The organism is Pseudomonas sp. GW456-12-1-14-TSB6, assembly GCF_059424205.1.
Map to the genome: position 1 here is coordinate 1 of NZ_JBWKZE010000034.1, position 57,671 is coordinate 57,671.

Sequence of the window (57,671 nt, forward strand, 5' to 3'; positions counted from 1 at the left end):
CCCCAATAAAATGCCCCAACAACCGCCATCTGGCGGCGATATGCCCATGGTCATCAGCAAACCCGATCAAAGCGATCAGCAACCCCGAGCCAAGTAATGCTACAAATTGCTCCATACTCATCACACTGCCCATCAAAACCACTGGAAGTGCGCAAATAAAGCTGAAAACGATAGCTACACCGCCTCCACGAGGCGTGGGGACGGAATGTGAACTACGCGCATTGGGGATATCCATAAGGCTTTTCGATAATGCGTAGCGACGTAACAGCAACGTCAATAGCCAAGACGCACCAAACACCACCAACAACACCCATCCAAGAATCATTTTGTATTTTTTTCCATGTAGTGACGAGCAGTTTGACGCATTGACCTTTCGGCGGGGATCCGAGGAACCCAGTCCAATAGCTTGCGGTTCTTATTAATATCAACCTGCAGAGACTCCCCCAAGCGCCTTGATATCGCTTGTTTACGCAGAATGAATGCCGCCAGACTCAACACGGTAAACGGCACTGGTATCAGTACTACTTTTTTACCAAACGCGCTCGCCAAACTCCGCAGCAATTCACTGGTAGAAACGTCCTCTCCATCGCTGACAAGAAATGTATTACCAGCGGCTGCCGGATGATCGATACATGTAACCAGCAGGTCTACTAGGTTGCCGATTGAGACCAAACTCCGTCGATTATCTATACTGCCGAGTGGTAGAGGCAGTCCTCGATGGATCCAACGCAGCATATTCAGAAAATTGGCTTTCACACCAGGTCCATAGACCAGTGGCGGACGGATAATAACAACCTCCATTCCCGTCTCTTGGCTCAGGAACCGCAACTGTTCTTCCGCCTCGAACTTGGATAAAGCATACGGGTCCGCTGGTACAGGTACGTCATCGGCGGTGAACGGTTTATCGCGATCGGTCTTTTCACCGTTGACTTTGATAGAGCTGACAAAAACAAATCGCTTTACTCCCGAAGCCGCCGCGTGCTTTGCCAGCCTTAGTGTTCCCTGAACATTGATTTTTCGAAATTCCTGGAGAGCATCCTCAGATGTTTCCTTCATGACATGAACACGAGCCGCTGCGTGAACAACGACGGATACTTCGTTCATAGGGGGTAATGCATCGATCTTGGTCAAATCAAAATAAGCTATCGGACAGAGGCCCTGCAATCGGGAGGAGCTACGCAGCGCCGCGATCGGAATCCACTTCCTGTCCAAGAGCAACCTGAAAACAAGCGCTTCCCCCACAAAACCGCTGGCTCCAGTAACTAGAACCTTGCCTATCAAGTTCTTTTCCCCATCAGTGCGGTGGCCCAGCAGACAATGAAAAAGAAAACCTTATCACGGACTCGACGTCGACAATGCTTGGCATTCAAGGAGAGCTTCATCAGTTGACAAGGACGCAATGTCATCCAACTCACCACAAATGGATCGGTATCCTTCCCCACCAGTTTGGCAATTCTCTGGACCTGTCCGAACCACCATCCATCATGGATAGTTCGATAACGTGAAATCAAAGGATTTAGACCGGCGTTGGCACCCACTTGATTGTTTGCATGCTGTCGGTAACTCATTGAAGGAATCGGATCGATATACCACTGATAGCAACGGCTTCGGGCAAATGCATAACAGAACCAGTCATGGAGGCTGACATCCTGAAGCGCTTCCCAATTGGAAAGTACCGACTTCTTTAACGCTTGCATCAACGCTCGACTCATTACATAAGTACAACCGGGCCCCGCAGCCTCAAACAGATAATCCCATTTGACCTGAGGTTGAGACTTATCTAATAAAAGTGTCCGATCATCCGGCCAAAAAGCAGTGACATTGCTGGAGTAACCATCGACGCTTTGCCGCCCAATTTCAGTTACCGCGCGCTCAAGCTTGTCAGAATTCCAGATATCATCCTGATCGGCGAATGCAAAAAAATCGAAATCAGCTGTATCAACATCTCTGACAAGTCGAAAGAAGTTTCGCGAAGCACCGCCGAACGTTCCTGCGAAAGGCAGTACGACTACCCTTGGATGATTGGCTGCAAAGGACTCACACCAGGCTTCGGTCCCATCGCTTGATGGATCGATGCTGACATAAATCGTAAGATCAACACCTGATTGCGCCAGAATCGAATCTATCTGTTCTTCGATCCAACGCATACCGTTGTAGGCAGCGAGTAACACTGCAATTTTGGGTGATTTTAATAGCATGCCATCCTGCTTGCATCATTGAGCGCTGAAACATAAAAGTCTAAAAATAGCACTTTTCAGAGACGGCTGGAGTCCAGGAGCTTTTGCAGGTATTGCCCATACCCTGTCTTTTTCAAACCCTGCGCTTGAACTTCCAACTGTTTTGCAGTTATCCAGCCATTATTAAAAGCAATTTCTTCCAGGCAAGCTACTTTCAAGCCCTGTCGCTTTTCAATTGTATGTACAAAATGGCTAGCTTCAAGAAGTGAATCATGTGTCCCTGTATCCAACCAGGCAAAACCACGACCCAATGTCTCAACGCTCAGCGCATTTCTCTCAAGGTAAATGCAATTCACATCGGTAATCTCCAGCTCTCCACGCGAGGAGGGTTTTATACTCTTAGCGATATCCACGACATCATTGTCATAGAAATACAATCCCGTCACAGCGTAGTTTGATTTCGGCTTCAGTGGCTTTTCTTCAATACTCAATGCTTGCCCGCTTGCATCAAACTCTACCACCCCAAATCGCTCGGGATCGGACACGTGGTATCCAAAGACTGTGGCGCCGCTCTTTTTAATATTGGCAGAACGCAAATTATCCGAAAAATGCTGGCCGTAAAAAATATTATCGCCCAGAATCAGACAACATGGATCATCGCCAATAAACTCTTCACCAATAATGAAGGCCTGAGCCAAACCGTCGGGACTTGGTTGTTCGGCATAGCTCAGACTGACGCCGTATGCACTCCCATCTCCCAGTATCTTACGAAATAACGGCAAATCTTCAGGCGTGGAGATTATTAAAATCTCACGCATTCCTGCGAGCATTAATACTGAAAGCGGATAAAAGATCATCGGCTTGTCGTAGATCGGCAGCATCTGCTTGGACACACCCAGCGTCAACGGGTGTAGACGTGTTCCCGAGCCGCCAGCGAGGATGATGCCTTTACGATTTGTCGTGCTCATTTATTCAGAACTTCCCTAAGCATTCGAGTTACGCCAATTTGCCAATCCGGCAAATGGATAGAAAAATTGTCGCGGAGCTTTTTGGTATTCAGCCGCGAATTCAGAGGACGACGTGCTGGCGTTGGATAGGCGGTCGTTTCAATTGGATTGATCACCCTCACTGCGAACTGTTCACCATTGGCCTGGGCGAAGTCGATCACATGGCTGGCATAACCGAACCACGACACCTCCCCCCCAGCGGCCAAGTGATACAGGCCCGACAACTCAGGTCGCTGAAGTAACTGCCGGATAACCAATGCGGTGATGTCAGCAATGAGATCTGCACCCGTTGGGGCCCCGAACTGATCGGAGATGACATTGAGAGTTTCACGCTCCCGCGCCAGACGTAGCATGGTCTTGGCGAAATTGTTGCCACGAGCGCCATAGACCCAACTGGTGCGGAAGATCAAATATTTGCAGCCAGATGCGGCAATTGCCTGCTCGCCCGCCAACTTGCTGGCACCGTAGTGATTCACGGGCGCCACCGCGTCTGACTCTTGCCAGGGTAACGACCCCACCCCACTGAATACGTAGTCAGTCGAGTAATGAATCAGCCAGGCGCCGACATTCTCAGCCTCTTCAGCAATGACCTGGCTTGCCTGTCCATTTATGCGATCAGCCACTTCGGTCTCGGACTCCGCTTTATCAACAGAGGTGTAGGCCGCCGCATTGACGATGACATCAGGCCCGACCAAGCGAATCGTCGCACGCAGAGCGTCGAGATCAGACAAATCCCCGCAAAGCCCATCGACCACATGGCGATCCAGGGCGATCAATTCACCGAGCGGCGCAAGTGAGCGTTGCAGCTCCCAACCTACCTGACCGTTCTTTCCCAGCAGCAGGATCTTCATGCCTTGCTCAACCGACCGGCGTAATTCTGATCGATCCAGTGCTGATAGCTACCGCTCTTCACGTGAGCAACCCAATCGGCATTGTTGAGATACCACTCGACCGTCTTGCGAATGCCCGTTTCAAACGTTTCTTCCGGCACCCAACCCAACTCACGCTGGATTTTGCTGGCGTCAATGGCATAGCGCTGATCGTGACCCGGGCGATCTTCAACATAGGTGATCAGACTCGCATGGGGGCGATAAGCGGAATCCGGACACAGCTCATCAAGAAGCGCGCAAAGCGTTTCCACCACTTCGATGTTTTGCTTTTCGTTATGCCCACCGATGTTGTAAGTCTCGCCAACCACACCCTCGGTCACAACCTTGTAAAGCGCCCGCGCATGATCTTCAACGTAGAGCCAGTCACGGATCTGATGGCCTTTGCCGTAGACGGGAAGCGGCTTGCCCTCTAGCGCATTGAGTATCACCAGCGGGATCAATTTTTCAGGAAAATGGCACGGGCCGTAATTGTTGGAACAGTTGGTCACTAGCGTCGGGAGACCATATGTACGCGCCCAGGCCCGGACCAGATGATCAGAGCTGGCCTTGCTGGCCGAATATGGGGAACTGGGCTGATAAGGCGTAGTTTCAGTGAAAAGATCTTCCGGCCCTTCCAGATCACCATAAACCTCATCAGTTGAAATATGGTGGAAGCGAAAAAGGGTCTTACGGGCATCATCTAAAACAGCCCAATATTGCCGCGCCGCTTCAAGCAGATTGTACGTGCCGATTATGTTGGTCTGAATGAACTCGGAGGGCCCACTGATCGACCGATCCACATGGGACTCGGCAGCCAGATGCATGATGACATCCGGCTGATGCTCGCGCAGGACACGATCCACTTGCTCACGATCGCAGATATCCACACGCTCAAATGCATAACGGGAACTTCCGCTCACTTCAGCGAGAGATTCCAGATTGCTGGCATAGGTCAGCTTATCGACGTTAATGACACTATCGTCAGTATGGGAAATGACGTGCCGAATGACCGCCGAACCGATGAATCCGGCGCCGCCGGTTATTAAAATTTTCACGCGGAACAAAGCCCTTGGCTGCTGACAGGCCACCAATGAGCGCTGTCTAATCCATGAATGCACAAGCCTGAAAAAACAAGGCTTATGTCAGAGTCAGTCTGCATCGATGAGGGACAGGCCACCATCGAACAAGGGTTGCATTTTACAGCTTAATCGACGTTTTACTAATGGATACGGACAGGCAGTGACGCAAACGCGATGGACATCCGACACCTGTCGTTATCAGACAAGACGCTTTCGCTCCACTCGAGAAAAACACCCCAAAAACCATCCAAGCACAGGCCCGATCAACATACCCATGAGCAACGCAACAACTACGACCAAAGAGACTGGAAGCTGAGGCCCCGACCAGCCAAGAAACAACAACGATACCGATTGCTGGTTTTCAAGAATGAAAGCCAGGACAACCAGCACCAACAAAAGAATCGAAACGCCAAGGATCAAGCGCTTGAAATTACGCATCAGGATTACTCCCCTGAGAACCGATAGAGAGGATCAACCTTCTTCCTCTTCCTCGTTTACACGATCACGCAGCTCTTTGCCTGGCTTGAAATGCGGAACGAATTTACCGTCAAGGCTGACAGACTGACCGGTCTTTGGATTACGACCGACCCGCGGCGCACGATAGTGCAAAGAAAAGCTGCCAAAACCACGGATCTCGATACGATCCCCTGTGGCCAGACACTGGGACATTTGCTCAAGCATGGTCTTGATGGCCAGCTCTACATCTTTGGATGAGAGCAGCCCCTGATGGGTGACAATTCGTTCGATCAACTCCGACTTCGTCATATTTTTCCCTTCTTTTTCAAGCAGCTAGATCAGCGCTTGAAAGGTTTTAGCACGCCCGGAAGATTTTGAACAGCCCAGGGCTTGACATATCTTTCCGCTCGCCAAAACGCCCATTTTCAGGGCATCGGATTGCAAGCCCATGAACGCCCACTCACCGACAAATCACCAGCATGGTTCGAGTGACGTAGCCAGCAGGATTGAAGCCGAAGGGAAACTCATCTTCTTCCCGGGCATCATCAGAACGCGTAATCACCTTATAGCCTGCGCCCTTGCACTCCTTGGCGGCGCGCTTCTGACACCTCTCCCAGCCTGAGCCCAAGCCCGAGCAGTCGACTTCGATGCCGCTGACTCCACGCACCGCATGGGTCTTGGCGCTGGTAGTGCAACCCGCCAACATCAACACACTCACCAAGACTATAAACTTTTTCATTCACTTCCTTATACCAGGCGCCTGCCAGACTACTGCGATCTTCAGACTAAGCCTAGACGCGAATAGACGATTGATCCGATTAAAGAAACAGACCGCCACGCAAAGGGAATGGTTTCACCCGAATAGCCAGAGAGCGATACCTCACCAAATCGCAGGCACAAAAAAGGGCGACCGAAGTCGCCCTTTTTCATGATCAGACAGAACTCAGTTCTGTTTGGCCATTGCTTGACGCAGCAGTGCAGCCATAGTGGTGTCAGCTGCTTCACCTTCCGGAGCGGTTTTCAGGCTCTGGATGGCTTCTTTCTCTTCAGCATCATCTTTCGATTTGATCGACAGCTGAATTACACGGCTCTTACGATCAACGCTGATGATCTTGGCTTCTACTTGCTGGCCTTCTTTCAGAACGTTGCGCGCGTCTTCAACGCGGTCACGACTGATTTCGGAGGCTTTCAGAGTCGCTTCGATATCGTCGGCCAGAACGATGATGGCGCCTTTGGCGTCAACTTCTTTCACGGTGCCAGTAACGATTGCGCCTTTGTCGTTAACCGAGACGTACTCGGAGAACGGATCGCTTTCCAGTTGCTTGATACCCAGGGAGATACGCTCACGCTCCGGGTCAACCGACAGGATAACGGTGTCCAGCTCATCACCCTTCTTGAAACGACGTACGGCTTCTTCGCCCACTTCGTTCCAGGAGATGTCGGACAGGTGAACCAGACCGTCGATGCCGCCGTCCAGACCAATGAAGATACCGAAATCGGTGATCGACTTGATGGTGCCGGAGATCTTGTCGCCCTTGTTGAACTGGCCAGAGAAGTCTTCCCATGGGTTCGACTTGCACTGCTTGATGCCCAGGGAGATACGACGACGCTCTTCGTCGATGTCCAGAACCATGACTTCCACTTCGTCGCCGACTTGTACGACTTTCGAAGGGTGGATGTTCTTGTTGGTCCAGTCCATTTCCGAAACGTGTACCAGACCTTCAACGCCTTCTTCCAGCTCAGCGAAGCAGCCGTAGTCGGTCAGGTTGGTTACACGAGCGGTAACGCGAGTGCCTTCTGGGTAACGAGCTTTGATAGCAACCCATGGATCTTCGCCCAGTTGCTTCAGGCCCAGGGAAACACGGTTGCGTTCGCGATCGTATTTCAGAACCTTGACGTCGATTTCGTCACCAACGTTGACGATCTCGGAAGGATGCTTGATGCGCTTCCAGGCCATGTCGGTGATGTGCAGCAGGCCGTCCACGCCACCCAGATCGACGAATGCGCCGTAATCGGTGAGGTTTTTGACGATACCTTTGACTTGCTGGCCTTCCTGCAAGGATTCCAGCAGAGCTTCACGCTCGGCGGAGTTCTCGGCTTCCAGGACGCTGCGACGGGAAACGACAACGTTGTTGCGCTTCTGGTCCAGCTTGATGACCTTGAATTCCAGCTCTTTGCCTTCCAGGTGCGTGGTGTCGCGCACTGGACGGACGTCAACCAGGGAACCTGGCAGGAACGCACGGATGCCGTTAACGTCGACAGTGAAGCCGCCTTTAACCTTACCGTTGATAACGCCCTTGACCACTTCCTCAGCTGCGAAGGCTGCTTCCAGAACGATCCAGCATTCAGCGCGCTTGGCTTTTTCACGGGACAGCTTGGTTTCACCGAAACCGTCTTCAACCGAGTCCAGAGCAACGTGAACTTCGTCACCGACGTTGATGTTCAGTTCGCCAGCGTCGTTGTAGAACTGCTCCAGCGGGATCAGTGCTTCGGACTTCAGGCCAGCGTGAACGGTTACCCAGCGAGCCTGGTAATCGATATCAACGATAACACCGGTGATGATGGAGCCTGCCTGAAGGTTCAGGGTCTTTAGGCTTTCTTCAAAGAGTTCCGCAAAGCTTTCGCTCATTTTAATTCCTGTTGATTAGGGCGAAAAATACGCCCATCTCCACATCCCAGACAATGTGGGTTAGTTTCATTTAAAAGAAGCGCCACAGGACTATGACTGGTCCCCTGCAGCCTTCTTGGTCACCCGGCGATATCGCGAATGGCGATCTCACTCATGATGCGTTCAAGCACCTGATCGATGGACAACTCCGTGGAATCCAGCTGTATGGCGTCAGCCGCCGGCTTGAGCGGGGCCACCGCTCGCTGGGTATCACGCTCGTCGCGCGCACGGATCTCATCTAGCAGACTCGACAGACTAACACCCTCGACTTTGCCCTTCAACTGCAAATATCGGCGGCGCGCCCGCTCCTCGGCACTGGCGGTCAGGAAAATCTTCAGCGGCGCATCGGGAAACACCACTGTGCCCATGTCGCGACCATCGGCCACCAGACCCGGAAATTCCTGGAAAGCACGCTGGCGCTGCAGCAGCGCCTCGCGCACAGCCGGCAATGCGGCCACCTGGGAAGCGCCTGATCCGACGCTTTCAGTACGGATGACATCGCTGACTTCGTCACCTTCCAGAATGATGCGTTGCAGTTGACCGTCGGTCGCCGCGATGAACTGCACATCCAGATGAGCAGCCAGTTTCTTCAGCAGCTCTTCATTGGTCAGGTCGACACCGTGGTTGTGCGCAGCAAATGCCAGCAGGCGATACAGCGCACCGGAGTCCAGCAGGTTCCAGCCCAGACGCTTGGCCAGAATCCCGGCTACGGTGCCTTTGCCCGAGCCGCTTGGCCCGTCGATGGTGATGACCGGTGCAATGTTGTTCACGACTGAGCCTCTTGCGCCACACGAATGCCGACCTGCGCGCAGAGCGCCAGGAAGTTCGGGAACGATGTCGCGACGTTGGCGCAGTCATGGATGCGGATCGGTGCCGTGGCGCGCAGCGAGGTCACGCTGAATGCCATCGCGATGCGGTGATCGCCATGACCATGCACTTCGCCGCCGCCGATCTGGCCGCCGTCGATGATGATGCCGTCCGGGGTCGGTTCGCACTTGACGCCCAGCGCCAGCAAACCGTCCGCCATGACCTGGATACGGTCCGATTCCTTGACCCGCAGCTCTTCGGCGCCGGTCAGCACGGTGCGCCCTTCGGCGCAGGCCGCGGCCACGAACAGCACCGGGAACTCGTCGATGGCCAGTGGAACCAGCGCTTCCGGAATCTCGATACCCTTGAGTTTAGCTGCTCGCACACGCAGGTCGGCAACCGGCTCGCCACCCACTTCACGCTGGTTTTCCAGAGTGATGTCGGCGCCCATCAGACGCAGGATGTCGATCACGCCGGTGCGTGTCGGGTTGATGCCGACGTGCTCGAGCACCAGCTCCGAACCTTCGGCGATCGACGCGGCCACCAGGAAGAACGCCGACGACGAGATGTCGCCAGGCACTTCGATGTGGGTCGCGGTCAACTTGCCACCAGACTCAACCGATGCCGTGGCACCGCTGACGCTCACCGGATAGCCAAAGCCGCGCAGCATACGCTCGGTGTGATCACGGGTTGGTGCCGGCTCGGTGACAGTGGTCTTGCCTTCGGCGTACAGACCCGCCAGCAGCAGGCAGGATTTAACCTGGGCACTGGCCATCGGCATGGTGTAGGTCAGGCCCTTGAGCTTGTGACCGCCACGAATGGTCATCGGCGGACGACCGTCGGCAGCGGTTTCGATCACGGCGCCCATTTCCCGCAGCGGGTTGGCGACGCGGTTCATCGGGCGCTTGGACAGCGAAGCGTCACCAGTCAGGGTGCTGTCGAAATCCTGCGCGGCCAGCAGGCCGGACAGCAGGCGCATCGAAGTGCCGGAGTTGCCCAGATAGATCGGGCCCGGCGCAGGCTTCAGGCCGTGCAGGCCGACACCGTGGATGGTCACGCGACCGTGATGCGGGCCTTCAATGACCACGCCCATGTCGCGGAACGCCTGCAGGGTCGCCAGAGCGTCTTCGCCCTCGAGGAAGCCTTCGACTTCAGTGACGCCTTCAGCCAGGGAACCGAGCATGATGGAACGGTGGGAAATCGATTTGTCACCTGGTACGCGAATCCGACCGGACAGGCGGCCACCAGGTTGAGCCAGGAAAATCAGATCGTTGGAATTCATAGCGTCCACATAGGCCCTGCGGGCCAGGATTTTACTGAAATGCTCGCGGGCAACCCGGGCGCGCGTGAAGACGCCCAACAATTGGTGCCCATCCCCTGCATCGACCGCGTCGCGCAAGGCGTCGAGGTCGCTGCGAAATGTATCGAGAGTGCGCAGGACAGCCTCGCGGTTGGCGAGAAAGATGTCATGCCACATGACCGGGTCGCTTCCGGCGATTCTTGTGAAATCACGGAAACCGCCCGCAGCGTAACGGAAGATCTCAAGGTTTTCATTGCGCTTGGCCAGCGAATCGACCAGACCGAAGGCCAGCAGGTGCGGCAGATGACTGGTTGCGGCCAGCACTTCATCGTGACGCTCGACCTGCATGTGCTCGACGTCGGCGCCCAGCTCGCGCCACAAGCGATCCACCACCGCCAGCGCATCCGGATCGGTCTGCTCCAGCGGGGTCAGAATCACTTTGTGACGGCGGAACAGCTCTGAGTTGGAGGCTTCAACCCCGCTCTGCTCGGAGCCGGCAATCGGATGCCCCGGCACGAAACGCGCCGGCATGCCGCCGAACGCTTCGGTCGCCGCGCGCACCACATTGCCCTTGGCGCTGCCGACATCCGTGAGAATCGCCTGCCCCAGGTCCATGCCGGCCAGACGGGCCAGCACTTTTTCCATGGCCAGGATCGGCACCGCCAACTGGATCACGTCCGCGCCCTGGCAAGCCGCCATCAGGTCGTCTTCGCAACGATCCACCACGCCCAACTCGACCGCCAGCTTGCGCGATTGCGGGTCGAGATCGACCCCGACCACTTCGCGGCACACGCCGCTTTCACGCAAGCCTTTGGCAAACGAACCACCGATCAACCCCAGACCGACCACCACCAGGCGCCCGATCATAGGTGCAGCAGATTGCAGCGCAGTGACATCACCCACGAGCCAGAACCTTGCGCAGCGCTTCGAGGAAGCGGCTGTTTTCCGCCGGCAGACCGATGGTCACCCGCAGATGGTTCGGCATGCCGTAGTTGGCCACCGGACGCACGATCACGCCTTCGCGCAGCAGGCCCTGAAATACAGGAGCCGCCACCTGACCGAGGTCGACGCAGATAAAGTTGCCCTTGGACGGAATCCAGCTCAGACCCAGCTCGCGAAAACCCGCTTCCAGCTGTTGCATGCCGGATTCGTTGAGCTGACGGCTCTGCGCCAGATATTCCTCGTCTTTCAACGCCGCACACGCCGCAGCCAAGGCCAGACTGTTGACGTTGAACGGCTGGCGTACGCGGTTCAGCACGTCCGCTACCACCGGGGTGGACAAGCCGTAACCGACGCGCAGCGCCGCCAGACCATAGGCCTTTGAGAACGTGCGCGAGACCAGCAGATTCGGGTAAGCGGCGAGGAAATCCAGACCATCCGGCAGATCGCTGCCTTCGGCGTATTCGATGTAGGCCTCGTCCAGCACCACCAGCACATGCTCCGGCACATCCTGCAGGAACTCGTCCAGCGCTTCGGCGCCGAACCAGGTACCGGTCGGGTTGTTCGGGTTGGCGATGAACACGACGCGGGTGTTGGCGTCGATGGCGGCCAGCATCGCCGGCAGGTCATGCCCCCAATCCTTGGCCGGAACGACCTTGGCCTGAGCGCCGACCGCCTGGGTCGCGATCGGGTAGACCGCGAACGCGTGCTCGCTGAACACCGCATTCAGGCCCGGCGCCAGATAGGCGCGCGCCACCAGCTCGAGAATGTCGTTGGAGCCGTTACCCAGGGTCACCTGGTTCAGCTCGACACGGCACTGCTCGGCCAGCAGGGATTTCAAGGCAAAACCGTTGCCGTCCGGATAACGGGTCAGCTCGTCCAGCGCTTCGCGGATTGCGGCCAGCGCTTTCGGACTCGCGCCCAACGGATTTTCGTTGCTCGCCAGTTTGACAATGCTCGCCGGATCCAGGTCCAGTTCGCGAGCCAGCTCGTCCACGGGTTTGCCCGGTACGTATGGCGAAAGTTGTTGCACGCCCGGCTGTGCCAGAGCGAGGAAGTTGCCACTCATTGCTACCACCCCTTAAAGAACTGCTTTCGGGTAGGAACCCAGCACCTTGAGTGCTACTGCTTCCTGACTGATCTTTTCCAGTACACCCTTGATCAGCGGATCACGGTGATGGCCGACGAAGTCGATGAAGAACACGTAGGTCCATTTACCACTGCGCGACGGACGGGTTTCGATCCGGGTCAGGTCGATCCCGTTGTCATGGAACGGCACCAGCAGCTCGTGGAGCGCGCCGGGCTTGTTGCTCATGGACACGATGATCGAAGTTTTGTCGTCGCCGGTCGGCGGCACTTCCTGGTTACCGATCATCAGGAAGCGCGTGGAGTTGTCCGGGCGATCCTCGATCTTCTCGGCCAGACGGGTCAGGCCGTACAACCCGGCCGCCATATCACCGGCGATCGCCGCCGAATTCCACTCACCCTTGACCCGCTTGGCCGCCTCGGCGTTGCTGGACACCGCCACGCGCTCGACATTCGGGTAATGGGCGTCCAGCCACTTGCGGCACTGCGCCAACGACTGGGCATGGGAATAGATGCGGCTGATGCTGTCGGTCTTGGTGTTTTCACCGACCAACAGGTGGTGGTGAATCCGCAGCTCGACTTCGCCGCAGATCACCATGTCGTGCTCGAGGAAGCTGTCGAGGGTGTGGTTGACCGCGCCTTCAGTGGAGTTTTCCACCGGCACCACGCCAAAATTCACCGCACCGGCCGCCACTTCACGGAACACTTCGTCGATCGCCGCCATCGGCTTGCTGATCACCGCGTGTCCAAAGTGCTTCATGGCCGCCGCTTGGGTGAAGGTGCCTTCCGGACCGAGATAAGCGACTTTCAGCGGATTCTCGAGGGCCAGGCACGAAGACATGATTTCGCGGAACAAACGCGCCATCTCTTCATTGCCCAGCGGCCCCTTGTTGCGCTCCATGACGCGCTTGAGGACCTGCGCCTCACGCTCGGGACGGTAGAACACCGGCTGCTCACCTTCGGCCAGACTGGCCATCTTGACTCGAGCAACTTCTTCGGCGCAGCGCGCGCGATCACTGATCAGCTGGAGAATCTTCTCATCCAGGTTATCGATGCGAACGCGCAGCGCCTTGAGCTCCTGCTCGGACATCAGGAATGCTCCTTCTCGAATTCAGCCATGTAGCCAACCAGCGCCTCGACGGCGTCCAGACCCAGGGCGTTGTAGATCGAGGCACGCATGCCGCCGACCGAACGATGACCCTTGAGGTTGAGCAGGCCACGAGCGTCGGCGCCGGCCAGGAAAGCCTTGTCCAGACGCTCGTCAGCCAGACGGAACGGCACGTTCATCCACGAGCGGGCGTTGGTGCTGATCGGGTTGGTATAGAAATCGCTGTTGTCGATGAAGCCGTACAGGCGATCTTTCTTCGCCTTGTTGCGCTGTTCCATCGCGGCGACGCCGCCCTGCTCCTTCAGCCACTCGAAAACCAGGCCCGAGAGGTACCAGGAATAGGTGGCCGGGGTGTTGTACATCGAACCGTTATCGGCCGAGACCTTGTAGTCGAGCATGGTCGGGCACGAACTGCGGGCGCGGCCCAGCAGGTCTTCACGGACGATCACGACAACCAGACCGCTCGGACCAATGTTCTTCTGCGCGCCGGCGTAGATCAGGCCGTACTGCGACACATCGATCGGACGCGAGAGGATATCGGAGGACATGTCGACCACCAGCGGAACGTCACCGGCCTCGGGAACCCAGTCGAACTGCAGACCGCCGATGGTTTCGTTGGACGCATAGTGCAGATAGGCCGCACCCGGAGTCAGGTTCCACTCGTTCTGACCAGGGATGGCCAGGTAGTCATAAGGCTTGGCGCTGGCGGCAACGTTGATATTGCCGAAGCGACGCGCTTCCTCGATGGCTTTCTTCGACCAGATGCCGGTTTCGACATAGTCGGCAGTACCGTTCTCGGGCAGCAGGTTCAGCGGAATCTCGGCGAACTGTTGGCTCGCACCGCCCTGCAGGAACAGCACTTTGTAATTGGAGGGGATGGACAGCAGGTCGCGCAGGTCTTGCTCAGCCTTCTCGGCAATGGCCACGTAGTCATCGCTGCGATGGCTCATTTCCATGACCGACAGACCCTTGCCGTGCCAGTCGAGCATCTCGGACTGGGCACGCAACAGGACAGCTTCAGGCAGCGCAGCGGGACCTGCGCAGAAGTTATAGGCTCGTTTGCTCACATCCACTCTCGCTATGCAATCACGGTAGCGGACAGAGCAAACACTCTGCCCTGCTACGATTTGGTTAGTCTTGCGACTCTTCTTCGTCTGCGGCGTCCGCCTGCAGGTTGTCGACCGCATCGTCCGGTTCGGCGCCGATCACGCCTTCTTCCAGCTCGACACCTTCTTCGCCTTCCAGCTCGTCACCTTCAACTTCCGAAGGCTCCTGAACCCGCTCCAGACCGACCAGGGTTTCATCCTTGGCCAGCTTGATCAGGGTCACGCCCTGGGTGTTACGACCCAGGCTGGAGACTTCATCGACACGGGTACGCACCAGCGTGCCCTGGTCGGAAATCAGCATGATCTCCTCGCCGTCGAGCACCTGAACCGCACCGACCAGACGGCCGTTACGCTCGTTGCTGACCATGGCGATCACGCCCTGGCCACCACGCTTGTACTCGGGGAACTCGGTGATCGCGGTGCGCTTGCCATAACCACGCTCGGAAGCGGTGAGGATCTGGCTGCCTTCTTCCGGGATCAGCATCGAAATCAGCTTCTGCCCTTCCGGCAGACGCATGCCGCGCACACCGCGGGCGGTACGGCCCATGGCACGAACGTCGGATTCCTTGAAGCGGGTCACCTTGCCGCCGTCGGAGAACAGCATCACTTCACGCTCGCCATCGGTGATGGCCGCGGAAATCAGCACGTCGCCTTCGTCCAGCTCCAGCGCGATCAGACCGACGCTGCGCTGACGGCTGAAGGATTCCAGCGGGGTCTTCTTCACGGTGCCGTTGGCGGTGGCCATGAAGATGTAGTGACCTTCGGTGTATTCCTCGACGGGCAGCATGGTGGTGATGTATTCACCGTCATCCAGCGGCAGCAGGTTGACCAGCGGACGACCACGGGCGGCGCGGGACGCTTCCGGAATTTCGTAGGTCTTCAGCCAGTACACCTTGCCCTTGCTGGAGAACAGCAGCAGCGTGGTGTGGCTGTTGGCGACCAGCAGGTGAGCGATGTAGTCCTCATCCTTCACGCCGGTAGCCGATTTGCCTTTACCGCCACGACGCTGGGCCTGGTACGCAGCCAGCGGCTGGGTCTTGGCATAGCCACCGTGGGAGATGGTCACGACGCGCTCTTCTTCCGGGATCATGTCGCCCAGAGTCAGGTCGAGACGGGCATCGAGGATTTCGGTACGGCGCACGTCGCCGTATTCGGCGCGGATCACTTCCAGCTCTTCGCGGATCACTTCCATCAGGCGCACGGCGCTGTTGAGGATGCGGATCAGCTCGCCGATCTGGTTGAGGATCTCTTGATACTCGGCCAGCAGCTTTTCGTGTTCCAGACCGGTCAGGCGGTGCAGACGCAGTTCCAGAATGGCTTGCGCCTGCTCTGGCGACAGGAAGTACTTGCCGTCGCGCAGACCGTATTGCGGATCGAGGTTTTCCGGACGGCACGAATCGGCACCGGCACGCTCAACCATCGCCACCACGGCAGTGGATTCCCACGGCGTGCTGACCAGCGCTTCCTTGGCTTCCGACGGAGTCGGCGAAGCCTTGATCAGGGCGATCACCGGGTCGATGTTCGACAGGGCAACGGCCTGCCCTTCGAGGATGTGACCACGCTCGCGCGCCTTGCGCAGTTCGAACACGGTACGGCGGGTAACCACTTCGCGGCGGTGACGGACGAAGGCTTCCAGCAGGTCCTTGAGGTTGAGGATCCGTGGACGACCGTCGATCAGCGCAACGATGTTGATGCCGAATACCGATTGCAGCTGGGTCTGGGCGTAGAGGTTGTTGAGGATCACCTCAGGCACTTCGCCGCGACGCAGCTCGATCACGACGCGCATACCGTCCTTGTCGGACTCGTCGCGCAGTTCGGTGATGCCTTCGAGTTTCTTCTCTTTTACCAGCTCGGCGATCTTCTCGATCAGGCGTGCCTTGTTCAGCTGGTAAGGGAGTTCGGTGATGACGATCTGCTGACGGCCACCGACCTTGTCGATGTCTTCGATGATCGAACGGGCGCGCATGTAAATGCGGCCACGGCCGGTGCGGTAGGCTTCGATGATGCCGGCGCGACCGTTGATGATCGCGGCAGTCGGGAAGTCCGGACCGGGAATGTATTGCATCAGCTCATCGACGGTCAGCTCGGGGTTGTCGATGAGGGCCAGGCAACCGTCGATAACTTCACCGAGGTTGTGCGGCGGAATGTTGGTCGCCATGCCCACGGCGATGCCGCTGGAACCGTTGACCAGCAGGTTCGGCACGCGGGTCGGCATGACCGCCGGGATCAGTTCGGTGCCGTCATAGTTCGGCACCCAGTCCACGGTTTCCTTGTGCAGGTCGGCCAGCAGCTCGTGCGCCAGCTTGGTCATGCGCACTTCGGTGTATCGCATGGCCGCGGCGTTGTCGCCGTCCACCGAACCGAAGTTGCCCTGGCCGTCGACCAGCAGGTAACGCAGGGAGAATGGCTGCGCCATGCGGACGATGGTGTCGTACACCGCGGTATCACCGTGCGGGTGATACTTACCGATCACGTCACCGACGACACGGGCAGATTTCTTGTACGGCTTGTTGAAGTCGTTGCCCAGCTCGCTCATCGCGAACAGCACGCGACGGTGCACGGGCTTCAAGCCATCGCGCGCATCCGGCAGTGCACGACCGACGATCACGCTCATCGCGTAGTCGAGATAGGACTGTTTCAGCTCGTCTTCGATATTGACCGGGAGGATTTCTTTGGCCAGTTCGCCCATGAGAAGCCTGATTCCTTTTTCTGGTGAAACTTCGCCATATCCATAGGGGACGCACGAAGCTCGTCGATGCAGGCCGAGTGCCATGCGTCGACTTACGACAAATCGACAAGTTGACCCTGGATTTGCGCAGTGAAGACAACCCCGTGGGACTGCCTCGGAAAACGCCGGATGTTATCACAAGAGCCGCCACGCACCTATCCCCCAGATGCGCATGGAGCATAGTTAGATGACCGATGACAGGCTTAACGGGGACGAGAGAGGCTCAGAGCCTCCCTGAATGCAAATTTCGGTACGAAATTACGGATGTTTATTGACTTTCAAGACCCCTTCGCGAGCAAGCTCGCTCCAACAGGGTTCTGCGGCGATCACAAAACCTGTGGGAGCGAGCCTGCTCGCGAAGAAGATAACGCAGACATCAAGCCAATCAATGCAGGCGCTTGCGGCACATCAACTGCGCCATTTTCGCGGTATCCGGGCGCTCGACGATGCCTTTTTCGGTGACGATCGCATCGATCAGGTCCGCCGGGGTCACGTCAAACACCGGGTTGAACGCCTCAACGTCAGCCCCGACACGTTTGCCGCCAACCTCCAGCAACTCGGCGCCATCGCGTTCTTCGATCGGAATGTCATCACCGCTGGCCAGATTCATGTCGATGGTCGAGCTCGGCGCCACCACCATGAAACGCACGCCGTGGTGCATGGCGTTGACCGCCAGTTGATAGGTGCCGATCTTGTTCGCCACGTCACCGTTGGCGGTAATCCGGTCGGCGCCGACGATCACCCAGGTCACGCCTTTGGTTTTCATGATGTGCGCGGCAGCGGAGTCAGCATTCAGGGTCACCGGAATGCCTTCGTTGGCCAGTTCCCACGCGGTCAGGCGCGAGCCTTGCAGCCACGGCCGGGTCTCGTCGGCGTAGACGCGCTCGACCATGCCTTCGATGAATGCGGCACGAATCACCCCGAGCGCCGTGCCGAAACCGCCGGTAGCCAAGGCGCCGGTGTTGCAGTGCGTCAGAATCGCCTGGGCATTGCCCTGATGCTTGCGGATCAGGTCGACACCGAGCTGGGCCATGGTCAGGTTGGCTTCGCGATCGCTTTCATGGATGGCGATGGCTTCGGCTTCCAGCGCCACCAGCGGATCGGCGTTTTCCTTCAAACGATCCAGCCGGTCGTGCATGCGGTTCAACGCCCAGAACAGGTTGACCGCCGTTGGACGGGAATCGGCCAGCAGCATGAAATCCTCTTCCAGCGCCGCGTACCAGTCGCCGCCCTCGGCAATCCGGGCACGGGCCGCCAGCACGATGCCGTAGGCGGCACTGATGCCGATAGCCGGCGCACCGCGCACCACCATCGAACGAATCGCTTCGGCCACGCCGGCGGCGCTGGTGTAGGCGACCCAGTTTTCCTCGAACGGCAAAACGCGCTGATCCAGCAGGTGGAGCGCGCCATCACGCCAATCGATGGCCTTTACTTTCTCCGCAGCCAACAGTCGATCGCGCATCCCTCACCCCGCACTCATGAACAAAAGCCGCCGATTATAGCGATCCCCCCGCGAAGACGCTCGGGTATACTTCGCCATCCTTTACAAAAGCACTGGAACCGACCCTCGATGCCGAAACCTGCCATTGCGCTCGACTTATTATTGCTGCCGACCTGGCTGGTACCCGTCGAACCCGCAGGCGTTGTGCTCAAGGAGCACGGCCTGGGCATTCGCGACGGCCGCATCGTGTTCATCGGCCCGCGTGCCGAAGCGCTGAAGTGTAACGCCGCCGAAGTCCGCGATCTGCCGGACGTGCTGCTCAGCCCCGGCCTGATCAACGCCCACGGCCACGCCGCGATGACGCTGTTCCGTGGTCTGGCCGACGATCTGCCGCTGATGACCTGGCTGGAAAACCACATCTGGCCGGCCGAGGGCAAATGGGTCGATGAAGATTTTGTGCGTGACGGCACCGATCTGGCCATCGCCGAGCAGATAAAAGGTGGCATCACCTGTTTCTCGGACATGTACTTCTTCCCCAAGGTTGCCAGCGAGCGCGTGCACAACAGCGGAATCCGTGCGCAGATCGCGATTCCGATCCTCGACTTCCCGATTCCGGGTGCCGCCAGCGCCGATGAAGCCATTCGTCAGGGCGTCGAACTGTTCGGCGACCTGAAGCATCACGAGCGCATCAAGATCACTTTCGGCCCTCATGCACCCTACACCGTGGGCGACGAGAACCTGGAAAAAATCCGCGTGATTGCCGAAGAGCTGGACGCCTCGATCCACATGCATGTCCACGAAACCGCGTTCGAAGTGCAGCAAGCGGTCGAACAGCGCGGCGAACGCCCGCTGGCCCGCCTCGGTCGTCTCGGCCTGCTCGGCCCGCGTTTCCAGGCCGTGCACATGACCCAGATCAGCGATGACGACCTGGCGTTGCTGGTAGAAAGCAACACCAGCGTGATCCATTGCCCGGAGTCGAACCTGAAACTGGCCAGCGGCTTCTGCCCGGTGGAGCGCCTGTGGCAGGCCGGGGTCAACGTCGCGGTCGGCACCGATGGCGCCGCGAGCAACAATGACCTGGATCTGCTGGGCGAAACCCGCACCGCCGCCCTGCTGGCCAAGGCTGTCGCCGGCTCGGCCACCGCACTGGACGCCCACCGGGCGCTGCGCATGGCCACGCTGAACGGCGCGCGAGCCCTGGGAATCGAAGCCGAGACCGGCTCGCTGGAGCTCGGCAAGGCCGCAGACATCGTCGCCTTCGACCTGTCCGGCCTGGCGCAACAACCGATCTATGACCCGGTCTCGCAGCTTATATACGCCACCGGCCGCGACTGCGTGAAACACCTGTGGGTCGCCGGCAAGCAGTTGCTCGACGACCGCCGCCTGACCCGACTGGACGAACAACAGCTCGGCGAAACCGCCCGGGCCTGGGGCCGACGCATCAGCGGCCACACCGAATCGTAAACACCCCGGGGCACACTCCGGGGCTACAGCCTTTTTCAAGTTTTAGAGGATTGAATCATGAGCAACGTCGACCACGCCGAAATCGCCAAATTCGAAGCCCTGGCCCACCGCTGGTGGGACCGCGAAAGCGAGTTCAAACCGCTGCACGACATCAACCCGCTGCGGGTCAACTGGATTGACGAGCGTGTCAATCTGGCCGGCAAGAAGGTCCTCGACGTCGGTTGCGGCGGCGGCATTCTCAGCGAAGCCATGGCCCAGCGCGGCGCGACCGTGACCGGTATCGACATGGGCGAAGCGCCACTGGCGGTCGCGCAACTGCATCAGCTGGAATCCGGCGTGAACGTCGAATACCGTCAGATCACCGCCGAAGCCCTGGCCGAAGAAATGCCCGAGCAGTTCGACGTCGTCACCTGCCTGGAAATGCTCGAGCACGTACCGGACCCGTCCTCGGTGATCCGCGCCTGCTTCCGCATGGTCAAGCCCGGCGGCCAGGTGTTCTTCTCCACCATCAACCGCAACCCGAAGGCCTACCTGTTCGCCATCATCGGTGCCGAATACATCATGAAGCTGCTGCCGCGCGGCACTCACGATTTCAAGAAATTCATTCGCCCGTCCGAGCTGGGCGCCTGGAGCGGCATGGCCGGCCTGACCGTCAAGGACATCATCGGTCTGACCTACAACCCGCTGACCAAGCACTACAAGCTGGCGGCGGACGTTGACGTCAACTACATGATCCAGACCCTGCGCGAGGAGTAAGCCGATGGCCATCAGAGCAGTCCTTTTCGACATGGACGGCACTCTGCTCGACACCGCGCCGGACTTCATCGCCATCTGCCAGGCGATGCGCGCGGATCGCGGCTTGCCGCCGATGAACGACAAACACATCCGCGATGAAATCTCCGGCGGCGCCAAGGCCATGGTCGCGGTGACGTTCTCGATGGATCCGGAGTCGCCGGGCTTCGAGGAGTTGCGCCTGGAGTTCCTCGAGCGCTATCTGGTGGGCTGCGCCGTGCACAGCAAGCTGTTCGACGGCATGGGCGAATTGCTGACCGACATCGAGAAGGCCAATCTGGTCTGGGGCGTGGTCACCAACAAGCCGCTGCGCTTCGCCGAGCCGATCATGCAGCAACTGGGGCTGGCCGAGCGCTCCGCGCTGCTGATCTGCCCGGATCACGTGAAGAACAGCAAGCCGGATCCCGAGATGCTGACCCTGGCCTGCAAGATGCTTGATCTGGATCCGTCGACCGTCCTGTTCATCGGCGATGATTTGCGCGATATCGAATCCGGCCGTGACGCCGGCACCAAAACCGCTGCCGTGACCTATGGCTACATCCACCCGGACGACAACCCTCGGCACTGGGGCGCGGACGTGGTGGTGGATCATCCGCTGGAATTGCGCAAGGTGCTGGATAACGCACTCTGCAGCTGCTGAGACCTGACGCGGAGCGTCGTTGGCTGCATTCCTTTGCTGCGCAGGGGAACGATCTGACTCTTGATGAGGTTTTTTATGTTTGATTACACCGCTCGCCCCGAATTGCTCAAGGATCGGGTCATTCTGGTCACCGGTGCCGGTCGTGGCATCGGTGCGGCGGCCGCCAGGACATACGCCGCCCACGGCGCGACCGTGCTGCTGCTGGGCAAGACCGAAGCCAATCTGACCCAGGTCTATGACGAGATCGAAGCAGCCGGGCATCCACAGCCCGCCGTGATCCCGTTCAACCTCGAAACCGCCCTGCCCCATCAATACGATGAGCTGGCGGCGATGATCGAGACCGAGTTCGGCCACCTCGACGGCCTGTTGCACAACGCCTCGATCATTGGGCCGCGCACGCCGATCGAGCAGTTGTCCGGTGAAAACTTCATGCGTGTCATGCAGGTCAACGTCAACGCGATGTTCATGCTGACCAGCACCCTGCTGCCGCTGCTGAAGCTTTCACAGGATGCTTCGGTGGTGTTCACCTCCAGCAGCGTCGGGCGCAAGGGCCGGGCTTACTGGGGCGCTTATGGCGTGTCGAAGTTTGCCACTGAAGGGTTGATGCAGACTCTGGCCGATGAAATCGACGGCGTGGCGCCGGTACGCTCAAACAGCATCAATCCGGGCGGCACCCGCACGAGCATGCGCGCACAGGCGTACCCCGGTGAGAACCCACTGAACAACCCGACACCGGAAGAAATCATGCCGGTCTATCTGTACCTGATGGGCCCGGACAGCACGGGTATCAATGGCCAGGCCTTCAACGCCCAGTAATGCCATACGTCGCAATTGTTGCCGTGACGGAATCCCGTCGCGGCAGGCAATTGCCGCCTTCAGTACCTCCAACTCTGTCAAACAACCACCACCTACTCCGCTCTAAAAAATCCAAACTATTGATTCTCAACGGTTTTCAAAAAATATGAACCGTATGGCATGACTTTCGCTCTACATCTCCTCAAAGCACGCCGTGTGAAGGCAGCCGGGCAGGGCCTGATGCGATAGCTGACTAATCGTCATCGGGCAGACTAAACTTACCCCAAATGTCCTACGGGACTGATGGATCAGTATGACGCGCAGCCCATAGCCGCTCTCACCCAGCCTGTAAGACAGACTTACTGCTTAGGGGCTCACGCCATATGAAATCACCCTCCCAGACCACTGCAATTGACTTCGACAGTGCCAAATTGCAACGCCTGGGCTTTGGTCAGCAGCCTCCCCTGCTGGCGCGACCTGTCAGCCTGGCGCAATTGCGCCAGCACATGAGCCTGCAACTGCAAACCAGCCTTGAGCCTCAACGCATCCTCGGTCTGTTTTTCCGCGAAGTTCAGCGCCTGGTGCCCCTGGACGCCCTGACCTACGTGCACGACGGCAGCGACCTGCGCCTGGAGTTCGGTGCTCGCGGGCACCATTCGGCCAGCTATAGCCTCAGCCACGAAGGCGAGCATATGGGTGAGTTGGTGTTCCGCCGCAACCAGCGCTTCAACGAACAGGAACTGGGTTATCTCGAATCACTGCTGTCGGCCCTGCTGTACCCGATGCGCAATGCATTGCTTTACCGCGCCGCCACTCAGAGCGCCCTGCGTGATCCGTTGACCGGAGCCGGTAACCGCATTGCGATGGAGCAGACGCTGCTGCGAGAAATCGAAATGTCGCGCCGGCACCTGCAACCACTGTCGGTGCTGATGCTGGATATCGACCACTTCAAACAGGTCAACGACCTTCATGGTCACAGCGCCGGCGATGACGTCCTCAAAGCCGTGGCCGCGTCAATCAAGGGCCAGTTGCGCAATGTCGACATGGTGTTCCGTTATGGCGGGGAAGAATTTCTGATCCTGCTGTCCAACACCGGTCGCGATGCGGCCGCCATGGTCGGCGAGCGCCTTCGTCAGGCGGCGCAGACCCAGGATTACTACGCCAATAATCAATTGATCGAACTGACCGTGAGCCTCGGCTGCTCGACCCTGTTGCCGGGCGAATCCGCCGACAGCCTGTTGCGTCGCGCCGACAGCGCGCTCTATGTCGCCAAGCGCGAAGGCCGCAATCGCCTGACCATGGCAGGCTAGATTTTCTGCGCCAACAAAAAACGGGAGCCAAGGCTCCCGTTTTTTTATGGGTGTCGCCCAAATCAGCTCTCGACCAGCGCCCGACGCTCACGCCCGACCAACACCCGCTCCGACAGCTCAAGCTGCATGCAGCGCTCAAGGAACAGGTACATGTAGTCGTAACTCTTGCAGATGGCCTGTCGCAGTTCCGCCTGCAAGGCTTTGCTCGGGTTTAGCCCGGCGAGGGTGCAGATAATCTCCAGCGCTTCCCACGGGTGCGCGTCATCGTACTGGGCGTGCATCTTCAGCCACTTCATGGCCCGTTTGCGATCTTCTTCAGGGAAAGCGGCGGCATAGACACCCGTCGAACACACCAGCGCCGACCACTCCCCGGTTGCGCCTTCGATGGCGTAGTTGGTGGCCGCGATGGCCACGATCAGTGAATCCGCCGAACTGGTGTGCCAGCACCAGTGGCTCAGAGCATGCAACTCCGGTGGCACTTGTTGCGCTTGCAGATCTTCCAGGCTCACCCCATGGGCCCGGCTCCAGTGCACCCAATAATCGGCGTGGTTGAGTTCGACGCGGATGTTGCGCATCAGCCAGCGCCGCGCCATGTCCTCGCCCGGGTGGCGGGCGAATTTGGTTTTGGTCAGGTTCTGCGCCATGTACAACGCGAATTGCTCAACGACGGGCCAGCCCCCGATCAGGTACTGGCGCATGGTTCTGGCGCTGAGCTTGTTATCACGCATGCGCAGATAAAGTTCATGTTCGACAACCCGGCGTTTGCTCTCGCTGCAATCCTGGATCAACTGTTGCGCCCAGGCGGGATAACTTGCAGCTTCCATGAGTGGTCCGGTTCGGTTGAATGTGTCGATCACTGTTCGGCTCCTTTTGATTTGTGATTGTAAGGATCGGCAAGAGACTTCAACGGAATGTGCCAGGCGCCTTGAACAACAACGGCTGCGGTCTGGCGGGCCGACTTTGCAAACTGTCACAGGTAAACAACTGCGGGCGTTCAATAACATAACCCTGAGCGTAATCCACGCCGATTTCAAGCAATGCCTGCTCGATCTGCGCTGTCTCGACAAACTCGGCAATTGTCTGCTTACCCATGACATGCCCGATGTGATTGATCACTTCGACCATAGCGCGGTTAATCGGGTCGTCCAGCATATCCTTTACGAAACTCCCGTCGATCTTCAGGAAGTCTACAGGCAAATGTTTCAGATAAGCGAATGAAGACATTCCGGCGCAAAAATCATCCAGGGAAAAGTAACAACCCAAGCCTTTGAGTTCATTGATAAATCTGATTGCACTACCCAGATTTGCAATGGCACTGGTTTCTGTAATTTCAAAACAAATCATTTCAGGCGGTATGCCGTAGTTATCAAACTGTTCCCGCAGAAAGTGCAAGAACGCGTCATCTCCGATAGTAATGCCTGAAAGATTAATCGCACACATTGCCAGAGGACCCTGACACTTATCGTTAATACATTGGGCAATAACCTTAAATACATTCTGCACAACCCAGCGATCCAGCGATGTCATCAATCCGTAACGCTCGGCCGCCGGTATGAAACTGTCCGGGAGAATCATCCGGCCCGCTTCATCATGCAGACGCAGCAGAATCTCGATGTGCCCGCGGGTACCACCGGCAACCGAGCCCAATGGCGCGATTTCCTGGGCGTAGAGACAAAAGCGGTTTTCTTCCAGTGCCATGTGCAGACGTTGAACCCAGGCCATCTCGCCGAAGCGCAGGGACAGTTCCGAGTCGTCGGCATGGTAGACCTGCACCCGATTGCGGCCCTTTTCCTTGGCCATGTAGCAGGCCATGTCGGCAGCCCGCAACGAGGCTTCGAGGGTGGTCGGCGTCTGCGCCACATGCACCAGGCCAATGCTCACCGTGGTCAGGAACGGCCGCCCCTTCCAGACGAAATGCAGGTTCTGTACGGTCTGGCGCAAACTCTCCGCGATCTTCTCGGCGGCCTCCGGGGCACAGTTCTCCAGCAGGATGCCGAACTCGTCCCCCCCCAGCCGCGCCAGGGTGTCACCCTCGCGCAAGCCGGATTGCAGCAACGCGCAGATATGCCGCAGCAATTCATCGCCGGCCGCATGCCCGCAGGTGTCGTTGACCAGTTTGAACTGATCGAGATCAAGGAACATCAGCGCATGCCGCCCGGCCTGTCGCGTCAGGTTATGCAGGGCCTGTTCGAGGCGGTATTCGAACTCGCGACGGTTGGCCAGCCCGGTCAGTGCATCGTGGGTGGCCTGCCACGACAGATTGGCGATGTATTGCCGCTCCTGGGTCATGTCATGCAGCACCAGCACGGTGCCGCTGACCTTGTCGGAATTGCGGATCGGAGCCCCGACCAGAGTCACCGACACGGTACTGCCATCGAGCCGCTGAATCAGCTTGGAGTGTTCACTGCCACCGCTGAGCTGACCGCTGAGAATATGCTCGATCAGGGTCAGCCCCTCGGTCTGGGCGTTGTCGTCCAGCAGATTGAACAGTGCCGCGAGGGGCAGCCCGGCCGCCTGTTCGGCTTTCCAGTGGGTCAGGGCTTCGGCGGCGGGGTTCATGTATTCGATGGCCCCGCTCACGTCGGTGGTGATCACCCCGTCGCCAATCGAGTGCAACGTGACGTGCGCACGGTCCTTTTCCAGTTGCAGCGCTTCGGCAAAGGCATGCCGTTGCTTGAGCAACTTGCGGGTGCGCAGCAGCGCCAGCACGATCAGGCCCAGCGCGGTGGCGAGGTTGGTGAACAGCAGCAGGCGCAGGATCATTCGCGAGCCTTCACCCAGGGCATCGCTGAACGCCTTGGCGGCCGGAGTCACCCCGTCATTAATGGCAAAAATCCGGTCCTTCCAGCGGCGGATATCGGCCTCGGTGGCGGCATTGGCGGTGATGCGCTGATGCATCTCCTGCGCCACGCCATCGAGCTCCACCAGATAGGCATCGCCCAGCGTCCAGCGGTCGATGGCGGTTTCGAGATAACTGAAGTGACGGAAATTCAGGTACAGCCAGATCAGGCTGGAAACGTCGTCGGGATGGTTGCCGCCCTTGAGAATGCCTTCGCGTGCCGCCTGCAGGTCGGGCGGTTGCTTGTCCAGTGCCAGACGCAATTGATGACCGCCCTGAGGCACGGCAATGGCGTTCTGGTACTTGAGGTAGATCGCCTCGTCACGACTGTCGGCGTACAGGTTAAGGTAATAGATCGCGTCTTTCTGGCCCTTGGACCAGAGACTTTCGCCCGCGACATAGCCGCGAACGGCTGACAGGACGTAAAGGCTCACGCCCCCCAGCAAGGCTTGAAACAACACGACGGCAATGAATGGCCAGACGATGCCCAACAACCGTGGCGTTCCGAGAGTCCGCTTTTGCTTCATGGGATTCCTTGCATGAGCACTGCCTGGTCGTCCTTCTCTTTGCGAGCATCCCCCCAAGACTAGGAGGCGTTCGGGGTTCCGGCAAGCGACGGATCCGCCTCAGTTCAGGACAAACGCAGAATAGACTTATGCATGGCCATGGTCACTGGTGAGAACGATTCACCAGGTACTTCAGACCTTCGTTACAGGCGCTCATACCGAGCTTCAATTACACGCAAAACTACCCGGGCAGAGCTGCGCCCCCAGGCGCAGCATCAGCACTTCGTTATTGCTCGACAGGCAGGCACACGCCAATGCCTGCACACCAAAAAAAGCGTAATGCGAACGATATGTCAAAGACTCAAGGTGTTGCAGGGCTGACCTACAACCGCTGCAAATGCCCATACAGCTTGGCGTACAACCCACCATCGGCAATCAGTTGCTGATGGTCGCCATCCTCGGCCACTTGCCCGCCGTCGAACACCAGCACCCGGTCCGCCTGCTTTACCGCTGACAGGCGGTGGGCAATGATCAGCGTGGTGCGGCCATGGAGGAAGCGCGCCATGGCCTGGTGCAGGTTGTATTCGGTGGCGGCGTCGAGGGCTGACGTCGCCTCGTCGAGGATCACCACTTTGGGCTCGGCGAGGATCATCCGGGCGATGGCCAGACGTTGCCGTTGGCCGCCGGACAGACGCACGCCGGAGCGGCCGACGATGCTGTCCAGGCCGTCCGGCAAGGCGCGGATGGTGGGTTCGAGCTGGGCGATTTCCAGTGCCTGCCAGCAGGCTTCGTCACTGCGGGTACGGCCCATGGTCAGGTTGGCGCGTACGGTGTCGTTGAACAGCGCCGGATGCTGCAGCACCACCGCGACATTTTCCCGAACCGTTTCCAGGCCGATTTCCTGCTGGGTCGACCCACCGAAACGGATCGTCCCGGCCAGCGGTGTGTACAGGCCCAGCAGCAATTGCACGAGGGTGCTTTTGCCGCCGCCGCTGGCGCCGACAATCGCTACTTTCTCACCGGGGGCGATGGACAGGTTCAATTGATCCAGCACCAGTTCGTCGCCATAACCGAAGCTCAGCCCCTGCACCTGAATCCCGACGGTATCGCGGCCCTTGAACGGATCGACGCCGCCGGGGTATTGCGGCTCGTCGGCGCGGGCCAGCAGTTCGTTGATCCGCGACAGCGCTCCGCCGGCGGCGTAGTAGGCGTATTGCAGGTTCAGCAGCTGTTCGACCGGGCCGATCATGAACCAAAGGTAGCTGAACACCGCGAGCATCTGCCCGATCGACAGGTCGGAAAACAGCACCGTCAACATGGCCGCCGCGCGGAAGATGTCGATACCGAACTGGAACAGCAGGCCACTCGCGCGGTTGGAGGCGTCAGTCTTCCACTGCGAATTTACCGCGTAGTTGCGCACTTCCTGCGCACGCAGCCCCAGCCGTCCGAGGAAGAAGCCCTGGCGGTTGCCGGCGCGCACTTCCTGGATTGCATCGAGGGTTTCGCTCAGTGCCTGAGTGAAGCGCGAGGTGCTGTCGTTCTCCAGTTTCTTCAGATGCTTGACCCGCTTGCCCAACTGCACCGTGGCGTAAATCACCAAGGGGTTGAACAGCAGGATCAGCAGCGCCAGTTTCCAGTGCATCCACATCAGGATGCTGGCGGTGCCGACCAGCGTCAGCATCGCCACCAGAAAACGGCTGAGGGTTTCGCCGACAAACTTGTCGAGGGTGTCCAGGTCGGTGACCAGGTGCGTGGTGACCGTGCCGCTGCCCAGGCTTTCGTATTCGCCGAGGGAGATCCGTTTGAGTCGTTCAATCAAACGCACGCGAATGCGATAAACGATGTCCTTGGCCAGCCGCGCAAACAACCGCGCCTGCAACACGCCAAAACACAGGGCGCTGCAGCGCAGGGTCAGCGTCACCACCAGCATCAGGCCGATGTAGCCCGCCGCTTGCTGCCACATTGAGGGCAGCACGTGGTTCATGACTTTCAGCGCAGCATCGCCATGGCCGAGCAGGACTTCGTCCACCAGCAACGGCAACAGCAGCGGAATCGGCACGCTGCACAGCGTCGCCAGTACGGCCACGCCGTTGGCAATCCACAGGGATTTTTTGTGATGAAGTGCCAATCGCCGGACTTCAGCCCAGCTCAGCCGGTCGACACGCTTGACGGCTGGCGTGTCATCGGCCGGGTCAGACACAGGCCGCGCGCTCCAGCCATCGACCGAGCAGCGGCGACAGTTCACTGAGCGGCTGGTAGCCGTTGGTCAGCAACGCCAGTTGGCCGTTGCGTTCGGCGAGCAGGGTCGGGAATCCGGCGATGCCCAGATCCTGAACCCAAGTGAAATCGGCCTGGGTCGCCTTGTGCTGATCGGCATGATCAAACAGGGCAGCAAATTCGATACGCGGGACGCCGGCCTTCTCGGCCAGCTCCACCAGAACGCTGGCCTGAGTGACATCACGACCTTCGGCGTAAAACGCGTGCTGGATCAACCCGACCAGTTTCCACGCGCAATCCGGCGCCAGGCTGCGCGCGGTGACGATGGCCCGGCAGGCAGGTTCGGTGTCGTAGACAAAACCGTCCGGCAACGCGCCTTCCAGCTTGAACGGCTGGCCGGTGGCCTCGGTGACCGCCTGCCAGTGTTCGAGAATGTAGCGCCGGGTGGTCGGTTCCAGCGCCGCTCCACTGCCGGTGCGCAATCCGCCGACCACCAGGTGCAGTTCCACCCCGGCTGCCTGCGCCTGCTCCACCAATGCCTTGGCCACCGGGGCAAATCCCCAGCACCACGAACACATCGGATCCATCACATAGAGCAGGCGTGCAGACATGATTAAGCCTCGGTGGATGCTTGCTTATAGTTGTAGCCGATCGGGTGCGGCATGTTGCGCGCTTTTGCCAGTTCGATCTGCTTCTGGCGGTCGATGGCGCTGCGGCGGGTCTTCTCGCTCAGGGTGTCCCAGCAATGCGGGCAGCTGATGCCGGCCACGTAATGCTCGGAGGCGCGATCTTCAACGCTGACCGGGGTACGGCAGGCGTGGCACTGATCGTAGTCGCCTTCGCTCAGGTCATGACGCACGGTCACACGGTTGTCGAAGACGAAGCAGTCGCCCTGCCATTTGGTTTCTTCCTGCGGCACCTCTTCGAGGTACTTCAGGATGCCGCCCTTGAGGTGGTAAACCTCTTCGAAGCCTTCGCCGAGCATGTAGCTCGAGGCTTTTTCACAGCGGATGCCGCCGGTGCAGAACATCGCGACCTTCTTGTGCACGGCCGGATCGAAGTGTTCTTTGATGTAGTCGGGGAATTCGCGAAAACTGGTGGTTTTCGGATCGATGGCGCCTTCGAAGGTGCCGATCGAGACTTCGTAATCGTTGCGGGTGTCGATCAGCAGCACTTCCGGGTCGCTGATCAGCGCATTCCAGTCCTTGGGCTCGACGTAGGTGCCGACCTTCTTGTTCGGGTCGACGCCTTCGACGCCCAGGGTCACGATCTCTTTCTTGAGCTTGACCTTGGTGCGGTAGAACGGCTGCTCATCGCAGTACGATTCCTTGTGATCGATATCGACCATGCGCGGATCGTTGCGCAACCAGGCCAGCAGGCCGTCGATGCCTTCACGGCTGCCGGAAACCGTGCCGTTGATGCCTTCTTCGGCGATCAGCAGGGTGCCTTTGATGCCGTTGTCGACCATCGCTTGCAGCAGGGGCTCGCGCAGGTTGACGTAATCTTCGAGGGTGACGAACTTGTACAGTGCCGCCACGACAATCGGTTGTGTCATGGGTATTTCTCCAGGTGGCTACCCTCGTAAAGGGTGAACCGGATGCGAAAAAAAACGCGCCGGGTCAGCGGCGCGTTGCGGATTCTAGCAAAAAACCTCAGTTCATTGCTGCAAGGCTCAATGCTTGCTGCCGCCGGCACAGGTCGGCGACGCCGGAGCGACGCCTGTCTCTGCCCATTCCTGCGGGGTGTAGGTGTGCAGCGCCAACGCATGGAACTCGCCCATCAGCTCGCCGAGCGTGCCGTAGACTTTCTGGTGGCGCTTGACCCGGTTCAGGCCTTCGAACTGCGCACTGACCACCACTGCCTTGAAGTGGGTCTGCAACCCGCGACTGTGCATGTGGCTTTCGTCCAGCACTTGCAGATGCTCAGGCTGAAGCAGCGCCAGCGTCGATTCGATGCGTTGTTGCATGGTCATCAAGAACTCCGCTTACTTCTTCTTGGCCGGCGCTGCGCCTTTCGGTGCCAGCTCGTTGGTCATGTCGTCCAGCAGCTTGTTGACCACCGGTACGGCGCTTTCCAGTTTGGCCTGGGTCATCTGGGCCGATTGCTGGGTCAGCTGCGGCATTTTTTCCAGGACTTTCTTGCCCAGTGGCGACTGGTAGAACGCGACCAGGTCTTTCAGCTCGGATTCGCTGAAGTTGCTGGTGTAGAGCTTGACCATGTCCGGTTTCAGCTTGTTCCAGCCAATGGCCTGGTCCAGAGCGGCGTTGGCCTTGGCCTGATAGGTATCCAGGACGGCTTTCTTGGATTCCGGCGCCTTGGTCTGTTCAAAACGCTGGGCGAACATCTGCTGAACCTGCATGTACACCGGAGTGCCCAGCTTGTCAGCGTGCGCCAGGGTCAGGAAAGCTTCGGCACTGGCGTTGTGGCTGGCGGTATCGGCAAGCACCTGGCCGCTGGCGCAAACCAGGGCAACCGCGGTGCAGATGGCACGAAGACGAGTCATCGAGTTTCCTTTTCAGCTAGGCGAGGTAAAACCCCAAGGGCGACCATTCTGCGCCTGAATAACGCTGCGGCTCAACCCCCGGCCCTTGCCGCGCTTGATTGGCGGGGATTTGCCGGTCAACAATCGACCGGATGGAACCACCCGGGCCGACACCGGCCTAAACTGCGCAAACAGACCAACAGGAGTGTGCACGATGAGCCGTATCGAAACCGACAGCCTGGGCCAGATCGAGGTCCCGGACGACGCTTACTGGGGCGCTCAGACGCAACGCTCGCTGATCAACTTCGCCATCGGTCAGGAACGCATGCCATTGCCGGTACTGCACGCCCTGGCCCTGATCAAGAAAGCCGCGGCCCGGGTCAACGACCGCAACGGCGACCTGCCTGCCGACATCGCCCGCCTGATCGAACAGGCCGCCGACGAAGTGCTCGACGGCCAGCACGACGACCAGTTCCCGCTGGTGGTCTGGCAGACCGGCAGCGGTACGCAAAGCAATATGAACGCCAACGAAGTGATCGCCGGCCGCGCCAACGAACTGGCCGGCAACCCACGCGGCGGCAAGACGCCGGTGCACCCCAACGATCACGTCAACCGCTCGCAGAGCTCCAACGATTGCTTCCCCACGGCCATGAGCATCGCCACCGCGCAAGCGGTACAGACGCAACTACTGCCAGCCATCGCCGAGCTGTCGGGCGGTCTGGCCGAGCTGTCAGCGCGGCACATGAAACTGGTGAAGACCGGCCGCACCCACATGATGGACGCCACGCCGATCACCTTCGGCCAGGAAATCTCCGGATTCATAGCGCAACTGGATTACGCCGAACGGGCGATCCGCGCGGCGCTGCCCGCAGTCTGCGAACTGGCGCAGGGCGGCACGGCCGTCGGTACCGGGCTCAACTCGCCCCACGGTTTCGGCGAAGCGATTGCCGCTGAACTGGCGGCGTTGTCCGGTCTGCCATTCGTCACCGCACCGAACAAGTTCGCCGCCCTCGCCGGCCATGAACCGCTGACCACCCTCTCCGGCGCCCTGAAAACCCTCGCCGTGGCGCTGATGAAAATCGCCAACGACCTGCGACTGCTGGGCTCCGGCCCTCGCGCAGGGTTTGCCGAAGTGCGCTTGCCGGCCAACGAACCAGGCAGTTCGATCATGCCCGGCAAGGTCAACCCGACCCAGTGCGAGGCGTTGTCGATGCTCGCTTGTCAGGTGCTGGGCAATGACGTGGCGATCGGTTTCGCCGCCAGTCAGGGTCACTTGCAGTTGAACGTGTTCAAACCGGTGATCATTCATAACCTGCTGCAATCGATCCGCCTGCTGGCCGATGGTTGCAGCAACTTCCAGCAGCATTGCATCGCCGGGCTGGAACCGGATGCCGAAGTCATGGCGAAGCATCTGGAACGCGGCCTGATGCTGGTGACGGCGCTGAACCCGCACATCGGCTACGACAAGTCGGCGGAAATCGCCAAGAAGGCCTACAGCGAAGGCAAGACCCTGCGCGAAGCGGCGCTGGAGCTGGGCTATCTGACCGATGAGGAGTTCGATGCCTGGGTGCGGCCGGAAAACATGATCGAGGCCGGTGCCAAGGGCTGAGTCATGCCGATCCTTCCCGTGCCCGGCATGGGAAGGTCATCCGACCAACAGTTTCGCCCGCCGGGCCTTGAGCCCGGCAATCAGCGAAGGCCCCAGCGCTACCAGTGCCGACCCCAGCACCACCAGCACCGCCCCGCCATACCCCAGCAGATTGATTTGCTCGGCATGCACATACTCGGGCCACACCCCCGCCGCCACGGCCACCGCACCGAACGTCACCAACGGCGTGATCGCCAGCGTCGCACTGACCCGCGAAGCTTCCCAATGCGCCAGCGCCTCGGCAAATGCGCCGTAGGCGATCAGGGTGTTCATGCAGCACGCCAGCAGCAGCCAGCCCTGCAACGGGTTCAGCGAAAGTGCTTCGAGCGGATGCACCCAAGGTGTCAGCAACAGGGCGCAGAACAGGTAGATCACCATCATCACCTGCAACGAATTCCACACCGTCAGCAATTGCTTCTGGCCCAGCGCATAGAAGGTCCAGACGGTCGAAGCGAGCAGCACCAGCAACACACCAGCGGTGTAATCAGACAAAGACGTGAGCAATTCCGCCAGACGCTGATTGAAGAACAGCGCGAACCCGATCAGCAGCACCGCCAGGCCAATGCCCTGACCGATACTGAAGCGTTCCTTGAACACAAACAGACTGGCGATCAGCAACATGATCGGCCCCATCTGCACCACCAGTTGCGCAGTGCCGGGGCTGAGCAGGTTCAGGCCCATGAGGTACAGCACGTAATTGCCCACCAGCCCGAGCACCGCCATCAGCACCAGCCAGCCGCCCTTCCGCCCGAGCACCTTGCGACTGGGCAAGCGTTTGGTCGCGGCCAGATAAATGAACAGGCAACCGCCGGACACCAGCAGGCGAAACCAGGTCACCGTGACCGGGTCCATCACCACCAGCACCTGCTTGAGCTTGATCGGCAGGATTCCCCAGAGAAACGCCGTCAATAACGCCAGGAACATGCCGTACACCCAACGACCCGATGAAACGTGCATGAGAACCCCAAGCGCCAGAGACAGGAGCGCTCATTCTAGGCGCACGGACCAGCGCTACACAGGGACAGTTGCGTTTCAGCCGCAAATGAAACTGTGCAGGTCGCAGCAGAAAATTGACGCTGGGCCGTTGATCGGCTGGCCGGGCGGGATAAGTGGTTCAGGCATAAGCTCATTGGATCCAGCCCGGGACATCACTCACCAAGGAGACCCGTCATGTTAGGCATGCGCGCCCAGGACACCGCCCCCGCCACGCACTTTCGCAGCGACCGCGTGTGCCGGGTCAACGGCGAACTGTATTTCAGCACCCGGGAAAACACCCTCGAAGGGCCATTCGACAGCCACGAGAAAGCCGAGCAGGAAATCCGCGCGTACATCGCGCGGATGCAATTGCTGGATTCCGGCAGATAAGCCGTGCTGAACCCAATCGCGGGCAAGCCCTCTCCCACAGGTTCCGGGTTGGCCACTGAATTGTGAGCACACTCGAACACTGTAGGAGCGGGCTTGCCCGCGATTACGATTTGCCGGTCAACGCATCGTTCAAGGCCTAGCGCACAGCCTCAAACAACCCGGTCGCCCCCATCCCCCCGCCCACGCACATGGTCACGATCCCGTAGCGCAGATTGCGCCGCTGCAACTCACGCACCAGATGCCCGACCTGCCGTGACCCGGTCATGCCGAACGGGTGACCGATGGAAATCGAACCGCCGTTGACGTTGTACTTCTCGTTGTCGATTTCCAGCCGGTCACGGGCGTACAGGCATTGCGAGGCGAACGCTTCGTTCAATTCCCACAGATCGATATCCGCCACCTGCAGGCCCTTGGCCTTGAGCAGCTTTGGCACCGAAAACACCGGGCCGATGCCCATTTCGTCCGGCTCGCAACCGGCCACGGTGAACCCACGGAAAAACGCTTTTGGCTTGAGCCCCAGTTGCAGGGCTTTTTCCAGGCTCATCACCAGCGTCATCGAGGCGCCATCGGACAACTGCGACGAGTTGCCGGCGGTCACCGAACCGTCTTCGGCGAACACCGGTTTCAACCCGGCAAGGCTTTCATAGGTGGTGTCCGGGCGATTGCAGTCATCGCGGTCGACGAGGCCGTCGAGGATCTGCACTTCACCGCTGTTCTTGTCTTCAACCCGGTACTTCACCGGCATCGGCACGATTTCATCGTTGAACAGGCCTGCTGCCTGCGCCTGGGCGGTGCGGATCTGACTTTGCAGCGAGTAACGATCCTGCGCCTCGCGACTGACGCCATAACGGCGCGCCACCACTTCGGCGGTCTGGCCCATGGTGTAGTAGATGCCCGGCGTCTGCTGCTTGAGCAACGGGTTGATCAGGTGATCGGTGTTGACGCTTTTCAGGGTCAGGCTGATCGACTCGACGCCGCCGGCGACGATGATGTCGCTGCAACCCGACGCGATCTGGTTGGCGGCAATCGCAATCGCCTGCAAGCCCGACGAACAGAAACGATTGAGGGTCATGCCGGCGGTGCCAGTGCCCAGTTGCGAGAGCACCGCCACGTTGCGGCCGATGTTGTAGCCCTGAGCGCCCTCGTTGGAGCCGGCGCCGACGATGCAGTCCTCGACGCTGGCCGGGTCGATGTCGTTGCGCGAAAGCAACGCATTGACGCAATGGGCCGCCATGTCATCGGGACGGGTCTGGTTGAACTTGCCGCGAAAGGACTTGGCCAGGCCGGTCCGTACGCTGTCGACGATCACCACTTCACGCATGGCATACCTCATTGTTGCAGTCGGTTGAGAGTGGAACGAGCATAAGTCCACCCAATCGCCGACCGCGACGATCATTCACCTCGCGTATGCGGGCCCATCGGTTCAGTCCTTGTGCTTTTTGGCTCGCTTGTCGGATTTCTCGAAAGCCTCTTCCAGTGCCCGGTTGATCGTGCGCAGCACCTTGACCCGGGCCCAGCGCTTGTCATTGGCCTCGACCAGGGTCCACGGCGCGATTTCGGTGCTGGTGCGGTCGACCATGTCGCCCACGGCGGCACGATAGGCGTCCCACTTGTCACGGTTGCGCCAGTCGTCTTCGGTGATCTTGAAGCGCTTGAACGGGATTTCTTCGCGCTCCTGGAAGCGTTCCATCTGCGTGTCCTTGTCGATGGCCAGCCAGAACTTGACCACGATCACTCCGGCATCGGCCAGTTGCTCCTCGAAGTCATTGATCTCGCCATAGGCGCGCATCCAGTCGGCGGTGCTGCAAAAGCCCTCGACACGCTCCACCAGCACCCGGCCGTACCACGAACGGTCGAACACGGTGAATTTGCCCCGCGCCGGAATGTGCCGCCAGAACCGCCACAGATACGGCTGCGCCCGTTCCTCTTCGGTCGGTGCGGCAATCGGCACGATGCTGTATTGGCGCGGATCGAGTGCCGCCGCCACCCGACGAATCGAACCGCCCTTGCCCGCCGCATCGTTGCCTTCGAACACCGCCACCAGTGCATGCCGACGCATGCGTTTGTCACGCATCAAACCCGACAGCCGCGCCTGCTCGGTGATCAGTTGTTCTTCGTAGTCTTTTTTGTCCAGACGCTGGGTCAGATCGAGGCTGTCGAGCAGGTTCAACTGATCGACGGAAGTCCCCAACGGTGCAGCGTTGACCTCATGGGGATGCACATCGGGACGCTTCAAGGCGTTTTGCAGGCCTTCGAGCAGAATCTTGCCGACCGTCAGGCTGCGGTAGTGCGGGTCGACACCCTCGATGACATGCCATGGCGCGTAATCGCGGCTGGTGCGACGCAACACACGCTCGCCGTATTTGACGAACTTGTCGTAAGTCTGAGATTGCTGCCAGTCCAGCGGGCTGATGCGCCAACTGTGCAGCGGGTCGTCGGCCAACGCCTTGAGCCGCGCCTTCATCTGTTTCTTGGACAGGTGGAACCAGAACTTGAAGATCAGCGCGCCTTCATCGCAGAACATCTTTTCCATGCGCTCGGCGCCGGCAATCGCCTGATCCAGACGCGGATCCTTGAACAAACCGTGCACCCGGCCCTGCAGCATCTGGCTGTACCAGTTGCCGAAGAAAATTCCCATCCGCCCCTTGGCCGGCAGCATCCGCCAGTAACGCCACGCTGGAGGCCGCGCCAGCTCTTCATCGGTCTGTTGATCGAAGGTGCGTACTTCGATCAGGCGCGGATCCATCCACTCGTTGAGCAACTTCACCGTCTCGCCCTTGCCGGCGCCTTCGATCCCGTTGATCAAAATGATCACCGGGAAACGCTTTTGCTGCTGCAACTCGAACTGGGCTTCAAGCAAGGCTTCACGCAGGGCGGGCACGGCGGCTTCGTAGGTGTCTTTGTCGATGGCGTGACCGATTTCAGCGGATTCGAACATGGGACGGCTCCTTCCAGGATTCAGCAAGACTAGCGGATTGGGCTCGGACGCGGCACAGAAATTCCCGCCGGCGGCGGATTGTCCTTGAGTGATCGTCGGCAAGGCTTGCCATGGATCAAGCGCCGCCTGCGTGATCGGCTAGAATGGCCGCCTTGTCGTTGCCGAGCCTGCCATGAAACCTGTATTGCCCCACGCCCAACTCGACTGGGATGACCAGGGACGCCCGCGTTCGCGAGTGTTCGACGATGTGTATTTTTCCGACCAGTCGGGGCTGGATGAAACCCGCTACGTGTTCCTCGAACAGAACCGTCTGGCCGAGCGCTTCGCCGCACTGCCGGCGGGTGGGCGACTGGTGATCGGTGAAACCGGCTTCGGCACCGGGCTGAATTTCCTCTGCGCCTGGCAGTTGTTCGAACAGCACGCAGTGGCCGGTGCGCGGCTGCATTTTGTCAGCGTCGAAAAATTTCCGTTGAGCCCCGCCGACCTGCAACGGGCGCTGGCGCTGTGGCCGGAACTAAAGCCGTTCTCGGATCAGTTGCTCAAGCATTACGTCGCCGTCCATCAAGGCTTTCAGCGCATTGTTCTGGATAACGGTCGCGTGACCCTGACGCTGCTGATCGGTGACGCGCTGGAGCAGTTGCCGCAACTGGACGGGCAGATCGACGCATGGTTTCTCGATGGTTTCGCCCCGGCAAAAAACCCGGAAATGTGGACCGCCGAACTGTTCGCCGAACTGGCGCGGCTGGCGGCGCCCGGCTCGACCATCAGCACGTTCACCAGCACCGGTTGGGTGCGCCGGCTGCTCAACGCCGCCGGCTTCAAGATGAAACGCACGCCGGGCATCGGCCACAAATGGGAAATCCTGCGCGGCGAATTTCTCGGCTGGCCACAAGATGTCCCATTGCCCGCAGCTGAAAAACCGTGGTTCGCCCGCCCGACGCCGTTGACAGGTGACCGTCGAGCCCTGGTGATCGGCGCCGGTCTGGCCGGTTGCGCCACGGCGGCCAGCCTCGCGGCGCGGGGCTGGCAGGTCAGTCTGCTGGAGCGGCATGACGCGGTGGCCCAGGAAGCCTCGGGCAATCCGCAAGGCGTGCTGTACCTGAAACTGTCCGCCCACGGCACCGCACTGTCGCAGTTGATCGTCAGCGGTTTTGGCTACACCCGACGTTTGCTGGAAACCCTGCAGCGCGGCACCGACTGGGATGACTGCGGCGTGCTGCAACTGGCGTTCAATGAAAAGGAACGCGAGCGTCAGGCGCAGCTGGCGGCCGCGTTTCCCGAGGATCTTCTGCAGTGGCTCGATCAACCCGAAGCACAGGCCTGCGCCGGGATCGGTCTGGCTCATGGCGGTTTGTATTACCCCGAGGGCGGCTGGGTGCATCCACCGGCGTTGTGTCAGGCGCAATCGACACAACCGGGCGTCACGCTGCTGCCCCATCAGGAAACCGTGGAGTTGCGCAAGATCGACGGTCAGTGGCAAGCCTTCGACAATGAACGATTGATCGCAACAGCGCCCGTCGTGGTGCTGGCCGGCGCCGCCGACATCAAGCGTTTCCCCCAGAGCGCCGACCTGCCCCTCAAGCGCATTCGCGGGCAGATCACTCGACTGGCGCAGACCGCGCACAGCCAGGCACTGACCACGGTGGTCTGCGCCGAAGGCTATGTCGCACCTGCACGCCTGGGCGAGCACACCCTCGGCGCCAGTTTTGATTTCAACAGCGACGACCTGATCCCGACCACCGCCGAACACCTGGGCAATCTGGCGATGCTCGAAGAGATCTCCACCGATCTGGTCGCGCGCCTGCACGTCAGCGAGCTCGACGCCGAAAGTCTTCAGGGCCGGGCAGCCTTCCGTTGCACCAGCCCCGATTACCTGCCGATCGTCGGCCCGCTCGCCGATCGCGAAGCCTTCTCCGAGGCCTATCGCGCCTTGAGCAAGGATGCCCGGCAAGTGCCGGACATTCCCTGCCCATGGCTGGACGGTCTGTACGTCAACAGTGGCCACGGTTCCCGGGGGCTGATCACCGCGCCACTGTCCGGTGAACTGCTGGCGGCCTGGCTGGACAACGAACCGCTGCCCCTGCCCAGACCTGTCGCAGAGGCGTGTCATCCGAACCGGTTTGCCTTGCGGTGGCTGATCCGGGGCAAGTGACCGAATCCGGGATCGCAATCAACCACCGGGCAACAGGCAGATATTGCCCTCGACCAGTCGTAGCACTTGCTCGGTCAACCGCTCGAGCAAGGCGCTTTCCGTCTGTTCCTGCCGGGCGGCACACAGGTTCATTTCGCTGAGATAGTCGGCCGAGCTGAGTTCTTCAGCTTTCTCGAACAACGCCAGGGCTTCTTCCTGGTGAGGCGCGCGCGCATCGTCGAACTGTTGGGCAAAACTGCTTTTCATGTATTCGTTCCACCATGGCTGGCGAACCAGAAACGCCAGCCACTCGGGAGACAGTTCAGCAGTCTGGATTCGATTGATGGCCTCCACCAGATCCGCCCCTGTCACCTCCGCGAGTGAGGCGTAATGCATGTGCGAAGGTTGCCCGGGCAATTCGAGTGCCTGCGCCAGACCGGAGCGGTAGGCAAGGGTCACTTCCAGCGGGTCAGGTGCCGCACGGACCTGCGCGTGTTCCGCGGCGATCCGGTCAATCTGCTCAAGCCGGAACAGTCCCCTCGCCAGCCTCATCAGCGCCTTCGTCGAAGGGCGTTGCCCCCTGGGACCACGGGTCACATGGTGGACGTGCACTGCAACTTCCAGGTGGCTGAAGTTCAACGCCGCATTGTCCGTGCAATTGATCGGGTTGGCCGCCAGATCGAAAATCTGCTCCCGCAATTCGGCATCGGTCTGCGTTGCGTCCAGAACCGTCCAGACCCGCCGGTGCATATCCTCGCGCACATTGGCTGACTCGGCGGAATTGCCCAGCTCCGCCAGCAGCGCGAACAGGCCTTCGGCCCTTGGGTCATCCTTGAGTGCGTTCCACATCTGCAGATGCCGGGAGCCCTTTTCTCCTCCCGTTTGGGTCAGCCAGATCGAACGTGCCTGGTTTTCGTCCAGTCGCGCGATATCGTTATCCAGGTAACCCATGCCGACGCCGACCGTCGTGCGGTAGTTTTCAAGGTAAGTTCTGCTGACTTCGGAAATCGGGTTACGCCGCAAATTGATCGTTTCACTGAAGCATCTGGGCGTTTCAAAAAGCCAGGCAGGCAGATCACGGATTTCGTTATCCCGCAGATCCACCCGATCCAGATTGGGTAGAAACTGCAGGCCTTTTGGCAGCTCCGTAGCGCGGGTATTACGCAAGGAGAGGTAAGTCAGATCGAACAGGTTGCCCACATCCACCGTAGCGCCGAGGGGGTTCCCGCTCAGATTCAGTCTTTGCAAGGTGCGCAACCCGGCCAGCTTCACCAAGGCGTGCTCGGTCAGTTGCAGCCGATTGCCGGCCAGGCTCAGCCGCCTGAGGTTCGGCATATGCGAAATGATCTCGGGCAACCGGGTGATCTGATTACGATCCAGTTCGAGGGACTCGACGTTCGTGAACGCTTTGAGGAAATAAGCGGCATCGTCGTCCAGCAACATGTCTTGCAGAGACAATTTCCTGACATGATCAAAGGTCAAACCGACCGGCAAGGTCGGAAACTTGCCGAAGCGCATGCCATCGAGCTTCAAACCATAGACGAGACGCCCGGCGTCATCGGGCAGGGAGATCAAACGGCGAAAACAGTCTTCGATTTCAAACGCAACGATTTGCCGGCATTCACGAATTTCGTTCAGATCACCGCCCAGGGCCTTCATGGCTGCCTCATCCTGGATCCAGGTATCCATCACGCCCTGTAGTCGGCTCAGATCCTCCCGCAACTGCCGAACCCGGATCGCCCTGGTCAGATGGTCGCTACCCAACTGGTCAAGAAACTCATTGGCTTGTACGTCGGTAAACAAGGGATAGAGCTTTTTCACCTGCCGCAATAAACGACGCGAATGAGTGTTCGACCCGGCGGGAGAGTCGGCAGGCATGCACACAGGCTCGGCGGTCTCCGTTTGCCACTGACCACCTGCCAACACGCGGGCGCATGCCTCACGTTCATCCAGAGCACTCTCCAACAGTTTGCCGCGCAGGCGCCCGCCATTTTCCGGCGTCGGTTGCACAAATCCGATGGCCTTGCGCTGCTGCGCTGAAAGACCTTTGAGAATCGCCTGATAGAAATCTTCCGGTCCGGACGCGATCTTGCCGAGTGACTTCCTGTCGCTGCCAAACACCTCGTAACCATTGTCGAGTCTGACCAGCGTGCATGAACTCGACGTAACCAGTGGTTTTTCGCCCAGCGTTTCCAGGACCTGACCGCTCAAGGATTTCGCCCGCAGTTCCAGATAGAACTCAGGATCCCAACCAGCAAGACGGGGTAGCAAACCGATCGCCAGTTTCCCGGTATCGGCATTGGCAATGTCGGCCAGGTAAAAACCTGCCAATGCCCGATCCACTCGCCCATCGCTCAAAGCCTGACGCGCCCGCTGCGCCAACCCCATGGGCACCCGCCCGGAGCTGCGCAGGTGCATCCGTTCAACGCTTGGCGTCCGTTTGAGCAGCTCTCGGGCAGCGCGCACCGGCAAATCGGGAAAGGCCTTGCGCAACTTGAGAAACTCTCCGGTAACGTCTTGATCGTATCGGCTGTAGAGATGGTCGAAAGTCGACCTTCGATCGGCCTTGATCGCCGCCCCGATCACTTTCGCCAACTGCTGACTGGCATCGGCCGGGGCTACGTCAGCCCCCACCAAGGCATCCACTTCTTTGGGATGCAGAACATCGATGACCGCTTGCAGCAGCTCGCCCTTCTCCAGTCGCGCATGCTTCACAATGACGCTCACGGTATCGTCGTCAATCGATCCGGGCGGATAGGTCGCGGTGATCCGCCCTTGTTCATCCACGACTTTGACGTAGCGATCGGCCGGCCAGTTGGCAAGCCGGGGTAATGCATGCAGCTGTTCGTTGACGTAACGCCGATCGCTCGCCTCGCCACGCTCCATGGCGGCAATGTAGTCGCGCACTCTGCGTTCGATTCCAAAACGCTCGATCATGTCCAGCAAGCGAGGCGGCAGCGGTCGGTTGTCATCGCTCAGGCGATGCAGCTCATCGATCCGGGTGTCGGTCAACCGACGGGCCATCTCCAGACGACTGTCTTCCCAACCCTCAAGACCAGGATCAATGCGTTTGAGCGTGTACGCCCCGCTCCATCGTTCGGTCTGTTCGAAGTCATGACGCCAGCCTCCGCGATCATTGCGCTTCAATACCGGCTGATAAGCCTGTGCACGCACAGGGTGTCGGACTTCCCAGGTATTGGATGCAGGCTCCAGCGCTACCTCGTAAGCCCGATTGTCGAAATGGGCAAACTGTTTGTCGTTCGCCCGGAACAAGCCTGCAGTATCGGGTTCTGGTTCGGCACCTGTCGGAAGCGGCTGTTCATAACCGAGTAACTGCGGTTTCCACAATCGAGGCTGACCGTCACGGTCCAATATGGCCATGAACGGCTGGAAGAAATCCGGATGCTTGCGCACCGTCTTGATCGCCAGTGTTTTCAATCCCCTGATACCGGCCCCCACGCTGACCATCAGCACGATGTTTTCAGCCACGCTGAGCAGGTGCGAAAACGCCTCCTCACGATCTCCCCGCGACCAGTCCTCAACGCCCTCATAAACTTCCGCAAGCATTTGCCCCACGGCAACACCCATCATCAGTTGCCCTACGACCGGTATGAAAATCCCGGCCACATTGGCGACCGTCAGGCCGATTTCCAGATACTCGAGCAGGCGCTTCTTGCGTGCCTCCTCATCCACATCGGCAGTCGGTACAGCGAGCGCGCGAGCATCGATCTGCAGTTTGCCGATATGGCTCTGGTACATGAAGTCGAGCAGCGAAACGTTGATCGGCAAATATTTGGCGCGATCCAGGCTGCGAGCGTCCGCGAAGTTTTTGAAGAAATCCGCCTTGTCGACCTCGCCGATGCAATGGGTGAAGTAGCTCTTGTAGCTGGCCACCCCCAATTGATATTCCAGGTACACGAGGAACGCCGAGAAACTCGCATACTCGTACAACGGTTGAGAGGGCTCGCCGGGCATGTACACCAAGCACCATTGATCCGGGTCCGACTCGACCGAGCGCTCGGAAAATACCACGACACCCCAGATGCAACAGTCGAGCAGTTCGATGCCTTGCATGATCAACGGCCGGCCCTTGTAGTTCAGGCTTTTTGCATCAGCGATACCCCCGGCCGCGAGCAGGCGCTCCAGACTTTCGTACGCGTCCTGGCTGATGTGCTCTTTCAATAGCGCCAGATGCAGATCCAGTTGCAGCAACTGTTTTTTCAGGGCAGTGATGTCGCGGACCATGGGACCGGTGGCAACCGCTTTGCCATCAACCTCACTGATGCCGAAAACCTGCTGAAAATGCTGTTGGTATTTTTTCCCCAGATCGAGCTCGCGACAGAGTGCGGCGAACGCTGTCGGTGTCAGTCCCGCAATTCCTGCAGGCTGTCCAGAGATGCGCACCGCACTGGCTGCGGGGAAGAAATCGTCCTGCGCCTCACGCTTGGTGAAGTTCTGCATCGCCGCTTCCAGCAGCGTCGGGGTTGCCGGCGGCGTGACCGGTGGTCCTCCGCCAGGCGGGGTGACGGGCTCACAGCCGCAGTAGTCCCCCGGCAATTCCAGGTAGTCTTTTTCGACATCGAACTGCACTGGCCAGCGCGCTTTCAGGGCGCTGGTCAACAGCGCGGCGCAAAAGCTGTTCAAAGGTTGCAAGCGGCCAAGATCGGCTTCGACCTTCGCCTGAGCGGCGTGTAACTCACGCGCGGTCTGGTCCAGCGTGGCGAGTGTAGAGCTGGAACCTTTGAGAAGGCTGGGGGGCAGGATTTTCTGCAAGGCCTGGGCAGTATCCAGATCGCCGGTAGCTTCCAGCAAAAAACTCAGTATCTGTTTCTGGGTCAACGGTGTCGGGGTGTCCGACTTCGTACTCGACATGGGCAATATTCCTTTATTGCGCTTCGGAACACTTACCCTACCGGTCCGGCCCTTGGAAAAAAAACACGAAAAACTACGTGATCAAGCCGGCAAACAAGCAGACATCTGCATGTTTTCAATATTTATCTACTACCCATCAACTCAAACGGGAAGCTAATGGCCCATCGGTCAGGCCGATGCACTTATAACTGATCGTTCTAAAACTCCCACATCCCAGCCGGGTCAGTTTCTGAGTACCGGCCATTTCGGCGCGGTACTGCGACACCTTCCCCAACGGAAAAACCGGTAAGGACCTTATGTGCGGATTAGCTGGCGAGTTACGTTTTGATCAACAACCTGCAGACCTTGCAGCCATCGAGCGAATCACCCATCACCTGGCGCCTCGCGGCCCCGACGCGTGGGGCTTTCATGCCCAGGGGCCGATTGCCCTGGGCCATCGACGCCTGAAAATCATGGACCTGTCGGACGGCTCGGCGCAGCCGATGATCGACAGTCAACTGGGCCTGTCCCTGGCCTTCAACGGCGCGATCTACAACTTCCCGGAACTGCGCGCCGAACTCGAAGCGCTGGGTTATGCGTTCTATTCCGGCGGCGACACCGAAGTGCTGCTCAAGGGTTATCACGCCTGGGGCGAGGCGCTGCTGCCGAAACTCAACGGCATGTTCGCCTTCGCCATCTGGGAGCGCGATGCCCAGCGCCTGTTCATCGCTCGCGACCGCCTCGGTGTGAAACCGCTGTACCTGTCGCGCACCGGTCAGCGCCTGCGCTTTGCCTCGGCCCTGCCGGCGTTGCTCAAGGGCGGCGACATCAACCCGATCCTCGATCCGGTGGCGCTCAACCATTACCTGAATTTCCACGCCGTAGTGCCAGCGCCGCGCACCTTGCTGGCCGGTATCGAAAAGCTGCCGCCAGCGTGCTGGATGCGCATTGAAGCGGACGGCACCACCGAGCAGAAAACCTGGTGGACCCTGCCCTACGGCCCACACGACGACGAAAAAAATCTGACCCTGGAAGACTGGCGTGACCGCGTGCTCGACAGCACCCGCGAAGCCGTGGCGATCCGCCAACGGGCAGCGGTGGATGTCGGCGTGCTGCTTTCCGGCGGTGTCGATTCGAGCATGCTCGTCGGCCTGCTGCGCGAAGTCGGCGTGGAGAACCTGTCGACCTTTTCCATCGGTTTCCAGGATGCCGGCGGCGAGCGCGGTGACGAGTTTCAGTATTCCGATCTGATCGCCAAGCACTACGGCACCCAACACCATCAACTGCGCATCGACGAAAAAGAGATCATCGAACAACTGCCCGCCGCGTTCCGCGCCATGAGCGAGCCGATGGTCAGCCACGACTGCATCGCCTTCTATCTGCTGTCCCGCGAAGTGGCCAAGCATTGCAAGGTTGTGCAAAGCGGCCAGGGCGCCGACGAGTTGTTTGCCGGTTATCACTGGTATCCGCAAGTCGACGGCGCGGCCGATCCATATGCGGCCTATCGCCAGGCGTTCTTCGACCGCAGCTACGACGATTACGCCGCGACCGTGCAGCCGAAATGGCTGACTGCCAATGACGCCGCCGGCGACTTCGTGAAGGAACATTTCGCACAGCCCGGCGCCGATGCGGCGGTCGACAAGGCCCTGCGTCTGGACAGCACGGTGATGCTGGTGGACGATCCGGTCAAACGCGTCGATAACATGACCATGGCCTGGGGCCTGGAGGCGCGCACGCCGTTTCTCGACTATCGACTGGTGGAATTGTCGGCCCGCATTCCGGGCCAGTTCAAACTGCCGGACGGCGGCAAGCAGGTGCTGAAAGAAGCCGCGCGTCTGGTCATCCCGAGCGAAGTGATCGACCGCAAGAAAGGTTACTTCCCGGTACCGGGACTCAAGCATTTGCAGGGCGACACTCTGAACTGGGTGCGCGAACTGCTGCTCGACCCGAGTCAGGATCGCGGCCTGTTCAACCCGGCGATGCTCGACAAATTACTCACTGATCCACAAGGTCAACTCACGCCTCTGCGCGGTTCCAAACTGTGGCAACTGGCAGCCCTGAACCTGTGGCTCAGCGAACAAGGAATCTGATCGATGAAACCTCACGCCACGGCTTACAGCCAACGCCTGCTGCGCGGTCAGACGCCGTCCTACGAACGCTTGCAGGCGCGCCTGGCCGAAGATGGCAGCGAGCCTGCCGCCGAACCGATCGCGGTGCATTGCGGCTGGGGCCGATTGCTCATCGGTCACACCTTCCCCGATCCGGCAAGCCTTGCCCGGGAACTGCTCAACGAGCAGACGGGCGAGCGCGACATTGCTTTGTACGTTGCCGCGCCGCAGCAGATTCTCGGGCTGGAACCGACTCAATTGTTTCTCGACCCGTCCGATACCCTGCGCTTGTGGTTCAGCGATTATCGTCAGGCCACCCGCGTGTTTCGCGGCTTCCGCATCCGTCGTGCGCAAAGTGACGCGGACTGGCAGGGGATCAATCAGCTGTATCAGGCGCGCGGCATGCTGCCGATCGACGCCACCTTGCTCACCCCGCACCATCAGGGCGGCCCGGTGTACTGGCTGGCGGAAGACGACGACAGCGGCGCGGTGATCGGCAGCGTCATGGGCCTCAATCACCAGAAGGCTTACAACGACCCGGAAAACGGCAGCAGCCTGTGGTGCCTGGCGGTCGATCCGCAGTGTTCGCGCCCCGGGGTCGGCGAAGTGCTGGTGCGCCATCTCATCGAGCATTTCATGAGCCGGGGTCTGAGCTACCTCGATCTGTCGGTGCTGCATGACAACCGGCAGGCGAAAAACCTCTACGCCAAACTCGGTTTTCGCAACCTGCCGACGTTCGCCATCAAGCGCAAGAACGGCATCAATCAGCCGCTGTTTCTCGGCCCCGGCCCGGAGGCGCAGTTCAACCCTTACGCGCGGATCATCGTCGAGGAAGCCCATCGACGTGGCATCGACGTGCAAGTGGATGACGCCGATGCCGGGCTGTTCACCCTCAGTCACGGCGGGCGCCGGGTGCGTTGCCGCGAATCACTGAGCGACCTGACCAGCGCCATCAGCATGAACCTGTGCCAGGACAAAAGCCTGACCCACAAAGTGTTGAAAGCCGCCGGGTTGAATGTGCCGTCGCAGCAGTTGGCAGGGAACGCGGACGACAATCTGGCGTTCCTCGATGAACACCAGCGAGTGGTGGTCAAACCGCTGGATGGCGAACAGGGCCAAGGCGTGGCGGTGGATCTGCAGACCATCGAGGAGGTGCAGCAAGCCATCGAAGCGGCCAGGCAGTTCGACACTCGCGTATTGCTCGAAAGCTTCCATGAAGGCTTCGACCTGCGGATTCTGGTGATCGGTTTCGAGGTGGTTGCAGCGGCGATCCGCCGGCCGGCGGAAGTGGTCGGCGACGGCCATCATTCCATCGGCGCCCTGATCGAAGCCCAGAGTCGGCGCCGGCAGGCGGCGACCAGCGGGGAAAGCAAGATTCCGCTGGATCACGAAACCCAGCGCACCCTGCACGCAGCCGGTTACGACTACAGCAGCATCCTGCCGGCCGGTGAGCATCTGTTCGTGCGGCGCACGGCGAATCTGCACACTGGCGGCACGCTGGAAGACGTCACGGCGATTCTGCATCCGACCTTGGCCGAGGCCGCCGTGCGTGCGGCCCGCGCCCTGGAAATACCCATGGTCGGCCTCGACCTGATGGTGCCGGCGGCGGATCAACCAGAGTACGTGTTCATCGAAGCCAACGAGCGGGCGGGTCTTGCCAATCATGAGCCGCAACCGACGGCGGAGCGGTTTGTCGATCTGTTGTTTCCGCACAGTCAGCCGGCCGTTTGATCTCTCTCTCAGCGTCATTCCCGCGTTCAACGCGCGAATGACGCCCCGCAACAGGAGTTTCCATGACCACCCAAATTCCCGAACCGGATCTGAACTACCTGCAGAAAGTCCTGCTGGAAATGCTCGCGATTCCCAGTCCCACCGGGTTTACCGACACCATCGTGCGTTACGTCGCCGAGCGTCTGGAAGAACTTGGCATTCCCTTCGAGATGACCCGTCGCGGCACGATCCGCGCCACCCTCAAGGGCAAGAAAAACAGCCCCGACCGTGCGGTCTCGGCGCACCTGGATACCATCGGCGCCGCCGTGCGCGCGGTGAAAGACAACGGGCGTCTGACCCTGGCGCCGGTGGGCTGCTGGTCGAGCCGATTTGCCGAAGGCAGCCGCGTCAGCCTGTTCACCGACAACGGTGTGATTCGCGGCAGCGTGTTGCCATTGATGGCTTCCGGGCATGCCTTCAACACTGCCGTGGACGAGATGCCGATCAGTTGGGATCACGTCGAGCTGCGTCTGGACGCCTACTGCGCGACCCGCGCCGATTGCGATTCGCTGGGCATCAGCGTCGGCGATGTGGTGGCCTTCGACCCGCTGCCAGAGTTCACCGAAAGCGGCCACATCAGCGCCCGCCATCTGGACGACAAGGCCGGTGTCGCCGCGCTGCTGGCGGCGTTGAAAGCCATCGTCGACAGCGGTCAGGAGTTGATGATCGACTGCCATCCGCTGTTCACCATCACCGAGGAAACCGGCAGCGGCGCGGCGGCAGCGTTGCCGTGGGACGTCAGCGAATTCGTCGGCATCGACATCGCCCCGGTCGCGCCCGGTCAGCACTCCAGCGAACATGCGGTGAGTGTGGCAATGCAGGATTCCGGCGGGCCATACGACTATCACCTGTCGCGGCACCTGTTGCGTCTGGCCGGTGAGCACGAACTGCCGGTGCGCCGCGACCTGTTTCGCTATTACTTCAGCGATGCCCATTCGGCAGTGACTGCCGGCCACGACATCCGCACCGCCCTGCTCGCCTTCGGCTGCGACGCAACCCACGGCTACGAACGCACGCACATCGACAGCCTGGCGGCGCTCAGTCGTTTGCTGGGGGCGTACATTCTGAGTCCGCCGGTGTTCGCCAGCGATGCACAACCGGCCACCGGATCACTGGACCGCTTCAGTCACCAGATCGAACACGAAACGCAGATGGAGAGCGACACCCGTGTGCCGTCGGTGGACAGCCTGGTGGGGCAACGCTCGGACAGTTGAGTCTGGCCCTCGGCGGTCATTCGCCGTAGCATCCCGACATTGATTTAGCCGAGGTGCCCATGCTGATTCCCTACGACGCGCTCGAAGTCGACACCCTCACCCGCCTGATCGAGGATTTCGTCACCCGCGACGGTACCGACAACGGTGACGATACGCCGCTGGAAACCCGCGTACTGCGGGTTCGCCAGGCGCTGACCAAAGGCCAGGCATTGATTGTCTTCGATCCGGAAAGCGAGCAATGCCAGTTGATGCTCAAGCACGACGTGCCCAAGCACCTGTTCGACTGAAAACGGTCAGCGGCCCTTGCCGCTGGCCTGTTTGCGCTGGATCCGTTCGTAGACCTCGGCGCGATGCACGCCGATCTGCTCCGGCGCTTCGACGCCGAACCGCACGCTGGATCCGTTGACCGCCAGAACGCGCAGAGTGATGTTGTCGCCGATGGAAATCAGTTCCCCGACAACACGGCTGAGTACAAGCATGGGAGGTGTCCTTCAAGGTTTGCGAGCCTTGAAGATGCGCGGCTTTCGAGCGCCCTACAATGCATGCCGGGCAATTCAGTCATTCCCTACGCGCCAAGGCGCGCCAGCCTTCAGACGTTTCCTTCAGGCCTGAAATATTCAGCTCGCGGAAAACCGCGGCCCGAACAGGATCACACTCGCCCCGATCACACACAGCGCTACACCGATCCAGTCCGAACCCAACGGGCGGATGCGCTCGACCACCGCCAGCCAGCCAATCGAAGCAATGATGTAGATGCCGCCGTAAGCGGCGTAGGCGCGACCGGCGTAGGTCGCTTCGACGCGCGTCAACAGCAGCGCAAAGAGAGTCAGACTGATCAGTGCCGGGATCACCCACAAGGCGCTCTTGCCCTGGCGCAGCCACATCCAGAACGCGAAACAGCCGGCGATTTCGAAAAGCGCTGCGAGGAAGAACCACAGGTAATTGAGCATGCAAGACATCTCGTCAGGGTGACTGTTGCGGCCACCCTAACGATGCGGCGAACCCCGGGCAAGTTCAGCCGTTGTTTTGTTTGGCCTTGGCGCGCATCTTTTCCGCCATCGCGGTCATTTCGTTGTACAGCAACTGCGGATTCTTCTGTTTGAGCGCCCAGGCCATGCGCCCTTGTTCGTGGGGCAGGATCATGAACTCGCCGGCTGCGACCTGCTTGTAGATGTAATCGGCAATGTCACTGGCGGTAATTGGCGAACTTTCCAGCAACTTGCCGACCTGGGCTTTCATCGCCGGTGTCGGGCCACGGAAAGAATCCAGCAGATTGGTCTGGAAGAACGACGGGCAGACCACATGCACACCGATTTCCTGCTGGGCCAGTTCGATCAACAGGCTTTCCGACAGCGCCACCACTCCGGCCTTGGCCACGTTGTAGTTGCTCATCGCCGGGCCCTGCATCAGCGCGGCCATCGAGGCGATGTTGATGATCTTGCCCTTGCTCTGCTCCAACAGCGGCAGGAACGCCTTGCAGCCCTTGACCACGCCCATCAGGTTGATCGCGATCTGCCAGTCCCAGTCTTCCAGCGACAGCTCGCTGAAGAAACCGCCCGAGGCCACACCGGCGTTGTTGACGATGATGTCGATGCCGCCAAGTTTCACTTCGCAGGCCTGGGCGAACGCCGTCAGCTGGCTGTAATCGCGCACGTCGCAGCGCTGGATGAAGCCGTCGCCACCGGCCTCGCGAACCAATTTCAGGGTCTCTTGCAAACCGGGCTCGCTGACGTCGGACAAGGCCAGTTGCCAGCCTTCACGCGCCCAGCGCAGCGCGATTTCGCGACCCAGGCCAGAGCCCGCGCCAGTGATCATCATGCGATTTTGCATAGCAGACAGCCTTGTTGTTCCGGGGAAGATGCGCGGAGTGTAGCGAAGGATACGCAGCGACCCACGCTCCATCAGATTGCTGAATGGCGAGGGCAAACCGCGACAACAAACGAAATAAGCGAGCGAGCCAAATACCTTAAAAAAACATTGAATTTTCTTTCATGCGCATCAGTCGGAATTTGTAAGCCGGCTGGATTTAGTTCAACTTCCAGCTGCCCTTGAACACCAAGACTTCACAGACACTATCAACAAGGAAATAGACATGGGCACAATTCTAATCATCATCCTGATCCTGTTGCTGATCGGTGGTCTGCCGGTCTTCCCGCACTCCAGAAGTTGGGGTTATGGCCCTTCGGGCATTATCGGTGTAGTGCTGGTAGTCCTGTTGGTGCTGTTGTTACTCGGTCGGATATGACTGTTTGACCGACAAAAAAAAGAGGCCCTGTGAAGGGCCTCTTTTTTATTGTGCCGACTGATCAGTCCGGCTTGCCGTTAACCACACCGGCGGTGTTGTCGATCAGGCTCTTGGTCGCCGTTTGCAGGAACGCTTCGAGCTTGAGTTTCAGCTCGGCAGTGCGCGGTGCATCCGGTACCACTTCGGCGTGCGGGTTTGCACCCAGTTCGTATTGATAGATCTTCGGCGCCATTTCCTTCTCTTTCGGCAGCACCAGGATCTGATCAGCGGTGACGATGGCAGTGGTCTGCTCGCTGCCCGACGGCTTGATCACACCGAAACCGGTGTCACCCTGCGGCAGGTTCAGCAGATCGCGGCCCCAGCACTGATGGCGCACTTCCCCACCGAGGCGACCCATGATGGTCGGTACGATGTCGATCTGAGTGCCCACGGTGTGGTCACGGGTACCGAATTTTTCCTGGATGCCCGGTGCGATCATCAGCATCGGAACGTTGAAGCGGCCCAGATCCATTTCGGTGATCTGACGCTCGTTGCCGAAGCCGTGGTCGCCGACGATGACGAACAGGGTTTCCTTGAAGTACGGCTCCTTGCGGGCCTTCTCGAAGAACTGGCCCAGCGCCCAGTCCGCGTAACGCATGGCGGTCAGGTGCTCGTTGAGCGGGCCACGGTCGGTGACGCGCTCGACCGGCAACGGCGTCGGCAAGGCGTACGGCGTGTGGTTGGACAGGGTCTGCAGCAGCGCATAGAACGGCTTGCCGTTTTCCCGCGCCTTGAGCTCCACCAGACCACGGTCGAACATGTCCTGGTCGGACACGCCCCAGGTCGGATCGGAGAACACCGGGTTGACGAAGTCGTTGCGGCCGACGAAGTTGGTCATGCCCTGGTTGCTGAAGAAACCGGACTGGTTGTCCCAGGCAAAGTCACCGTTGTAGACGTACACGTCGTCATAGTCGCGAGCGCTGAGCAACTGCGGCAGGCCGGACAGCTTGTGGCTGCCTTCCGGGGTCTGCATCAGGTATTCGAAACCCGGCAGGTTCGGGAAGCACGCCATGGTGGCGAACATGCCCTGGTGGGTGTGGGTGCCGTTGGAGAAGAAACGGTCGAACAGCAGGCCTTCCTTCGACAGCTTGTCGAGGTACGGCGTGATGTTGCCCGGCGCGCCCAGTGCGCCCACCGAGTGACCGGCCATGCTTTCCATCAGGATCACGACGACGTTCTTGATCGGCAGGGTCTTGTCGGCAGGCGGCGTGTATTCACGACGCACGGCGGCGATATCGGCATCCACCAGTTTGTCGTCCGGCATCACCAGCATCTCGCGCACCACTTTCTGCGCCTGATCCTGCGGCAGCGTGGCTTTCCAGATGTTGTCGCGATCCTCGCCCATCCGGTCCTTGGCGGCCGCGATCAGCGACAGCGTGCCGTTGAGGCCGAGCTGGTTGGCGAAGTTCGAATCGGTGGTGTAAACGTCACCCCAGCGCAGCGGCGGGCCTTGACGCAGGGTGCCGCGAGCGGCGACCACGCAGATCAGCAGGCACACCACGAATACCGCCAGACGCGCATACCATGGCGCCACTTGACGGGTGCCGACGTTGCCACCGCTGAACGGGCCACGCGGACGGGTCAGACGATCGGCGCCCTTGAACGCCAAGGTCAGGATCAGCGTGCCCACGACCCACGCCAGCAGGTAACGCACCACCGGGAAACCGTACCAGAGCATGCTCATCACGGTTTTCGGGTCTTCTTTCACGTACTGGAACACCAGGCCGTTGAGGCGCTGGTGGAACTCGCGATAGAAGTCCATCTCCATCAGGCCGAGGAACAGCGCAATGCTCGAAGCAACGGTCAGCCACAGACGGAAGAACCCGCGCGCTGCCATGGCCCGGGCACTGAACAGCGCCAGCACCAGCGGAATGCAGACATACACCACCAGCCGAATATCGAAGCGCAGGCCGTTGGCGAAGGCTTCGAGGAAAGTCGAGGCCGGGGTGTCGAGGATCATCTCGCGGTTGTAGACCAGCAGCGCGAGGCGCAGCACGGAAAACATCACCATCATGACCAGCGCGCACAGAAGCGTGTAGGCTAGATGCGATTTGACGGTCGGTTGCAGCAGGCGACTGGAAGATCGCTGCTGACTCAGGGCGTCCGGGTTTGCCATGTCGTTTTAGGACCCATTGGAAGTTGAAGTTGCAAAAATTCAGCTGCGCCCTGCCCTCTGTTGGCCATTCCAGGCCCCGGGGCTTGCGCGGAGCGCAAATGTTGCACGATCACCGGCGGCATTGCCATTGATTAGTACCCGCTGCCGGACACTTTCATTCAAGGCACAGCGCGGCGGGACAGGTACAAACAGCGCGGGCGAATTGTCTTGGAGACTTTGTGAAAATTTCGTTCAACGCATATCCGGAAACACAATAAACCTGGAAAACAAAACGCCCCGAGTTCTTCGGGGCGTTTACAGATGAACGCGATGTTTACTTCTCGGCGCGTTCTTTCAAGGCTTTCAGGGTATTGAACGGTGCGTCGACCACAAACTTGTTGGCAATCATGGAAGGCACGCTGCCGCCCGGCTCGGTGTGAACCTGATAGGTCACTTCAACCTGATCGCCCTTTGGCACGAACTTCCAGAAGCCTTTGACCTGAGCGACCCGCACAAAGCCCTTTTCTTCAGGCAGGTATTTCGGCACGCCTTCCAGATTACGGGTCAGGCTGCCATCGGCACCTTCAACGGTGGTGACATGCAGGATGGAATCACGCGGGGTAACCGGCCATGGCGTGTTGAACTGGGTGTAGGTCCAGCTCTGGTCGCCTTCGTGCTTGAGCAGTTTCTGGGTCTTGCACTCGTGAATCCAGGCGCACGCACCGGAAACGTCTTCCTGCAAGGCGCGCAGTTTGGCGATGGTGGTCTTCATCATGGTCACGCCCTGATAAGACTTGTAGTCCGAACCCGGCACTTCGCTCAGAGAGACCTTGATGCCGTCCTCGTTCTTGGCGACTTTCCAGTCTTCAGCCTGGGCGGCCGAGGTGGCCAGCACGGCAGTCAAACCACACAACACAGCGATACGATGCAGCGAACCCATAGTCTTATTCCTTATTGTTGAAGTTCCGTTCGTTTGACACATCACGCCGCCGTCATCTGCTCCCACCAGCCGAGCAGTCTGATCGCGTCTTCCTGGCTGCTGCCGCAGACTTCGGGATCGGCCTTGAATCCTGAACAGACCGCCGGGCGTTCCGGTCGGCCGAAAATGTTGCACAGGTTATCGACCGACAACTGAACGCAGCGTTCACCGGCAGGTTTGCCATCGGGCATGCCTGGAATCGGCGAACTGATGGAAGGGGCAATGCAGCAGGCGCCACAGCCTTCACGGCATTTCATGAGGACGCGTTCCTCGCAGCGGGCAATGTGTTAAAGGGACGCCGAACAGGGTAACCGCTTAAACGGCTGTTTTAAATTGCCTGAACCGGGGTTTTTACGCAGAAACAAAAGTGACTGACCAGTCTCCGACAAAGCGTCTGGTCTGCGGGTCACCGATGGGGAAGATTTATTGCTTGAACTCGAAATCCAGTGCTGCACCTTCGACTTCCCGGCGCTCCTCATTGCGCAGTTGCAGCTGCATTTCGTTGCTGAGCAATCGGCCGTTGAGCTGGAACCCGCTGTTCTTGTCGCCGAACATCTGCGGCAGGATCGGCTCACGCTTGGGCAGCGTCACGGAACCGGGAGGCTTCAATTCCTGAACCATGTCTTTCGGCAGGCTCAAATCGAGCTTCGCAGGCGGCAGCGGCGTCTTGGCCACCTCCTTCGCCGATTTCGACTTGGAGGCTACCGGGGCGCGCTTCTTGGCGGGAGCAGCCTTTTTCTGCGGTGTTTTTTTCGCTGGAACGGTTTTCTTGGCCGTGACCGGTTTTTTTGCCGTGGCAGTCGCCGGCGTCTTTTCCTGAGCCGCCGCCATGGCGCCAGGGACCTGACCCATCATCAGCAGGCAGAGCACAACCCAGGCGGCAGAAAATTTCGCTTTCATGAACCCAACGAAGCTAACGGCAGAGGGCCATATGCTCGCCTGTTGGACGTCACATGACAAGCTCCGCCATTGTTTCAAAATCCGCCGGCCATCTCCTGGCAGAGCTGCGTTGCCAACATGCCGAGGGTCATCAGCGCCCGTTCCGCCTCGCGATTCCACGGGATGCCGCAGTTCAACCGGATGCAGTGGTTGAATTGCTCGGTGTTGCTGAAGATCAACCCCGGCGCAATGCTGATGCCCTGTTGCAGCGCCCGCACGTGCAATTCCTGGGTGTTGACCCGTCCCGGCAGGCTGACCCACAGAATGAATCCGCCGGTCGGCCGGGTCATCTGTGTGCCTTCGGGAAAGTGCTGCTGAACCGCCAGCTGGAATGCGCTGAGATTTTTCCGGTATTCCTGGCGGATGTACCGTAAATGCCGGTCATAGCCGCCGTTTTCCAGGTAGGCCGCGATAGCCATTTGGGTGACGCTGCACGCGGAATGGGTGCTGAAAGTCTGCAAGCGCTGGATTTCCTGCTGGTACTTGCCGGCGATCATCCAGCCGATGCGCACACCGGGCGATAACGTCTTGGAGAAACTCGAGCAATAGATCACCCGGTCGAGCCGGTCGTAGGCCTTGAGCGACTTGGTGCGGCCCTGCTCGAACATCAACTCGCCGTAGATGTCGTCTTCGACGATCTGGATATCGAAGTCCGAAGCCAGGCGCAGCAGTTGTTTCTGCCGCTCTTCGGGCATGGTGCCGCCGAGTGGATTGCTCAGGCGCGTGGTCAGCACCAGCGCCTTGATCGACCATTGGTTCGCCGCCAGTTGCAGGGCTTCGAGGCTCATGCCGGTGGCGGGGTCGCTGGGGATCTCGATGACCTTCAAGCCCAGCAGATCCGCCAGTTGCAGCAGTCCGTAATAGGTCGGTGACTCGGCGGCGATCAGGTCGCCGGGGCGAGTCAGCACCCGCAACGACATCTGCAATGCATCGACGCAACCGTGGGTGATCACCACTTCCGAGGGATCAACCACCACGCCTGCATCGCGCATGCGGATCGCCACCTGCCGGCGCAGCGGCTCGAAACCGGGGCTGAACATGTAGCTGAACGCCCTGGGACTGTGAAACCGGGTGACCTTGGCCAACTGCTGATGCAGGGCGCGCACCGGCAAATAATCGACACTCGGCACCGCCGCACCCAGCGGGAACACGCCTTCACGACGGGATTCGACCAATACTTGCTGAATGATGCTGCTGCGGGTGACAAGGCCTGGCCGTTCCACCCGGGCAATGTCCGGTGTGGGCGCGGTCAGTGCGGGAGTCTGGTGCACGTAGTAGCCGGACTGCGGTCGCGCGCGGATCAGGCCCTGATCCTCGAGATTGGCGTAAGCCTGCAACACCGTGGCATGGCTGACGTTGAGCTGCGAACTCATCTTGCGCACCGAAGGCACGCGCTCGCCCGGTTGATAGACGCCACGGCGGATATCTTCGGCCAGCTGTTGAGCAATACGTTGGTAGAGCAAGAGATTGGTCATGACGCAGCACTCGATTTCACGGGCGTTTTATTCTTGTGTGAAACAATACCGGAACAGT

48 protein-coding genes and 1 pseudogene are annotated in these 57,671 nt (G+C 59.6%); 13 read left to right on the forward strand and 36 right to left on the reverse strand.

Translation table 11 applies throughout. The annotated features are described in order from the left end of the window. From AC07Y2_RS24600 to mtnA, 17 genes and pseudogenes are all read right to left on the reverse strand, one after another. Positions 1 to 325: pseudogene (locus AC07Y2_RS24600) on the reverse strand (glycosyl transferase); the annotation flags it as partial. Beyond that, complete coding sequence (locus AC07Y2_RS24605) at positions 322 to 1,281, reverse strand: UDP-glucose 4-epimerase family protein (RefSeq protein ID WP_103387080.1); 960 nt, start codon at positions 1,279 to 1,281, stop codon at positions 322 to 324. The gene AC07Y2_RS24605 and the pseudogene AC07Y2_RS24600, both read right to left, overlap by 4 nt. Next, positions 1,278 to 2,198 carry a glycosyltransferase gene (locus tag AC07Y2_RS24610; protein ID WP_103387081.1) on the reverse strand — a complete coding sequence of 307 codons (921 nt, stop codon included), beginning with the start codon at positions 2,196 to 2,198 and terminating at the stop codon, positions 1,278 to 1,280. Before AC07Y2_RS24610 ends, AC07Y2_RS24605 begins: the two co-directional genes overlap by 4 nt. 56 nt (positions 2,199 to 2,254) lie before the next feature. After that, the gene (gene rfbA / locus AC07Y2_RS24615) at positions 2,255 to 3,145 is read right to left on the reverse strand and encodes a glucose-1-phosphate thymidylyltransferase RfbA (RefSeq protein WP_103387082.1); all 891 of its coding nucleotides are present in this window, start codon (positions 3,143 to 3,145) and stop codon (positions 2,255 to 2,257) included. After that, the gene (gene rfbD, locus AC07Y2_RS24620; protein ID WP_103387083.1) at positions 3,142 to 4,035 is read right to left on the reverse strand and encodes a dTDP-4-dehydrorhamnose reductase; all 894 of its coding nucleotides are present in this window, start codon (positions 4,033 to 4,035) and stop codon (positions 3,142 to 3,144) included. The genes rfbA and rfbD overlap by 4 nt, the downstream gene beginning before the upstream one ends. Beyond that, the gene (gene rfbB / locus AC07Y2_RS24625; protein ID WP_103387098.1) at positions 4,032 to 5,108 is read right to left on the reverse strand and encodes a dTDP-glucose 4,6-dehydratase; all 1,077 of its coding nucleotides are present in this window, start codon (positions 5,106 to 5,108) and stop codon (positions 4,032 to 4,034) included. Before rfbB ends, rfbD begins: the two co-directional genes overlap by 4 nt. Before the next feature lie 222 nt (positions 5,109 to 5,330). Continuing rightward, positions 5,331 to 5,570: a lipopolysaccharide assembly protein LapA domain-containing protein gene (locus AC07Y2_RS24630; protein WP_103387084.1), complete on the reverse strand. Its 240-nt coding sequence runs from the start codon at positions 5,568 to 5,570 to the stop codon at positions 5,331 to 5,333. A gap of 33 nt (positions 5,571 to 5,603) precedes the next feature. Beyond that, positions 5,604 to 5,897, reverse strand: a complete 294-nt coding sequence (gene ihfB / locus AC07Y2_RS24635) for an integration host factor subunit beta (RefSeq protein WP_100939092.1) — start codon at positions 5,895 to 5,897, stop codon at positions 5,604 to 5,606. Between the two features lie 151 nt (positions 5,898 to 6,048). Then, positions 6,049 to 6,327 carry a hypothetical protein gene (locus tag AC07Y2_RS24640; RefSeq protein ID WP_103387085.1) on the reverse strand — a complete coding sequence of 93 codons (279 nt, stop codon included), beginning with the start codon at positions 6,325 to 6,327 and terminating at the stop codon, positions 6,049 to 6,051. A gap of 204 nt (positions 6,328 to 6,531) precedes the next feature. Beyond that, complete coding sequence (gene rpsA / locus AC07Y2_RS24645) at positions 6,532 to 8,217, reverse strand: 30S ribosomal protein S1 (protein ID WP_085647508.1); 1,686 nt, start codon at positions 8,215 to 8,217, stop codon at positions 6,532 to 6,534. Between the two features lie 119 nt (positions 8,218 to 8,336). After that, a complete protein-coding gene (cmk, locus tag AC07Y2_RS24650) occupies positions 8,337 to 9,026 on the reverse strand; it encodes a (d)CMP kinase (protein WP_039770555.1) in 690 nt (229 codons plus the stop codon). Further along, positions 9,023 to 11,230 carry a bifunctional prephenate dehydrogenase/3-phosphoshikimate 1-carboxyvinyltransferase gene (locus AC07Y2_RS24655; protein WP_256587073.1) on the reverse strand — a complete coding sequence of 736 codons (2,208 nt, stop codon included), beginning with the start codon at positions 11,228 to 11,230 and terminating at the stop codon, positions 9,023 to 9,025. Before AC07Y2_RS24655 ends, cmk begins: the two co-directional genes overlap by 4 nt. 28 nt (positions 11,231 to 11,258) lie before the next feature. Beyond that, positions 11,259 to 12,371: a histidinol-phosphate transaminase gene (gene hisC, locus AC07Y2_RS24660; protein ID WP_007950914.1), complete on the reverse strand. Its 1,113-nt coding sequence runs from the start codon at positions 12,369 to 12,371 to the stop codon at positions 11,259 to 11,261. Between the two features lie 12 nt (positions 12,372 to 12,383). Continuing rightward, entirely contained in the window at positions 12,384 to 13,478 is a 1,095-nt protein-coding gene (pheA, locus tag AC07Y2_RS24665) for a prephenate dehydratase (protein ID WP_007950913.1), read from the reverse strand. Further along, positions 13,478 to 14,563, reverse strand: a complete 1,086-nt coding sequence (gene serC / locus AC07Y2_RS24670) for a 3-phosphoserine/phosphohydroxythreonine transaminase (RefSeq protein ID WP_103387087.1) — start codon at positions 14,561 to 14,563, stop codon at positions 13,478 to 13,480. Before serC ends, pheA begins: the two co-directional genes overlap by 1 nt. 64 nt (positions 14,564 to 14,627) lie before the next feature. Further along, positions 14,628 to 17,291, reverse strand: coding sequence for a DNA gyrase subunit A (gyrA, locus tag AC07Y2_RS24675; protein WP_039770558.1), 2,664 nt, complete (start codon positions 17,289 to 17,291; stop codon positions 14,628 to 14,630). A gap of 424 nt (positions 17,292 to 17,715) precedes the next feature. Continuing rightward, positions 17,716 to 18,792 carry an S-methyl-5-thioribose-1-phosphate isomerase gene (gene mtnA, locus AC07Y2_RS24680; protein WP_074688034.1) on the reverse strand — a complete coding sequence of 359 codons (1,077 nt, stop codon included), beginning with the start codon at positions 18,790 to 18,792 and terminating at the stop codon, positions 17,716 to 17,718. Positions 18,793 to 18,900: 108 nt separating this feature from the next. Here mtnA and AC07Y2_RS24685 point away from each other — a divergent pair, with 108 nt between their 5' ends. The 5 genes from AC07Y2_RS24685 (at position 18,901) to AC07Y2_RS24705 (ending at position 23,772) form a co-directional block, all read left to right on the forward strand. Then, positions 18,901 to 20,235, forward strand: a complete 1,335-nt coding sequence (locus AC07Y2_RS24685; protein WP_103387088.1) for a TRZ/ATZ family hydrolase — start codon at positions 18,901 to 18,903, stop codon at positions 20,233 to 20,235. 57 nt (positions 20,236 to 20,292) lie between these two features. Further along, positions 20,293 to 20,991 (forward strand): bifunctional 2-polyprenyl-6-hydroxyphenol methylase/3-demethylubiquinol 3-O-methyltransferase UbiG, encoded by a 699-nt coding sequence (gene ubiG, locus AC07Y2_RS24690; RefSeq protein ID WP_103387089.1) that lies wholly within the window; start codon positions 20,293 to 20,295, stop codon positions 20,989 to 20,991. A 4-nt stretch (positions 20,992 to 20,995) separates the two neighbouring features. Continuing rightward, positions 20,996 to 21,667: an N-acetylmuramic acid 6-phosphate phosphatase MupP gene (mupP, locus tag AC07Y2_RS24695; RefSeq protein ID WP_103387090.1), complete on the forward strand. Its 672-nt coding sequence runs from the start codon at positions 20,996 to 20,998 to the stop codon at positions 21,665 to 21,667. 75 nt (positions 21,668 to 21,742) lie between these two features. Then, positions 21,743 to 22,483, forward strand: coding sequence for a YciK family oxidoreductase (locus AC07Y2_RS24700; RefSeq protein WP_039770568.1), 741 nt, complete (start codon positions 21,743 to 21,745; stop codon positions 22,481 to 22,483). 362 nt (positions 22,484 to 22,845) lie between these two features. Next, complete coding sequence (locus AC07Y2_RS24705) at positions 22,846 to 23,772, forward strand: GGDEF domain-containing protein (protein ID WP_074688038.1); 927 nt, start codon at positions 22,846 to 22,848, stop codon at positions 23,770 to 23,772. 62 nt (positions 23,773 to 23,834) lie between these two features. Here the strand turns inward: AC07Y2_RS24705 and AC07Y2_RS24710 are convergent, their stop codons facing one another. The 7 genes from AC07Y2_RS24710 to AC07Y2_RS24740 all read right to left on the reverse strand — a co-directional run bounded on the left by AC07Y2_RS24710 (position 23,835) and on the right by AC07Y2_RS24740 (position 31,837). Then, positions 23,835 to 24,629, reverse strand: a complete 795-nt coding sequence (locus AC07Y2_RS24710; RefSeq protein WP_039770573.1) for an iron-containing redox enzyme family protein — start codon at positions 24,627 to 24,629, stop codon at positions 23,835 to 23,837. 46 nt (positions 24,630 to 24,675) lie between these two features. Beyond that, entirely contained in the window at positions 24,676 to 27,138 is a 2,463-nt protein-coding gene (locus AC07Y2_RS24715; protein WP_039770576.1) for an EAL domain-containing protein, read from the reverse strand. Positions 27,139 to 27,499: 361 nt separating this feature from the next. After that, on the reverse strand, positions 27,500 to 29,317 hold the full coding sequence (locus AC07Y2_RS24720; RefSeq protein ID WP_039770577.1) for an ABC transporter ATP-binding protein: 1,818 nt from the start codon (positions 29,315 to 29,317) through the stop codon (positions 27,500 to 27,502). After that, complete coding sequence (locus AC07Y2_RS24725; RefSeq protein ID WP_170844877.1) at positions 29,310 to 29,912, reverse strand: DsbA family protein; 603 nt, start codon at positions 29,910 to 29,912, stop codon at positions 29,310 to 29,312. Before AC07Y2_RS24725 ends, AC07Y2_RS24720 begins: the two co-directional genes overlap by 8 nt. Positions 29,913 to 29,947: 35 nt before the next feature. Beyond that, on the reverse strand, positions 29,948 to 30,889 hold the full coding sequence (gene trhO, locus AC07Y2_RS24730; RefSeq protein WP_011335384.1) for an oxygen-dependent tRNA uridine(34) hydroxylase TrhO: 942 nt from the start codon (positions 30,887 to 30,889) through the stop codon (positions 29,948 to 29,950). 117 nt (positions 30,890 to 31,006) lie between these two features. Continuing rightward, complete coding sequence (locus tag AC07Y2_RS24735; protein ID WP_007950896.1) at positions 31,007 to 31,306, reverse strand: BolA family protein; 300 nt, start codon at positions 31,304 to 31,306, stop codon at positions 31,007 to 31,009. 12 nt (positions 31,307 to 31,318) lie between these two features. Beyond that, the gene (locus AC07Y2_RS24740) at positions 31,319 to 31,837 is read right to left on the reverse strand and encodes a DUF2059 domain-containing protein (RefSeq protein WP_007950895.1); all 519 of its coding nucleotides are present in this window, start codon (positions 31,835 to 31,837) and stop codon (positions 31,319 to 31,321) included. Between the two features lie 193 nt (positions 31,838 to 32,030). Between AC07Y2_RS24740 and AC07Y2_RS24745 the strand changes: the two genes are divergently transcribed. Continuing rightward, complete coding sequence (locus tag AC07Y2_RS24745; protein ID WP_085668121.1) at positions 32,031 to 33,425, forward strand: class II fumarate hydratase; 1,395 nt, start codon at positions 32,031 to 32,033, stop codon at positions 33,423 to 33,425. A 36-nt stretch (positions 33,426 to 33,461) separates the two neighbouring features. Here the strand turns inward: AC07Y2_RS24745 and AC07Y2_RS24750 are convergent, their stop codons facing one another. Further along, on the reverse strand, positions 33,462 to 34,421 hold the full coding sequence (locus AC07Y2_RS24750) for a DMT family transporter (protein WP_085668120.1): 960 nt from the start codon (positions 34,419 to 34,421) through the stop codon (positions 33,462 to 33,464). A 213-nt stretch (positions 34,422 to 34,634) separates the two neighbouring features. Here AC07Y2_RS24750 and AC07Y2_RS24755 point away from each other — a divergent pair, with 213 nt between their 5' ends. Further along, positions 34,635 to 34,829, forward strand: a complete 195-nt coding sequence (locus AC07Y2_RS24755; protein WP_039770586.1) for a DUF6316 family protein — start codon at positions 34,635 to 34,637, stop codon at positions 34,827 to 34,829. A 136-nt stretch (positions 34,830 to 34,965) separates the two neighbouring features. Here the strand turns inward: AC07Y2_RS24755 and AC07Y2_RS24760 are convergent, their stop codons facing one another. Both AC07Y2_RS24760 and pap read right to left on the reverse strand, forming a co-directional pair. Next, a complete protein-coding gene (locus AC07Y2_RS24760) occupies positions 34,966 to 36,150 on the reverse strand; it encodes a thiolase family protein (protein WP_103387091.1) in 1,185 nt (394 codons plus the stop codon). Between the two features lie 102 nt (positions 36,151 to 36,252). Continuing rightward, a complete protein-coding gene (pap, locus tag AC07Y2_RS24765; RefSeq protein WP_103387092.1) occupies positions 36,253 to 37,767 on the reverse strand; it encodes a polyphosphate:AMP phosphotransferase in 1,515 nt (504 codons plus the stop codon). A gap of 172 nt (positions 37,768 to 37,939) precedes the next feature. Here pap and mnmC point away from each other — a divergent pair, with 172 nt between their 5' ends. Further along, entirely contained in the window at positions 37,940 to 39,919 is a 1,980-nt protein-coding gene (mnmC, locus tag AC07Y2_RS24770) for a bifunctional tRNA (5-methylaminomethyl-2-thiouridine)(34)-methyltransferase MnmC2/FAD-dependent 5-carboxymethylaminomethyl-2-thiouridine(34) oxidoreductase MnmC1 (RefSeq protein WP_103387093.1), read from the forward strand. Positions 39,920 to 39,937: 18 nt separating this feature from the next. Here mnmC and AC07Y2_RS24775 read toward each other — a convergent pair whose 3' ends face one another. Next, a complete protein-coding gene (locus AC07Y2_RS24775; RefSeq protein ID WP_103387094.1) occupies positions 39,938 to 44,770 on the reverse strand; it encodes an NEL-type E3 ubiquitin ligase domain-containing protein in 4,833 nt (1,610 codons plus the stop codon). A 296-nt stretch (positions 44,771 to 45,066) separates the two neighbouring features. Here AC07Y2_RS24775 and AC07Y2_RS24780 point away from each other — a divergent pair, with 296 nt between their 5' ends. From AC07Y2_RS24780 to AC07Y2_RS24795, 4 genes are all read left to right on the forward strand, one after another. Next, positions 45,067 to 46,839, forward strand: a complete 1,773-nt coding sequence (locus tag AC07Y2_RS24780) for an N-acetylglutaminylglutamine amidotransferase (RefSeq protein ID WP_103387095.1) — start codon at positions 45,067 to 45,069, stop codon at positions 46,837 to 46,839. 3 nt (positions 46,840 to 46,842) lie between these two features. Further along, a complete protein-coding gene (gene ngg / locus AC07Y2_RS24785; RefSeq protein WP_039770598.1) occupies positions 46,843 to 48,588 on the forward strand; it encodes an N-acetylglutaminylglutamine synthetase in 1,746 nt (581 codons plus the stop codon). A gap of 62 nt (positions 48,589 to 48,650) precedes the next feature. Beyond that, positions 48,651 to 49,841: an osmoprotectant NAGGN system M42 family peptidase gene (locus AC07Y2_RS24790; protein WP_007950879.1), complete on the forward strand. Its 1,191-nt coding sequence runs from the start codon at positions 48,651 to 48,653 to the stop codon at positions 49,839 to 49,841. A gap of 59 nt (positions 49,842 to 49,900) precedes the next feature. Continuing rightward, positions 49,901 to 50,128, forward strand: a complete 228-nt coding sequence (locus AC07Y2_RS24795; RefSeq protein WP_003192759.1) for a YheU family protein — start codon at positions 49,901 to 49,903, stop codon at positions 50,126 to 50,128. A 6-nt stretch (positions 50,129 to 50,134) separates the two neighbouring features. Here the strand turns inward: AC07Y2_RS24795 and csrA are convergent, their stop codons facing one another. The 3 genes from csrA to AC07Y2_RS24810 form a co-directional block, all read right to left on the reverse strand. Then, positions 50,135 to 50,320: a carbon storage regulator CsrA gene (gene csrA, locus AC07Y2_RS24800; RefSeq protein WP_039770603.1), complete on the reverse strand. Its 186-nt coding sequence runs from the start codon at positions 50,318 to 50,320 to the stop codon at positions 50,135 to 50,137. A gap of 138 nt (positions 50,321 to 50,458) precedes the next feature. Continuing rightward, positions 50,459 to 50,791 (reverse strand): YnfA family protein, encoded by a 333-nt coding sequence (locus AC07Y2_RS24805; RefSeq protein WP_007950874.1) that lies wholly within the window; start codon positions 50,789 to 50,791, stop codon positions 50,459 to 50,461. A gap of 64 nt (positions 50,792 to 50,855) precedes the next feature. Continuing rightward, positions 50,856 to 51,671 (reverse strand): SDR family oxidoreductase, encoded by an 816-nt coding sequence (locus AC07Y2_RS24810; protein WP_039770605.1) that lies wholly within the window; start codon positions 51,669 to 51,671, stop codon positions 50,856 to 50,858. Between the two features lie 256 nt (positions 51,672 to 51,927). Between AC07Y2_RS24810 and AC07Y2_RS24815 the strand changes: the two genes are divergently transcribed. Continuing rightward, the gene (locus tag AC07Y2_RS24815) at positions 51,928 to 52,086 is read left to right on the forward strand and encodes a DUF3309 family protein (RefSeq protein ID WP_169432680.1); all 159 of its coding nucleotides are present in this window, start codon (positions 51,928 to 51,930) and stop codon (positions 52,084 to 52,086) included. A gap of 61 nt (positions 52,087 to 52,147) precedes the next feature. Here the strand turns inward: AC07Y2_RS24815 and AC07Y2_RS24820 are convergent, their stop codons facing one another. The 5 genes from AC07Y2_RS24820 to AC07Y2_RS24840 all read right to left on the reverse strand — a co-directional run bounded on the left by AC07Y2_RS24820 (position 52,148) and on the right by AC07Y2_RS24840 (position 57,613). Continuing rightward, entirely contained in the window at positions 52,148 to 54,241 is a 2,094-nt protein-coding gene (locus tag AC07Y2_RS24820) for an LTA synthase family protein (RefSeq protein WP_039770607.1), read from the reverse strand. 313 nt (positions 54,242 to 54,554) lie between these two features. Continuing rightward, positions 54,555 to 55,160, reverse strand: coding sequence for an START domain-containing protein (locus AC07Y2_RS24825; protein ID WP_039770609.1), 606 nt, complete (start codon positions 55,158 to 55,160; stop codon positions 54,555 to 54,557). 41 nt (positions 55,161 to 55,201) lie between these two features. Continuing rightward, the gene (locus AC07Y2_RS24830; RefSeq protein WP_007950870.1) at positions 55,202 to 55,456 is read right to left on the reverse strand and encodes a YkgJ family cysteine cluster protein; all 255 of its coding nucleotides are present in this window, start codon (positions 55,454 to 55,456) and stop codon (positions 55,202 to 55,204) included. 166 nt (positions 55,457 to 55,622) lie between these two features. Next, entirely contained in the window at positions 55,623 to 56,099 is a 477-nt protein-coding gene (locus AC07Y2_RS24835) for a translation initiation factor 2 (protein WP_074688066.1), read from the reverse strand. A gap of 74 nt (positions 56,100 to 56,173) precedes the next feature. Beyond that, entirely contained in the window at positions 56,174 to 57,613 is a 1,440-nt protein-coding gene (locus AC07Y2_RS24840; protein ID WP_039770612.1) for an aminotransferase-like domain-containing protein, read from the reverse strand. Positions 57,614 to 57,671: the final 58 nt, after the last annotated feature.

What these genes read in the sequence shown, in the direction of transcription:
- AC07Y2_RS24610 (WP_103387081.1), bottom strand. Translation starts at nt 2,198, where the DNA reads ATGCTATTAAAATCACCCAAAATTGCAGTGTTACTCGCTGCCTACAAC.
- rfbA (WP_103387082.1), bottom strand. Translation starts at nt 3,145, where the DNA reads ATGAGCACGACAAATCGTAAAGGCATCATCCTCGCTGGCGGCTCGGGA.
- rfbD (WP_103387083.1), bottom strand. Translation starts at nt 4,035, where the DNA reads ATGAAGATCCTGCTGCTGGGAAAGAACGGTCAGGTAGGTTGGGAGCTG.
- AC07Y2_RS24630 (WP_103387084.1), bottom strand. Translation starts at nt 5,570, where the DNA reads ATGCGTAATTTCAAGCGCTTGATCCTTGGCGTTTCGATTCTTTTGTTG.
- ihfB (WP_100939092.1), bottom strand. Translation starts at nt 5,897, where the DNA reads ATGACGAAGTCGGAGTTGATCGAACGAATTGTCACCCATCAGGGGCTG.
- AC07Y2_RS24640 (WP_103387085.1), bottom strand. Translation starts at nt 6,327, where the DNA reads ATGAAAAAGTTTATAGTCTTGGTGAGTGTGTTGATGTTGGCGGGTTGC.
- rpsA (WP_085647508.1), bottom strand. Translation starts at nt 8,217, where the DNA reads ATGAGCGAAAGCTTTGCGGAACTCTTTGAAGAAAGCCTAAAGACCCTG.
- AC07Y2_RS24655 (WP_256587073.1), bottom strand. Translation starts at nt 11,230, where the DNA reads ATGATCGGGCGCCTGGTGGTGGTCGGTCTGGGGTTGATCGGTGGTTCG.
- hisC (WP_007950914.1), bottom strand. Translation starts at nt 12,371, where the DNA reads ATGAGTGGCAACTTCCTCGCTCTGGCACAGCCGGGCGTGCAACAACTT.
- pheA (WP_007950913.1), bottom strand. Translation starts at nt 13,478, where the DNA reads ATGTCCGAGCAGGAGCTCAAGGCGCTGCGCGTTCGCATCGATAACCTG.
- gyrA (WP_039770558.1), bottom strand. Translation starts at nt 17,291, where the DNA reads ATGGGCGAACTGGCCAAAGAAATCCTCCCGGTCAATATCGAAGACGAG.
- mtnA (WP_074688034.1), bottom strand. Translation starts at nt 18,792, where the DNA reads ATGCGCGATCGACTGTTGGCTGCGGAGAAAGTAAAGGCCATCGATTGG.
- AC07Y2_RS24685 (WP_103387088.1), top strand. Translation starts at nt 18,901, where the DNA reads ATGCCGAAACCTGCCATTGCGCTCGACTTATTATTGCTGCCGACCTGG.
- ubiG (WP_103387089.1), top strand. Translation starts at nt 20,293, where the DNA reads ATGAGCAACGTCGACCACGCCGAAATCGCCAAATTCGAAGCCCTGGCC.
- mupP (WP_103387090.1), top strand. Translation starts at nt 20,996, where the DNA reads ATGGCCATCAGAGCAGTCCTTTTCGACATGGACGGCACTCTGCTCGAC.
- AC07Y2_RS24700 (WP_039770568.1), top strand. Translation starts at nt 21,743, where the DNA reads ATGTTTGATTACACCGCTCGCCCCGAATTGCTCAAGGATCGGGTCATT.
- AC07Y2_RS24705 (WP_074688038.1), top strand. Translation starts at nt 22,846, where the DNA reads ATGAAATCACCCTCCCAGACCACTGCAATTGACTTCGACAGTGCCAAA.
- AC07Y2_RS24715 (WP_039770576.1), bottom strand. Translation starts at nt 27,138, where the DNA reads ATGAAGCAAAAGCGGACTCTCGGAACGCCACGGTTGTTGGGCATCGTC.
- AC07Y2_RS24725 (WP_170844877.1), bottom strand. Translation starts at nt 29,912, where the DNA reads ATGTGTTCGTGGTGCTGGGGATTTGCCCCGGTGGCCAAGGCATTGGTG.
- trhO (WP_011335384.1), bottom strand. Translation starts at nt 30,889, where the DNA reads ATGACACAACCGATTGTCGTGGCGGCACTGTACAAGTTCGTCACCCTC.
- AC07Y2_RS24735 (WP_007950896.1), bottom strand. Translation starts at nt 31,306, where the DNA reads ATGACCATGCAACAACGCATCGAATCGACGCTGGCGCTGCTTCAGCCT.
- AC07Y2_RS24740 (WP_007950895.1), bottom strand. Translation starts at nt 31,837, where the DNA reads ATGACTCGTCTTCGTGCCATCTGCACCGCGGTTGCCCTGGTTTGCGCC.
- AC07Y2_RS24745 (WP_085668121.1), top strand. Translation starts at nt 32,031, where the DNA reads ATGAGCCGTATCGAAACCGACAGCCTGGGCCAGATCGAGGTCCCGGAC.
- AC07Y2_RS24750 (WP_085668120.1), bottom strand. Translation starts at nt 34,421, where the DNA reads ATGCACGTTTCATCGGGTCGTTGGGTGTACGGCATGTTCCTGGCGTTA.
- AC07Y2_RS24755 (WP_039770586.1), top strand. Translation starts at nt 34,635, where the DNA reads ATGTTAGGCATGCGCGCCCAGGACACCGCCCCCGCCACGCACTTTCGC.
- AC07Y2_RS24760 (WP_103387091.1), bottom strand. Translation starts at nt 36,150, where the DNA reads ATGCGTGAAGTGGTGATCGTCGACAGCGTACGGACCGGCCTGGCCAAG.
- pap (WP_103387092.1), bottom strand. Translation starts at nt 37,767, where the DNA reads ATGTTCGAATCCGCTGAAATCGGTCACGCCATCGACAAAGACACCTAC.
- mnmC (WP_103387093.1), top strand. Translation starts at nt 37,940, where the DNA reads ATGAAACCTGTATTGCCCCACGCCCAACTCGACTGGGATGACCAGGGA.
- AC07Y2_RS24775 (WP_103387094.1), bottom strand. Translation starts at nt 44,770, where the DNA reads ATGTCGAGTACGAAGTCGGACACCCCGACACCGTTGACCCAGAAACAG.
- AC07Y2_RS24780 (WP_103387095.1), top strand. Translation starts at nt 45,067, where the DNA reads ATGTGCGGATTAGCTGGCGAGTTACGTTTTGATCAACAACCTGCAGAC.
- ngg (WP_039770598.1), top strand. Translation starts at nt 46,843, where the DNA reads ATGAAACCTCACGCCACGGCTTACAGCCAACGCCTGCTGCGCGGTCAG.
- AC07Y2_RS24790 (WP_007950879.1), top strand. Translation starts at nt 48,651, where the DNA reads ATGACCACCCAAATTCCCGAACCGGATCTGAACTACCTGCAGAAAGTC.
- AC07Y2_RS24795 (WP_003192759.1), top strand. Translation starts at nt 49,901, where the DNA reads ATGCTGATTCCCTACGACGCGCTCGAAGTCGACACCCTCACCCGCCTG.
- csrA (WP_039770603.1), bottom strand. Translation starts at nt 50,320, where the DNA reads ATGCTTGTACTCAGCCGTGTTGTCGGGGAACTGATTTCCATCGGCGAC.
- AC07Y2_RS24805 (WP_007950874.1), bottom strand. Translation starts at nt 50,791, where the DNA reads ATGCTCAATTACCTGTGGTTCTTCCTCGCAGCGCTTTTCGAAATCGCC.
- AC07Y2_RS24810 (WP_039770605.1), bottom strand. Translation starts at nt 51,671, where the DNA reads ATGCAAAATCGCATGATGATCACTGGCGCGGGCTCTGGCCTGGGTCGC.
- AC07Y2_RS24820 (WP_039770607.1), bottom strand. Translation starts at nt 54,241, where the DNA reads ATGGCAAACCCGGACGCCCTGAGTCAGCAGCGATCTTCCAGTCGCCTG.
- AC07Y2_RS24825 (WP_039770609.1), bottom strand. Translation starts at nt 55,160, where the DNA reads ATGGGTTCGCTGCATCGTATCGCTGTGTTGTGTGGTTTGACTGCCGTG.
- AC07Y2_RS24830 (WP_007950870.1), bottom strand. Translation starts at nt 55,456, where the DNA reads ATGAAATGCCGTGAAGGCTGTGGCGCCTGCTGCATTGCCCCTTCCATC.
- AC07Y2_RS24835 (WP_074688066.1), bottom strand. Translation starts at nt 56,099, where the DNA reads ATGAAAGCGAAATTTTCTGCCGCCTGGGTTGTGCTCTGCCTGCTGATG.
- AC07Y2_RS24840 (WP_039770612.1), bottom strand. Translation starts at nt 57,613, where the DNA reads ATGACCAATCTCTTGCTCTACCAACGTATTGCTCAACAGCTGGCCGAA.